Annotated in this window: 43 protein-coding genes and 3 tRNA genes; 21 read left to right on the top strand and 25 right to left on the bottom strand. The window is 35.5% G+C overall.

What is annotated here, in order from left to right:
• Positions 1-149: 149 nt before the first annotated feature.
• The 3 genes from HHU12_RS22240 to HHU12_RS22230 form a co-directional block, all read right to left on the bottom strand.
• A tRNA-Glu gene (locus HHU12_RS22240) sits at positions 150-221 on the bottom strand.
• Positions 222-253: 32 nt separating this feature from the next.
• Positions 254-325: transfer RNA gene (locus HHU12_RS22235), tRNA-Glu, on the bottom strand.
• 32 nt (positions 326-357) lie between these two features.
• A tRNA-Glu gene (locus HHU12_RS22230) sits at positions 358-429 on the bottom strand.
• A gap of 150 nt (positions 430-579) precedes the next feature.
• Here HHU12_RS22230 and HHU12_RS22225 point away from each other — a divergent pair.
• The 3 genes from HHU12_RS22225 to HHU12_RS22215 all read left to right on the top strand — a co-directional run bounded on the left by HHU12_RS22225 (position 580) and on the right by HHU12_RS22215 (position 3,242).
• Entirely contained in the window at positions 580-1,344 is a 765-nt protein-coding gene (locus HHU12_RS22225; protein ID WP_169658942.1) for a TIGR02757 family protein, read from the top strand.
• Positions 1,345-1,508: 164 nt separating this feature from the next.
• On the top strand, positions 1,509-1,907 hold the full coding sequence (locus HHU12_RS22220; RefSeq protein ID WP_169658941.1) for a c-type cytochrome: 399 nt from the start codon (positions 1,509-1,511) through the stop codon (positions 1,905-1,907).
• Between the two features lie 168 nt (positions 1,908-2,075).
• Positions 2,076-3,242 (top strand): AIR synthase related protein, encoded by a 1,167-nt coding sequence (locus tag HHU12_RS22215; RefSeq protein WP_044210748.1) that lies wholly within the window; start codon positions 2,076-2,078, stop codon positions 3,240-3,242.
• 142 nt (positions 3,243-3,384) lie between these two features.
• On the opposite strand, the gene HHU12_RS22210 is transcribed toward HHU12_RS22215, so the two are convergent.
• Positions 3,385-3,549 carry a DUF5522 domain-containing protein gene (locus HHU12_RS22210; protein WP_169658940.1) on the bottom strand — a complete coding sequence of 55 codons (165 nt, stop codon included), beginning with the start codon at positions 3,547-3,549 and terminating at the stop codon, positions 3,385-3,387.
• A 538-nt stretch (positions 3,550-4,087) separates the two neighbouring features.
• Between HHU12_RS22210 and HHU12_RS35090 the strand changes: the two genes are divergently transcribed.
• Positions 4,088-4,426, top strand: coding sequence for a hypothetical protein (locus tag HHU12_RS35090; protein ID WP_062620173.1), 339 nt, complete (start codon positions 4,088-4,090; stop codon positions 4,424-4,426).
• A 150-nt stretch (positions 4,427-4,576) separates the two neighbouring features.
• On the opposite strand, the gene HHU12_RS22200 is transcribed toward HHU12_RS35090, so the two are convergent.
• Positions 4,577-5,221 (bottom strand): glucosaminidase domain-containing protein, encoded by a 645-nt coding sequence (locus tag HHU12_RS22200; RefSeq protein ID WP_169658939.1) that lies wholly within the window; start codon positions 5,219-5,221, stop codon positions 4,577-4,579.
• Positions 5,222-5,832: 611 nt separating this feature from the next.
• Here HHU12_RS22200 and HHU12_RS22195 point away from each other — a divergent pair.
• From HHU12_RS22195 to HHU12_RS22180, 4 genes are read left to right on the top strand one after another with little or no spacing between them, the layout of a single operon-like run.
• Positions 5,833-6,738: a hypothetical protein gene (locus tag HHU12_RS22195; protein WP_169658938.1), complete on the top strand. Its 906-nt coding sequence runs from the start codon at positions 5,833-5,835 to the stop codon at positions 6,736-6,738.
• 24 nt (positions 6,739-6,762) lie between these two features.
• Positions 6,763-7,626 carry a BadF/BadG/BcrA/BcrD ATPase family protein gene (locus HHU12_RS22190; protein WP_169658943.1) on the top strand — a complete coding sequence of 288 codons (864 nt, stop codon included), beginning with the start codon at positions 6,763-6,765 and terminating at the stop codon, positions 7,624-7,626.
• Between the two features lie 47 nt (positions 7,627-7,673).
• On the top strand, positions 7,674-9,218 hold the full coding sequence (locus HHU12_RS22185; RefSeq protein WP_169658937.1) for a glycoside hydrolase family 10 protein: 1,545 nt from the start codon (positions 7,674-7,676) through the stop codon (positions 9,216-9,218).
• 16 nt (positions 9,219-9,234) lie between these two features.
• Entirely contained in the window at positions 9,235-10,665 is a 1,431-nt protein-coding gene (locus tag HHU12_RS22180) for an MFS transporter (protein WP_169658936.1), read from the top strand.
• Between the two features lie 125 nt (positions 10,666-10,790).
• Here the strand turns inward: HHU12_RS22180 and HHU12_RS22175 are convergent, their stop codons facing one another.
• The 5 genes from HHU12_RS22175 to thrC all read right to left on the bottom strand — a co-directional run bounded on the left by HHU12_RS22175 (position 10,791) and on the right by thrC (position 16,682).
• Positions 10,791-12,188 (bottom strand): TolC family protein, encoded by a 1,398-nt coding sequence (locus HHU12_RS22175; protein WP_169658935.1) that lies wholly within the window; start codon positions 12,186-12,188, stop codon positions 10,791-10,793.
• A 14-nt stretch (positions 12,189-12,202) separates the two neighbouring features.
• Positions 12,203-13,324 (bottom strand): HlyD family secretion protein, encoded by a 1,122-nt coding sequence (locus tag HHU12_RS22170; protein WP_169658934.1) that lies wholly within the window; start codon positions 13,322-13,324, stop codon positions 12,203-12,205.
• Between the two features lie 39 nt (positions 13,325-13,363).
• Positions 13,364-13,762: a DUF3302 domain-containing protein gene (locus HHU12_RS22165; protein WP_169658933.1), complete on the bottom strand. Its 399-nt coding sequence runs from the start codon at positions 13,760-13,762 to the stop codon at positions 13,364-13,366.
• A gap of 433 nt (positions 13,763-14,195) precedes the next feature.
• Positions 14,196-15,191 carry a helix-turn-helix domain-containing protein gene (locus HHU12_RS22160; protein ID WP_169658932.1) on the bottom strand — a complete coding sequence of 332 codons (996 nt, stop codon included), beginning with the start codon at positions 15,189-15,191 and terminating at the stop codon, positions 14,196-14,198.
• 165 nt (positions 15,192-15,356) lie between these two features.
• Positions 15,357-16,682 carry a threonine synthase gene (gene thrC / locus HHU12_RS22155; RefSeq protein WP_169658931.1) on the bottom strand — a complete coding sequence of 442 codons (1,326 nt, stop codon included), beginning with the start codon at positions 16,680-16,682 and terminating at the stop codon, positions 15,357-15,359.
• Positions 16,683-16,907: 225 nt separating this feature from the next.
• On the opposite strand from thrC, the gene HHU12_RS22150 reads away from it, so the two are divergent.
• Positions 16,908-19,142: a caspase family protein gene (locus HHU12_RS22150; RefSeq protein ID WP_169658930.1), complete on the top strand. Its 2,235-nt coding sequence runs from the start codon at positions 16,908-16,910 to the stop codon at positions 19,140-19,142.
• Positions 19,143-19,544: 402 nt separating this feature from the next.
• On the opposite strand, the gene HHU12_RS22145 is transcribed toward HHU12_RS22150, so the two are convergent.
• From HHU12_RS22145 to HHU12_RS22120, 6 genes are all read right to left on the bottom strand, one after another.
• Positions 19,545-20,312: an IS5 family transposase gene (locus tag HHU12_RS22145; RefSeq protein WP_240971071.1), complete on the bottom strand. Its 768-nt coding sequence runs from the start codon at positions 20,310-20,312 to the stop codon at positions 19,545-19,547.
• Between the two features lie 145 nt (positions 20,313-20,457).
• Positions 20,458-21,414 carry a Kelch repeat-containing protein gene (locus tag HHU12_RS22140; RefSeq protein WP_169658928.1) on the bottom strand — a complete coding sequence of 319 codons (957 nt, stop codon included), beginning with the start codon at positions 21,412-21,414 and terminating at the stop codon, positions 20,458-20,460.
• Between the two features lie 187 nt (positions 21,415-21,601).
• Positions 21,602-22,000: a nucleoside 2-deoxyribosyltransferase gene (locus tag HHU12_RS22135; protein WP_169658927.1), complete on the bottom strand. Its 399-nt coding sequence runs from the start codon at positions 21,998-22,000 to the stop codon at positions 21,602-21,604.
• Between the two features lie 120 nt (positions 22,001-22,120).
• Positions 22,121-23,008: a hypothetical protein gene (locus HHU12_RS22130; RefSeq protein ID WP_169658926.1), complete on the bottom strand. Its 888-nt coding sequence runs from the start codon at positions 23,006-23,008 to the stop codon at positions 22,121-22,123.
• Between the two features lie 167 nt (positions 23,009-23,175).
• On the bottom strand, positions 23,176-24,360 hold the full coding sequence (gene trpB, locus HHU12_RS22125; protein WP_169658925.1) for a tryptophan synthase subunit beta: 1,185 nt from the start codon (positions 24,358-24,360) through the stop codon (positions 23,176-23,178).
• 4 nt (positions 24,361-24,364) lie between these two features.
• Positions 24,365-25,036 carry a phosphoribosylanthranilate isomerase gene (locus tag HHU12_RS22120; protein WP_169658924.1) on the bottom strand — a complete coding sequence of 224 codons (672 nt, stop codon included), beginning with the start codon at positions 25,034-25,036 and terminating at the stop codon, positions 24,365-24,367.
• 65 nt (positions 25,037-25,101) lie between these two features.
• On the opposite strand from HHU12_RS22120, the gene HHU12_RS22115 reads away from it, so the two are divergent.
• On the top strand, positions 25,102-25,797 hold the full coding sequence (locus tag HHU12_RS22115; protein WP_169658923.1) for a hypothetical protein: 696 nt from the start codon (positions 25,102-25,104) through the stop codon (positions 25,795-25,797).
• Between the two features lie 55 nt (positions 25,798-25,852).
• Positions 25,853-26,251, top strand: a complete 399-nt coding sequence (locus HHU12_RS22110; RefSeq protein ID WP_169658922.1) for a hypothetical protein — start codon at positions 25,853-25,855, stop codon at positions 26,249-26,251.
• A 41-nt stretch (positions 26,252-26,292) separates the two neighbouring features.
• Here HHU12_RS22110 and trpC read toward each other — a convergent pair whose 3' ends face one another.
• The 5 genes from trpC to HHU12_RS22085 form a co-directional block, all read right to left on the bottom strand.
• Entirely contained in the window at positions 26,293-27,075 is a 783-nt protein-coding gene (trpC, locus tag HHU12_RS22105; RefSeq protein WP_169658921.1) for an indole-3-glycerol phosphate synthase TrpC, read from the bottom strand.
• 29 nt (positions 27,076-27,104) lie between these two features.
• The gene (gene trpD / locus HHU12_RS22100) at positions 27,105-28,091 is read right to left on the bottom strand and encodes an anthranilate phosphoribosyltransferase (protein ID WP_169658920.1); all 987 of its coding nucleotides are present in this window, start codon (positions 28,089-28,091) and stop codon (positions 27,105-27,107) included.
• Between the two features lie 14 nt (positions 28,092-28,105).
• A complete protein-coding gene (locus HHU12_RS22095; RefSeq protein ID WP_169658919.1) occupies positions 28,106-28,672 on the bottom strand; it encodes an anthranilate synthase component II in 567 nt (188 codons plus the stop codon).
• Between the two features lie 27 nt (positions 28,673-28,699).
• Positions 28,700-30,106 carry an anthranilate synthase component I family protein gene (locus tag HHU12_RS22090; RefSeq protein WP_169658918.1) on the bottom strand — a complete coding sequence of 469 codons (1,407 nt, stop codon included), beginning with the start codon at positions 30,104-30,106 and terminating at the stop codon, positions 28,700-28,702.
• Between the two features lie 302 nt (positions 30,107-30,408).
• Positions 30,409-31,137 carry a hypothetical protein gene (locus HHU12_RS22085; protein WP_169658917.1) on the bottom strand — a complete coding sequence of 243 codons (729 nt, stop codon included), beginning with the start codon at positions 31,135-31,137 and terminating at the stop codon, positions 30,409-30,411.
• 292 nt (positions 31,138-31,429) lie between these two features.
• Here HHU12_RS22085 and HHU12_RS22080 point away from each other — a divergent pair, with 292 nt between their 5' ends.
• The 3 genes from HHU12_RS22080 to HHU12_RS22070 are packed head-to-tail and all read left to right on the top strand — an operon-like array spanning position 31,430 to position 33,916.
• Positions 31,430-32,068 carry an ABC transporter ATP-binding protein gene (locus HHU12_RS22080; protein ID WP_169658916.1) on the top strand — a complete coding sequence of 213 codons (639 nt, stop codon included), beginning with the start codon at positions 31,430-31,432 and terminating at the stop codon, positions 32,066-32,068.
• A 5-nt stretch (positions 32,069-32,073) separates the two neighbouring features.
• A complete protein-coding gene (locus tag HHU12_RS35695) occupies positions 32,074-33,468 on the top strand; it encodes an ABC transporter permease (RefSeq protein ID WP_169658915.1) in 1,395 nt (464 codons plus the stop codon).
• A gap of 1 nt (position 33,469) precedes the next feature.
• Complete coding sequence (locus HHU12_RS22070) at positions 33,470-33,916, top strand: hypothetical protein (RefSeq protein ID WP_169658914.1); 447 nt, start codon at positions 33,470-33,472, stop codon at positions 33,914-33,916.
• Positions 33,917-33,944: 28 nt separating this feature from the next.
• Here HHU12_RS22070 and HHU12_RS22065 read toward each other — a convergent pair whose 3' ends face one another.
• Positions 33,945-34,385 (bottom strand): MerC domain-containing protein, encoded by a 441-nt coding sequence (locus tag HHU12_RS22065; protein WP_169658913.1) that lies wholly within the window; start codon positions 34,383-34,385, stop codon positions 33,945-33,947.
• A gap of 294 nt (positions 34,386-34,679) precedes the next feature.
• On the opposite strand from HHU12_RS22065, the gene HHU12_RS22060 reads away from it, so the two are divergent.
• From HHU12_RS22060 to HHU12_RS22045, 4 genes are read left to right on the top strand one after another with little or no spacing between them, the layout of a single operon-like run.
• Positions 34,680-35,900: an aminotransferase class V-fold PLP-dependent enzyme gene (locus HHU12_RS22060; protein WP_169658912.1), complete on the top strand. Its 1,221-nt coding sequence runs from the start codon at positions 34,680-34,682 to the stop codon at positions 35,898-35,900.
• 15 nt (positions 35,901-35,915) lie between these two features.
• On the top strand, positions 35,916-36,353 hold the full coding sequence (locus HHU12_RS22055; protein ID WP_169658911.1) for a SufE family protein: 438 nt from the start codon (positions 35,916-35,918) through the stop codon (positions 36,351-36,353).
• Positions 36,354-36,375: 22 nt separating this feature from the next.
• On the top strand, positions 36,376-36,690 hold the full coding sequence (locus HHU12_RS22050) for an iron-sulfur cluster assembly protein (RefSeq protein WP_169658910.1): 315 nt from the start codon (positions 36,376-36,378) through the stop codon (positions 36,688-36,690).
• Between the two features lie 29 nt (positions 36,691-36,719).
• Positions 36,720-37,136, top strand: a complete 417-nt coding sequence (locus tag HHU12_RS22045; RefSeq protein WP_169658909.1) for a BrxA/BrxB family bacilliredoxin — start codon at positions 36,720-36,722, stop codon at positions 37,134-37,136.
• Between the two features lie 69 nt (positions 37,137-37,205).
• On the opposite strand, the gene HHU12_RS22040 is transcribed toward HHU12_RS22045, so the two are convergent.
• On the bottom strand, positions 37,206-40,067 hold the full coding sequence (locus HHU12_RS22040) for an OmpA family protein (RefSeq protein ID WP_169658908.1): 2,862 nt from the start codon (positions 40,065-40,067) through the stop codon (positions 37,206-37,208).
• Positions 40,068-40,460: 393 nt separating this feature from the next.
• Positions 40,461-42,833 carry an OmpA family protein gene (locus HHU12_RS22035; protein ID WP_169658907.1) on the bottom strand — a complete coding sequence of 791 codons (2,373 nt, stop codon included), beginning with the start codon at positions 42,831-42,833 and terminating at the stop codon, positions 40,461-40,463.
• A 217-nt stretch (positions 42,834-43,050) separates the two neighbouring features.
• On the opposite strand from HHU12_RS22035, the gene ubiE reads away from it, so the two are divergent.
• Together ubiE and porT are read left to right on the top strand one after the other, a co-directional pair.
• On the top strand, positions 43,051-43,776 hold the full coding sequence (ubiE, locus tag HHU12_RS22030; protein WP_169658906.1) for a bifunctional demethylmenaquinone methyltransferase/2-methoxy-6-polyprenyl-1,4-benzoquinol methylase UbiE: 726 nt from the start codon (positions 43,051-43,053) through the stop codon (positions 43,774-43,776).
• A 20-nt stretch (positions 43,777-43,796) separates the two neighbouring features.
• Complete coding sequence (gene porT / locus HHU12_RS22025; RefSeq protein ID WP_169658905.1) at positions 43,797-44,534, top strand: type IX secretion/gliding motility protein PorT/SprT; 738 nt, start codon at positions 43,797-43,799, stop codon at positions 44,532-44,534.
• Positions 44,535-44,608: 74 nt separating this feature from the next.
• Here porT and HHU12_RS22020 read toward each other — a convergent pair whose 3' ends face one another.
• Positions 44,609-45,238, bottom strand: a complete 630-nt coding sequence (locus tag HHU12_RS22020) for a hypothetical protein (protein WP_169658904.1) — start codon at positions 45,236-45,238, stop codon at positions 44,609-44,611.
• 125 nt (positions 45,239-45,363) lie between these two features.
• On the opposite strand from HHU12_RS22020, the gene HHU12_RS22015 reads away from it, so the two are divergent.
• Positions 45,364-46,353, top strand: coding sequence for a LuxE/PaaK family acyltransferase (locus tag HHU12_RS22015; RefSeq protein ID WP_169658903.1), 990 nt, complete (start codon positions 45,364-45,366; stop codon positions 46,351-46,353).
• The last annotated feature ends 377 nt before the right edge of the window (positions 46,354-46,730 follow it).

The raw sequence follows: 46,730 nt of genomic DNA, 5'->3' as shown, positions 1-46,730 counted from the left end.
AATAAATCGTCATTCATAAGAATACAAAGGTAGCAACATTATGGTCTTTGCCCAACTTTTGGTGCTGACCCACTTTAAGTTATTGTAAAGAAGAGTTTTTTAAAAATTGGGCAAAAAAAAATCCTGTCTCATTTCTGAAACAGGATCTGTACTCCGTACGGGATTCGAACCCGTGCTACCAGGATGAAAACCTGGCGTCCTAACCCCTAGACGAACGGAGCGGGGTATTGATTTTGAGTCTCAATCAGACTTGTACTCCGTACGGGATTCGAACCCGTGCTACCAGGATGAAAACCTGGCGTCCTAACCCCTAGACGAACGGAGCGGGGTATTGATTTTGAGTCTCAATCAGACTTGTACTCCGTACGGGATTCGAACCCGTGCTACCAGGATGAAAACCTGGCGTCCTAACCCCTAGACGAACGGAGCAACTGTTTTTTGCGAGTGCAAAGGTATTTGAAAACCCTATTCACTCCAAACGTTTTTCAAAAAAAAAGAAGAAATATTACAATCATTAAGAAAAAAAGGTGATTTAGGGCTATTTTTCGGGGTCTAAACACTCAAAAATATAATTTTGACATGTACGAACTTCTTGAAAACAGTTACGAAAAATATAATCAGCCTAATTTTATTCCAGATGATCCTATCTGCATCCCTCACTCTTTTTCAAAAAAAGAGGATATTGAAATCATGGGATTCTGGGCGGCCGTATTAGCTTGGGGGCAAAGAAAAACCATCATCAACAAGTGCAAAGAGCTAGTGACTTTGATGGACAATGCTCCTCATGACTTTATTATCAATCATACAGAAAGTGATTTAAAACCTTTTCTGAATTTCAAGCACCGTACCTTCAATGATGTGGATACATTGTATTTCCTTTCTTTCTTCCAAAAGCATTATCAAAAACACAATTCACTAGAGGATGCTTTTCTGATTGGTTATTCTGAAAAAGATGAAAATGTAGAGCACTCCCTTATCGCCTTTCATGATTATTTCTTTGAAGACGAAGATGCCCCTCAGCGTACTAGGAAGCATATTGCTACGCCTGCTAGAAAGTCGGCTTGTAAAAGAATCAATATGTTTTTGAGATGGATGGTCAGGAAAGATGATCAAGGCGTAGATTTTGGAATTTGGAATACCATTCAGCCTCATCAGCTGATCTGTCCTTTGGATGTTCATGTGGAAAGAGTGAGCAGAAAGTTGAAGTTATTGACCCGAAAACAATCCGATTGGAAAGCGGCAGTGGAGCTGACTGAAAATTTAAAAAAGATTGATCAAAATGACCCTGTGAAATATGATTTCGCGTTATTTGGGTTGGGTTTAGAAAAGTTTGCGTCTTCTTAGAAAATACTTTTCAATTCATTCAAAAAGCCCATTTTTCAAGAAGAAAATAGAATACTAACCCCTTAAAATTCTTCTCAGAATATTGATAATTATCACTTGCGGTAATTGTAAAAAAGAGTACATTTGAATTATAATTGTAAAATTAACACCTAAAGATATTCATCATGAAAAAAATTACACTATACCTATCATTATTAGCTGCCATAACCTTATTTTCATTTATAGATTATAACCCATTACAAGAAAGTATTAAAAGAGGTCAAGGAGTATATATGGTCAACTGTATGCATTGTCATTTAGAGCAAGGACAAGGAATTGAGCCACAGGTTCCCCCATTATCAGGCATTAAATATTTAGTTGAAAATAAGCATCAAGCTATTCGTCAGGTATTACATGGTTTAGAAGAACCAATCACGATCAATGGAGTGACGTATACAGGTGCAATGCCTGAACAAGGGGCATTGTCAGACCAAGAAGCAGCTGATGTTTTGAATTATATTAGAAACTCTTGGGGAAATAATGCACCGATAATCACTGCCGATGATGTGGCAATGGAGCGTTAATACGTTAAAAATATCAACTAAAGTCAACGGTATGACTTATTTTCTTACACAAAACATTTAATAATCCCCGCAAAAAGTATAATTTTGCGCCATCAGCCCATTCCCATTGAATATTAAAATAATAACAGGGTATGGGCTTTTCATTTTCATTACAACCTATTGAATCTCATGCAAGAGCGATATGCACAGCGCGGTGTTTCCGCCTCAAAAGAGGACATTCACAATGCCATCAAGCAATTAGATAAAGGCTTATTTCCAAAAGCATTCTGTAAAATCGTTCCTGATATTCTAACAGGCGATTCAGATTACTGTGCAATCATGCACGCTGATGGTGCGGGTACTAAATCATCTTTGGCTTATTTATACTGGAAAGAAACGGGCGATATGTCGGTTTGGAAAGGTATAGCTCAAGATGCAATCATCATGAACACGGATGACCTGCTTTGCGTTGGTGCAACAGGCAGTACACTTTTATCTTCTACAATTGGTAGAAACAAAAACCTTATTCCGGGTGAGGTTATCTCTGAGTTAATCAACGGAACGGAAGAAGTATTACAAATGCTTCGTGACAACGGTTTTGATATTCACAGTACTGGCGGTGAAACTGCAGACGTTGGAGATCTAGTGAGAACAGTTATTGTAGACAGTACAGTAACTACAAGAATGAGACGTGACGAAGTAATCGACAACAGCAACATCCAAGGTGGTGATGTGATTGTAGGTTTAGCTTCTTACGGTCAAGCAACTTATGAATCTGAATACAACGGCGGTATGGGAAGTAACGGTCTTACTTCTGCTCGTCACGATGTATTTGCAAAATATTTAGCAGAGAAATACCCTGAAAGCTTCGACCCTCAAGTTCCAAATGACTTGATCTACTCGGGTACGCAAAAGCTTACAGATGCCATTGCAGACTTGACTTTGGATGCTGGTAAATTGGTATTGTCTCCTACAAGAACTTATGCTCCAATCATCAAAAAGGTATTGGACGAGTTAAGACCAGAAATTCACGGTATGGTTCACTGTAGCGGTGGTGCTCAAACGAAAGTATTGCACTTCGTGGACAATGTACATGTTGTAAAAGACAACTTATTCCCTATCCCTCCACTTTTCGAAATGATTCACAAGAACAGTGGTACAGATTGGAGCGAAATGTACAAGGTATTTAACATGGGTCATCGTATGGAAATCTATGTTGCTCCTGAACATGCTCAGACAATCATCGATATCTCGAAGTCATTCAATGTAGATGCTCAAATCGTTGGTCGTGTAGAAACAAAAGAAGGAAGTAAGTCATTAGACATTCACTCTCCTTACGGAACATATTCTTACTAATAAATGAAGAATGTAGAATTAACAATGAAGAATGACCTTGCTTCATTTTCCATTGTTAATTCTTAACTTCCTATTAGAAAAGAAAAAGGATTGATTAAACTTAAACATTTAATCAATCCTTTTTTTATTGTTTCCAACCTGATTAAAACACCGAGGTTTTCTGCTTTTTCTTTTTGAATCCCCAAGGGCAGTGTTTGCACTGATTCTTACAGCAATATCCCCTTTTCAAGTGATACTCCTTTGTGAAAACATATAAGCCGTTTTCAATGTAATAATCTTTCCCTTCTTCGAGAGGAGTTTTACTCATACCTTTAAATTTATTTTTTGTGCAAGTTACTAAACTTAAGAGCACGGACTTTCAAAATACGCAACATATTTGAGAATACAATAAAAATGGGGTCAACTTTTCATGAAATCTGATTTAGGAAAAATCCAAACCCACCTGCCCTATCCTATTACAAAGAGGCGTTCACCTTCAAAAAGTGCATTTCTCCTTTTTTTTTCTTAAATTATATGTAAGTGCTTGGCACTCTAGTTACTTATCTATTTTTATCATCGACGTGCAAGCTCTAGACGGGAGACTGTGCGTTTTTTTATTTTCTAGCTTATATGTTTATTGAAATCAGCACCCATGCCTATAATGCGATGTCCAAAAGATGTCGTCATTGGCGAAAAAGAGATTATCTAAACATCGTGTACCAGGCGTATAAATCAGAGAGCTATGGTTCACACTGCCGAAGAGATAAAAGGAAGTACAAATCGTACATTTTTATCTTCGAGGACACCCGTCTCATTACCGTGTACCGGTCTAGAAAAAAGTCAAAAAACTACGTAAACAGAGCCTCATGAAGCATTTTATCAAACCCCGCGTTACGGCCACTGCCCAAGGAGACAGTTATGAATTTAATGTTTCCATCCGCGCTAATTCAGAATTTGAATTAGGTGTATGTGCTCAACTCATTCAACGCATGAAAGACATCTTGATCAAAGATGAGATTCAGCGCAAAGGTCTGAAAGATCTTTACCAATTTGCTACTGAGGAAGATGAAAGAAATTTCTATGAAATCGTAGAGATGAACATCTGGGATGATCTCCTTGCACAAGGAGAAGTTGTCCGCGACCTTGGACGCAGAGGGTATAAAGATATGGACGGCACAATTAACTCTATTCTTAAACCCGAGTAACGTTATTTGAAAAAAATCGAGAAATTATCAGATAACGAAAATTTAACACAGAAATTTGTTCCACCCTTTAAATAACAACAGGAGATCTTACAATTCGTAGGATCTCCTGTTTCGTATAATTTCGATATGTTAGGTCAAAAGGGTCAGCTTCTAATACCCTGAAGGTAAACAGAAGCGGATGTGTTGTGCTTCTACGCTACTAATTGATGCTACAGATTGAAGTTCTTCTGATCTTCTCGCTAGAGCCTCTTCTTCACGTAAATAATCTACAACAGGAGATACAAATCTCTCCATTACCGCAGTTACCAATTGCTGGTACTTTGGGTTTGTTGCATATCCACCTTTCGCAATTGATTCGATTTGCATGTTTGGATCTAAGGTCTCAAACAATCCGTTCTTGCGGTAAGTGTGGAAACTAGTTAGCACTTTGCAATAATCCTCCACCGCTTGTTCTAAAGACGTATATACTCTATAGCGTCTGAAACGTTGCTCCCCGTTGTCGTAAACTAATTTACTTCTAGTAGGGTTTGTGGATGCAATGTTGAAAATTCTGAAGTCTTTTCTCAGTTCCCAACCTTGCTCAGCTATTGCTTGGGATATAGCCACTTTTGTATTGATGCCGTATTTTCTACAGATTGGATCGAAAGCTTTATATAAAGTTCTTATATAATCTTCTCTCTTTATTGTATCCGTATCCTTTACACTTGTAATAGAATTATTTGAAGATGCTACTGCAAAATCAGTAATTCCTATACTTAATACAAACGCGGTTAAAATAAGTAAAAACTTTCTCATTAAAAGTTTATTTCGTAAAAAGATCAAGTGTCCGTCTGACGCTTGTGCTGATTATCAGCGAGTTATTCTAATAATTATCGTTTATTAAAATATTGGATGCAAATATAACATACTCTTGTAATATAATCATAACGCTTTAACACTTATTTGCAACCTTATTTTTATACAAAACAAATCTTTTATTGCACTATTCTAAGGTTACATCATTTAAAGCATATAAAATTGCATTTTACATAGTACGATAAGCAGTTTTATAAGTTTCATTTCAAGGTTTTGAAGCAAAAAAAATCGAGTTTTATTATTAAATTTGTGTAACAAATAAGGGATTCATGTCCATTTTTTAGTTAATCACCTCATTAACAGTACTAATTACACTAATTTAATCAGGTGAAAAGGGAGTATAATGGAAGTAAATTTCGGTACTTATTTTTTTAATTTTTATTTTGAATACAAGTTGAAAATCACAATATTATAACTCGACTTAAAGTACATGATTCCTTGGAGGATGTTAATCGCATTCTCTATAAAATTCAGGAAACTTATCTAAGCTTAATTCAGTTAAATTTCCTCTTTATCTGTCATATTAATATTTATTGTTCGCGAAACAGTCAATGAGAAATAATACAAATGGTTTCAAAGAAGAACTCGTTCAACAAAAAAGTTGGGTAAGAGTGGGAGTCATAGGACTACTGGTCTGTGGGGTGCTTGGTGTATATGCAGCTTTTTCTGGCGCTGACGGTTCAAAACATCAAAGAATGCGAATCAATGAGTTAGAAAAGAAAAATGCTCAAATTGAAGCTGAAAGTGGTGCTTACCTTTCTAAAATAAAACATCAGAATGATCGTATCCTCGACCTGAAAGATGATATTCTCCGATTAGAAAAACGATTGAATGAAAGAGAAGCGGAACTCAACACTAATGATCAGAAGCTGGATATGAAGCAAGGGTCTATCCGATCATTAGAAACGAGAATATCGGAACTAAAAGATGATAAATTCCGTCTCCAAAGAAATATTGATGAAAATAACCGCGTGATTCAGGATATGAGTCAACGTGCTAAAGAACATAATGAACTGCTGAAAAGTACACAGCAACAGCTTGCTGAAACACAGGAGTCGCTGGAAAAAGCACAAGCTAAACATGTGCAGTCTTTAAAAGAACAGAAACTGGCAGAGCAATCTGAAATTGCAGCGCAGGAAGCATTGAGAAAGCAAAAAGAATTAACAAATAACTTGATGCAGGAACTTGCTCAAACTAGAGGTGAACTTAACTCTGCCGTACTTAATGCAAATGATAAAGACCTTCAGCTTCAGCTGGCACAGCAAAAGGAATTGCAACAGCAACAAATTCAGCTGAAAGAAAAACAATTGGAAACACAGGCCAATACTGATATTTATAAGATTATGGCCGCTACAAGTATTGTACTCGTCATTGCTCTGATCATTTTTGTGGTTTTTGCACTTCAAAGAAATGGTACTGACTTGATGATCTTCCAAAAATCTCAGGATAAAGATTAAACTTTTTTCAACTTAAATCATTCCATTATTTTTCAATTAATAGCAGACAGCGGATCAACTAAAACAGACTGGACTTTACTGAATGTTTCAGAAAAAAAAGTAGTCTCCACCTTCAAATCAGCAGGGTACAATCCCCTTTTCTGGGATAAAGAAGAGCTGAGCAAAGCATTTCAACAAGACCTGAATGCTTTACAGGAAACTATTGAAATCAATGAAATAGAGAAGGTGTTTTTCTATGGTGCTGGATGCAGTACTGAGGAAAGACAATTGAAAGTCAAAAATGCATTGTCTGTTATATTGCCTGCCACTGATATTACTATTGATACAGATTTAATGGGTGCTGCCAGGGGTTTGCTGGGTAAACAGTCTGGTGTTGCTGCAATTCTAGGTACAGGTGCCAACTCCTGCCTGTATAGACAAGAACAAATTATTGAAAAGCCGATTTCATTGGGGTATATGCTGAGTGATTTTGGAAGTGGCGCCACTTTAGGTCTCGCTTTCCTCCAAAAACTCTTGACTACTCAGCTGTCTATGGAAACGATCAGTCACTTCATAGATACTTTTAATCTGACTACTGAAGACATATTAGAAGCACTTTATAAAAAGAAAAACCCTAATACCTTCTGTGCTTCTTTTGCTCCTTTTATTATAGAACATCATCAACATGATGAACGACTAAAAGCATTGATACTGGAACAGTTTCATCAATTTATTCAATATTACATCCTCCCCTTTTTCAATAAGAATACAACCCAAGTAAAAATCACTGGCTCTATTGCTCATCATTTCTCTCCTTTACTTCTACAGGCATTTGAAAATTGTGAATTAGAAGCCCCTGAAATTATTCAATCGCCTACAGAAGGATTAATTCAATATCATTTGTCGTAGTAGTTAAATGCTGTATCTTCATGGCTTAATTGATTTTACCGACAGACATGAAGCATTTTTTACAACTTCAACTTTTTTTTATTACTCTTTTATGTACTTGTTCTAATCTTATAGCTCAAAGTAACAGAGAGTTTCGTGGTGTATGGATTGCCACGGTAAACAACATTGATTTCCCTGCCCCTAACCTTACAACTACGGAAGAACAAAGAGAAGATTACGTCCGTTATCTTGACAAAATTCAAGAACTTGGTTTCAACACTGTTATTGTTCAAGTAAGACCCGTTTCTGATACTTTTTACCCATCATCATACGAACCTTGGAGTAAATACCTTACTGGAAAGCAAGGCAAGGCACCTTCCCCCTATTTCAATCCGCTTCAATTTATGATTGAGGAAGCACATAAAAGAAATTTGGATTTTCACGGCTGGTTCAATCCTTATAGAGTGACAATGAATGCCGATACGACAGCTTTAGCACCCGGACATCCATTTTTCCATCACAGAGAATGGTTTGTAAAATATGGCAATAAATACTATTTCGATCCAGGACACCCTGAAGGACGAAAATTTGTATTAGAAGCTATTATGGAAGTGGCAAGACATTACAATCTTGATGGCATTCACTTTGATGACTATTTCTACCCTTACAAAATCCAAGGTAAAGAGTTTCCTGATGAAGAGTCATTTCAAAAATATGGCAGTCAGTTCCAAGACAAAGACGCCTGGCGAAGAGATAATGTAGATTACTTTGTGCAAAGCTTATCTATGCAACTGAAAGCAGAACGACCTGATATTCAATTTGGCATCAGTCCTTTTGGTGTATGGAGAAATAATAATGTAGATCCGAAAGGTTCCAATACAAGAGCCGGTATCACAAATTATGATGACCTGCACGCTGATATTGTAAAATGGATGAAAAGAGGATGGATTGATTATGTGATTCCTCAAGTGTACTGGCACAGAAAATTAGGTGCAGCCCCTTATGAGGAAGTGGTGATGTGGTGGAACAATAACTGCTACAATACCAATTTATACATCGGTCAAGCACTATATAAAGTAGGTACTAAGTGGGAAGATCCTAAGGAGATTTCGGAACAGATGTACATCAATAGAAAATATGACAAAGTAAAAGGAAATGCTTTCTTCAGTGCGAAGTACCTGTTTGAAGACCCTATGAATGTGACGACTTCCATCAAGGTCAATTATAAAAACTATGTCCTTCCTCCTTCTGTGACAACTAAAGAACTGGAAGCTCCTTCAAAAGTAAGAATTACTGGAAGTGACGGGCACGTTGACCGTGGGGTTACGTTGCAATGGGAAGACAGAGATAGAGGATCAGACATCAAAAAATATGTAATCTACCGCTATGAGGAGGGTGGATTTGGGCATTTGGATGGCAAGTATATTCATGCTATCGTAAAGAAAGAACCTTATAAAACGCAGGTTTATGTGGACCGTGACCTTCAAAAAGGAAAAAAATATACTTACATTGTTACAGCATTGGATGGCAATTATAATGAAAGCGGTATAAGCAATGCGATTATGCTTAAGGCAGGAAACTTTTTCTCCAAAAAAGTTAAAGTACTTCACTAATTAAACTACTCTACACATGCAGAAGGAAAGAAACCCATGGCAGTGGCTCCCTACTCTTTATTTTGTGGAAGGCCTTCCCTACACGATAGTGATGACAGTGGCAGTCATTATGTATAAAAACTTAAATATCAGTAATGCTGAAATTGCTCTTTATACATCATGGTTGTATTTACCTTGGGTGATCAAACCTATTTGGAGTCCGGTAGTGGATGTAGTCCGCACAAAGAAATGGTGGATTTACATGATGCAATTAGTGATTGGAGGAGCGTTCGCTGCTGTTGCTTTCACCTTGCCAATGGATAACTTTTTCCAGTACTCTCTAGCTGCCTTCTGGATTGTCGCCCTAACATCTGCCACTAATGATATTGCCACAGATGGTTTTTATATGATCGGTCTTCGAGATGATCAACAAGCATTTTTTGTCGGTATCAGAAGTACATTTTACAGACTTGCAATGTGGGTAGGTCAAGGTGGAATTGTGTACTTGACAGGACACTTTTATAAAACCTATCAAAATTATACGACTATTTGGAGTACAACCTTTTTGGTACTTGGTGCATGCATGGCTGGATTTAGTTTATTGCATAAATTTATTTTACCTAACACCGAAACTTTAAGGTCAGAAAAAGAACAACAAAGAGGATTAAAAGAGGTTGCTATTATCATCAGTCAGATTTGTATCATTGGTCTTGGCGGTTTCTTGATCAATAAGTTCATGAACATCGATACTACTTGGACCTATCTCGTATTGGGTATTTTAGTAATCATCTACACTTATTTCGATTTAAAGAAAAAAGCGAAAACACAGCCTCAAATCCTTAACTCTCCTATCCTCACTTTCTTTAATAAAAAAGGGATCAAACTTTCTATTAGTTTTATCTTATTATACCGCTTAGGTGAAGCTCAATTGGTAAAAATTGCTACACCGTTTTTGTTGGATGATAGAGAGGTAGGTGGTATCGGATTAACCAATGAAGATTTCGGTATTCTATATGGAACTATTGGCCTTGCTTGTTTAGTAATTGGTGGAATATTAGGAGGGATTGCTATCTACAGAAAAGGACTGAAGTTCTGGGTACTTCCTATGGTCCTTTCCATCAACCTACCCAACCTTGGTTATTGGCTTTTGGCTTCTTTCACTCCTGAAGGGCTTCTCTTCCCAGGTATTGTAATTGCTATTGAGCAGTTTTTCTATGGATTTGGATTCACTGCACTAATGATGTACATGCTTTATATATCACAAGGAGAAAATAAAACAGCACATTATGCGGTCTGCACAGGTCTGATGGCTTTCGGTATGATGGTTCCGGGCATGCCTTCAGGCTATATTCAAGAGTTTTTAGGGTATAGCAATTTCTTCCTTTGGGTCGTTATTTCAGGAATACCGGCTATTGGCTTTTGTCTGAAACTGAAAATTGATCCTAAATTTGGATTAAATCAGAAGTAATAAGAGCATGTTTGAAACATCTCTTTCAGTAAATATATATATTCCAAACATGCTCAAAAAAAGCTCCGCATCAAAAGACACGGAGCTTTTCTACACAAAATGTGCATTACAAATTATTCATCCTATTAATTTTTCGCAATGTAATCACCACCTAAAGCTAAATAAAGATTGATCCTCTGCGAGATCTTCTCATACTTCAGGTTCAACTGATTCGTCGCTTCGTTCAATAGTTGCAACTGCTTCTGTAATAGGGTAAACATATTTTCATTACCAATTTTATATTGCAATTCTGACAATTGGTAAGTACGTTCTAAGTTTTCCAATGCAATCGTAGATTGAGTAAATCTTCCTTCTACCGCATTGATACCGTTCAAGCTTGTCTCCACTTCACTTAATGCCGTCAAGTAAGATTTCGCATAATATAAAACGGCTTGTTTCTGTGCTTCGTTTTGAATTTCAATATTCGATTTGATCGCTCCCCAAGTGAAAATTGGTGTCACTAAATTGGCTCCAACTGTCACCAGTGGATTTGACAAACCAAATAATGCTTGAGTAGTTGAATTCACAGCTCCAAAAGAAGAGTTTAAACTCACTTTAGGCCAACGTGCTGCTTTAGCAACTTCAGTATTATAAAATGCCATTTGTACTGCATATTGGCTTATCATAATATCAGGACGATTTTCCAACATGCTCATTGGCAAGTTTTCTGGTACTTCAGTAGCAAGTTCTGGAAGTGATGAAGCTACTTCAATTTCACCCTTTGGATATCTACCAATCAATAACTCAATTGATCTTTTAGTATCTTTTTCAATCTGCTCTAGCTTCACTAAAGTTTCTCTGAACTTTGCTTCCTGAGCATTCATCTGCAATACATCTGATTCCTTGGCAACACCAATTTTCAATCTTGCTTCATTCAAGGTTGCCATCTCAGACGTAGCCTCAATAGCCTGATTTACTAATTCTTTTTGCTGGTTAATAAATACAGAAGTGTACCATGCTTTGGCAATTGTAGCCGCTAATACCTGCTCTAATTTCTGCTTACCATATTCAGCAGAATAGATCATGGTTTCAGTCCCTTTTTTCGCATAACGAAGTTTCCCCCAAAGATCCACTTCCCATGACATATTGACCATACCATAACCAATAGTTTGATTACCACCATTGAAGTTGTAGCCATTTTGAGCACCTGCACCAATCATCGGCAACAGTCTTGAATTTGCTATTTTCAATGCAGCATTTGCTTGCTCAATTCTTGAAGCGGCAACATTGATATCAGCATTAAAACGATACCCTTCAGCAATGATAGAATCCAACTCAGCTGTTTCCCATTCTTTGGCCCAGCCTAAATCAATGTTAGCAGAGTCAATTTCTTGAAATACCCAGTCATTTGGAATCTGCATATTTTCCAATGCTTGGTTATCTTCTTTTATCTCATCAGATGTGGGAGCATCTTTGAGGTTCAGACATCCACTAAGTACCATTGAGGCACTTAGTGAGATGATTATTTTTTTATATAACTGCATAATGAAGGTCTATTTTAGTGAGCTTTCAAAATCAAGTAGTTCACTTTAGCTGAAAGACGAATCATTACTTTACGTACAATATAGAAAGGTTGCATTGTAGAAGTATAAACTGCTACTGATCCATTGGCACCCATTGGGATATTATAATCCTCTTCCGTAGAGAATTTCACCAAATACTTTCCTCTTTTCTGTAAGTTTTGATCGATTTCCGGTACTCTACCGCTTGGCAATAACTGACCTCTGCTTGATGCCCAAACAACAGACTCTACTTTTGCTGGAATAATTTCACCAGGACGAGTAACGAAAGTAAGATCTACTTCATTCCCTTCTTGAATTTTATGCAACTCATTTTGATCAAATGAAGCTATGATATTCTGACGGCCTTCTACCAATGACATTAAGTCTGTAAGAGGAAGAGCCATTGCACCAGGACGTAATTGTAAATTGACTACAGTAGCATTAATTGGAGCTTTTACGATTGTCTGCTCCAAGTTCCATTTTGCTTGCTCTAACTTCGCTTCCAACTCTGCAACAGATACTTGCTGACCATTGTATTCCGCTGTGATGTTAGCCAAAATCGAAGCTTCTTGTGCTTTGATTTGAGCCAATTGAGCTTCCAATTGCTTTACATTGTTCTGAGCTTGTTGTAAATCGAATTTGTTACCTGCATTTGCATCAACTAGCTCCTGGAATTGACGTTCACGCGTTCTTTGTAATTCCAATTGAGCTTCTACTGCTCTTCTGCTTGCTTTTAAAGCATCTACATTTTTATACTGAACGCTAACTGAAGCTTCTGCTTTTTTAATAGAAGCATTCAATCCTTCAATTTGAGCTAAGAAAGGAGCTTGTTCGATGATAAATAAAGTATCACCCTTGTTTACTCTAGAGTTTTCCTGTACTAAAACATCTTGCACACGACCACGAACATTGGCCTTAATCTGAACGGTTTTATTATACACCCTTACATCATCTGATGAAGGCATGAGTACGTTCATTGCTAAGATCAAGAAAGAAACTCCAATTACTGGAATAATGAAAACGATGATTTTTGAAGTGGTGTTCCAGGCTAGTAATTTAAATTTGATAAATACCAACCATACAATAAGACAATAAACAATTAATATTAAATCTACCATGATTATTGATTTTATAAGATTTTGAAGATTAGGCTTTGATTAAGCTACGTCTGTTTTTTTAATTTCTGAAGATTCGTCTGTATCTGAATTCTCACCAAAGGCTTGCTTTTCAGTGACATGAATTTGATATGGATTTGAATAAGCCCAAATCAACGCGATTGGCCATAGCATTCCTCCCATAACCAAAGAAAGTAAACACATAATGTGAATTGAATCTGCTTGAGGATGATTTCTCTTTTTAGCAATTTGTTCAGGGATCACATGAATTTTCCAGAATACAATTGCTCCTACAATAGGAACAACACTAATTACTACCCAAGCCATAATATCAGCAAAGGCATTTACTTTATCAGGACTAACCATAGCAAATGCAGAAGTAGGCATTGTCACCAATACATACATCAGGAATAAAAACGAAAAGGTAATTTTCTTTTTCATCTCAAGTAAGGATTTTATTAGGTATCTATTTTGTATTACCTCATCACTGGAGGTCGTTTTAAAGCTTTTGTTTGAAGTAGATAATTTTGATCTGTTATACACAATCGTTCAATTATCGATTATGATCATTTTATGACAAGTGTAAAATTAGGCTCAAACAACTCTTTGAAAACGTGCAACTTATTTAATTGACACGTCAAATATAGTTTATGGTTTAACAATTTAATTATTTGAAAATCCATTTATAATTATGCGATTGTTCTTTTCAATATTGTTCACACTTAAACAAACTTATTAATGATAATTATCACCGAAAACAGGAGAATTAGATAAAAAGTGAGATGTTTTTTTGTGCTAAGACAGAGGAAAAGATTAAATAATAAATTGATGTAGGGTAATTATTTTCTAAAAAAACAGGATAAAACAGCCTTATTTAAAGCATTTCTGTGTTATAGCCTTTTCTAAATTGTACTGGAGTCACACCAAACTCTTTTTTAAATCTATTGGTAAAATGCGGTATAGATTGATAGCCCACTTGGATCGAAATCTCAGAAATAGGCAAATCAGTTGTTAATAGTAAGGACTTCGCTTTAGATAAACGCAAATGTTTTATGTAATCATACATCGAATATTTAAAATAGGACTTAAACAAAGTATGTAACTTCGTCTTAGAGTAACCTATTCTTTTGCACAACATTTCAATGCTTATTTCTTTGTCTAGGTTACTTTTTATAAACTCCTCCAAGTCATCTAACTCAATTTGAACTTCTCTAGAAAAAGTAAATTTTTTAACGTTAGAAGAAGATACTTGTAATTGATTTAGAATATCAGCGACAATAATCAATACAAGTCCTTTATAAACAGGTGTCTTTATTTCATCTGGGTATTCTGTAAACATCAATTCCTCTAAAGATTTCTGATGCTTCAATGTATAAGATTGCTTTGCTAAATAAGACCTGCTCGTTTTCAAGCCAACATCAACATTGGGATATTGATCAATAAAATCTTTATAGTTTCGTTTCAACCAATCTAATCCCACATGAAGTTCAATAAACATTCTAGGTTTATCCACCGGAAAACGCCCAATCATAGTTGAATTATCAGAATAGATCAATACTTGTCTTTCTTCATTTAAAACTTCTTGTGGATGTTCTACGAAAACTGTGCCCTCTGGAAAACCTTGAAAAGAAAAACTAATAATGAGCGTCTGCTTGTTTTTTCTAGCTTGCTCCTTGAATAAGATTTCTTGATTTAATGTGAAATTGATACTTCTAACCTGTATTCCTTCTTCCACATTATAACAACTGAAAGTCCCTTTACCTACCTCATTATCAAAAGTAAAACTATCGGCTCCCTCTTGAAGGTCTGTTTTTAAAGACTTTGCTATTGTTTCCAGCCATGTATCTCTGTTGGTAATTTCTACTAGCATTGTGACAATGAAATAAGGATTAGGTATTCTGGTACTAAGTACCAAGACAGAATTAATTATCAATTATTTTTGGCTTAGTACTTAAAACAAAAAAGGTGAAAAGTAATTGAAATAACTACTTTTCACCTTATCTATTTAGAAGAAGAATGTGATGTATTCTTCTGATTAGCTCTTTACAAGTTCTGTTTCAGCCATCAAGTATTTCTTGAACTGTTTGAAATCAGCTGGCATTAACGTTGCCTCTTTCGGTCTGTCAATGATTTCTTGTAAACGTTGAGGAATTTCGATTTTCTTGTTGATTACTGGCTCAACAATTTCTACGAATTTTACTGGATGTGCAGTAGATAAGAAAACACCTGCTGTCTTTTTACCTAAATCATTTCCATCCATATATTCCTTCAAGGCTTTGTAAGCAATTGCTGTATGAGGACACATTACATATTGTGTTTGGTCATACACTTCTTTCATTGTTGCCTCAGTGTCATCGTCACTGTACCAAGCACCTGAAATTCTCTTTATCAATTTCTCATAAGAATTTCCTGTCAATTCTAATAAACGAGGAAAGTTAGAAGGGTTTCCAACGTCCATTGCATTTGAAATTGTTGAAATCGAAGTCTTCGGTTGGAATACTTCTGTTTTCAAGTAAACAGGAACTACTTTATTTGAGTTGGTTGCTGCAATAAAGTTTTCAACCTTCAATCCCATTCTGTTAGCAATCAATCCACCACAAAGGTTACCGAAGTTACCACTAGGTGTACAGAATACTACTTTCTTAAAGCCTTCTCTCTTCAATTGTGCAAAAGCATTGAAGTAGTAGAATGACTGAGGGATCAAACGGCTAATGTTGATTGAGTTGGCAGAAGTAAGGTTCAACGCCTCACTCAATTCCGGATCAAGGAACGCTTCTTTTACCAAACGCTGACAGTCATCAAAAGTACCTTCAATCTCAACAGCTTTGATGTTTCCACCATTTGTTGTCAATTGTTGCTCTTGAATAGGACTTACTTTTCCTTGAGGATAAAGAATGGTCACTTGAATACCTTCCACACCAAAGAAACCTTGTGCTACTGCACTACCAGTATCACCTGATGTTGCTACTAAAATGTGTAGATTTTCACCTTTGTCTAAGAAATACGACATCAAACGAGCCATAAATCTTGCACCGAAATCTTTAAATGCTAAAGTAGGACCATGGAATAATTCAAGTGAGTAAATTTGATCTACTACTTTCACGATTGGTGCGTCAAAGTTAACGGCATCATCTACAATCTTGCGAATTTCTTCTGAAGGAACATCTCCACCTAATATTGTGTTTGTCACTTCATACGCAATGTCTTGAAATGATAAATTCTCAATATTATCAAAGAATTCTTGAGGTAATTTCGCAATTGTCTCAGGCATATATAGACCATTGTCTTCTGGTAGCCCTTTGAAGAGTGCTTTTTTTAAACTAGCCTCTTCCGCTTGTCGTTTAGTACTATAATAGATCATCTTACTTCTTCTTTTCGTTCTCGCATCACATTGATATATCCGTAAAAGATAATCGTGTTTTATTGAAAATATTACAAGCAAATATAGTCATTTAATAAAATATTTCAATAAAATAAGTGATTTACATTTGTTTTTATAATGATTTAATAATAATCGATGTTATATATTTTAGTATTTTTGATAAATATTACAAACAAAACCTATTCTGTTGTATTCCTTTTTTTTATGAAGAAAACAATTTTACTCGCCATCATTGCCTTCGCTTGTCTTTTACAGGATGCAAGTGCCAAAAAAATTGCACTTGTAATTGGTATTGATAAATATGTACCCGATACCCCTACTGGTGAAACATTAACTTGGAGAAACCTTAATGGTGCTGTTAGAGATGCTAACGCAATGTCTAATGTACTGAAGTGTAAGTATCAGTTTGATGTAATCAAAGTATTAGACACTCCAGAAGAAACTACTACAAAAGGACTGAAAGAAGCTTTTAAATGGCTTCAAAGTAATACAAGTGCCAATGATGTCGTCTTTTTCTATTATGCAGGACATGGTTCTCAAGTGGAAAACAGCCGACACTTTGAAGCAGATAAGACACAGGAATGTATTGTACCGTCTGATGCATATAAAGGAAAGCAGAATTATATTCTTGATACAGAGATTAATGCCTTTTTACTTTCTCTGACTAATAAAAAAGCATTAGTGACGGCAATTTTCGACAGTTGTCATAGTGGCTCTGTAAGTAGAAATGCCATTACTGCAGAAACTCCGGTTACAAGAAGCTTGAATCATAAATTTCCTGATATCAAAACTTCTGTTCCTAAAACTATCCCTCCGGCAACAAGAGGAGCATTAATTATCTCTGCGGCTCAGAATAATGAAACCGCTTCTGAAACGGTCAACACAGAAGGACTTCCTCAAGGTGCTTTCACTGATGCATTTCTTCAAGCCATCAATGCTTCACCTTCTGTTGAAAACGTAGCGACATTGGAAAAAAGAATTCGCTCTTTATTAAGATTCAATGGTAAAGTACAGACTCCTACTTTTGAAGGACAGGAAGGTCGTATGAATAAAGCTTTATTTGGTGAGAATGTAGCGACTTCTGATAATCCTTTATTATTTGTAGAAAAAGTAAACAGTTCTTCAGGAGAAGTAAAGCTACTAGGTGGTGCTGCTTTGAAAATCACGAAAGGAACGACACTTAAAAATGATAAAGGAATTGAACTTGAAATTTCTACTTTAGACGGTATGACTTCTTCTTATGCTAAAGTAACAAGTGGAAGTTTAAGCAGTATTAAAGAAGGAGATGCTTTTGAAATAAAAGTTTGGGCACATGCAAATCACCCTAACTTGGTAGTGTATGCTTCAAAGAGTTCGTTAAGTGATATTCAGATCACCAGTATCGGGCATGACCTACAGTCCTTAAAAGGTGCTAACTTCACTTTTGTAAAACCTTGGGAAGTAGGTACTCATACGCTAGCGTTCAATGAAAGTACTTCTCAGTGGATTGTTTCAAATACTTGCGGTCAACAGAAAGTGATTCCAAACCCTAATCCAGCAGTAGTAAAGAAAGCTGTAAGTGGCTTAGTCTGCGATGGCAATAAAAGTGTAAAACTTTTCGTCAACCTACCTTTATCAACAGATAAGTATAAATTACTTGAAGGTGAATTTGAGGAATCCGCTACCAAACTATCGAAGAATAGTATTGAGGCTTCCTATATCTTGGGTGGTTTCTATGAAGAGGGAAAATTAAAATATGCATGGACTTTACAGTCTGCCAATGCTCAAAGTGAAGAGACAAAAACGCTTCCTACGTTTGCAGACCCAGTTAGTGTAAATAGTCAGTCGTTCAAATACAACTTGACTGATCAAGCTCAAAAAATTGGGACGATCAAAAAATGGATGACTTTAAGATCTCCGGCAAGTATGGCTTTCCCTTACAAATTGTGTCTTCAGGACTTGGATAACGGAAGTGTTATTGACGGCGGTAAAATTTATGAAGGACAGAATATGCGTTTAGCTTTCCAGAAAGACCCTGCCCTTTTTGCCCGCTGGAAGAAAAGAAATATGTTCTTGTATGTATTTATGATTGACAATGATGGGCAAATGCAACTTCTACTGCCTTTTGATTTCTCAGATAATAAATCTGATAATATTCTTGAGGGATATGAAAAGGATGTAGTGCCAGTTGATCTTGAAGGAAACTATATTGAATTTACGGTTGAAGGTACCGGAGTAGATAAAATGTTTGTTTTAGCTTCAGAAGAGGCCATCCCAAATCCAGAACAATTGTTTAATGTAAATGGTGTTCGTTCTACAAGGTCAGGTGTAGGCGGAGATCCTTTGGTTAATCTCCTCAACAGTATCAATACCAATACAAGAGGGCTTTCGATGAAAGAAAGAAAAGTAAAAGCAGTTTGGAGTATCAGTTCAGTTACTTTTGAGAGTAGTTTAAGGTAACGAAACACAGCACAAACTAAAAAAGCACAGATCTCTTTAAAAGGTCTGTGCTTTTTCTTTAGATTAAAACTTTGAGTTAAATCTGATCAATACTTTTGATGACCTATCGTAAGGACTCAAAAACACCTTATAGATAAACCATAAGATCATTAAGTAGATAGTCTTTCGCATGATAAAAATTGGTTTGCTTCACAATAAAGTTTCATCATCTATAATATACTAAATATAACATGAAAGGCCTTCGAAATGTTTTAGAAAGTTAGTTGTGTCTTATTATTCATTGGGTTATTTAAATTGAATTAAAATTATTGAAACTCAATTCAAACTCTTCTTTATCAATACAATACGACCATAACTGACATTTTCGAAATAAAAAAAGTCAATAAGAGCATGTTTGAAACCTTAAGAGTCAATTCTTGCTAACATCATATTTATAAATGCAAGAGATATAAAAGCTTCGGATGAAGCTGGGTCTCTCTCGTAATCCTTTGATAACCTTCTATATCCGTTTAACCAAGCAAAAGATCGTTCTACTTGCCATCGATGGTTTTCGGGAACAAAACCTCTGTCTTTTGAAGGAGGAGACTGAGTTGTGTCAACTTTCCAATCAAAGTACTTTGCGGATTTCTTAAAAGTACCTCCATAAGCTTTATCCGCTCTAATCACCTCTAATCGACTACTCACAGATTCAACTTGACTAAGCAATTCTAAACCAGCATGGCCATCGTGCTCGTTAGCTGGTCCTACATATACTGCGAACAAACGCCCACCACAATCTACAGCTATATGCCTTTTTCGACCATTAATTTTTTTATTTCCATCAACACCCCTGGCGACATTCAACATAGGAGCAAGCTTTATACTCTGACTGTCGACTGCTATTAATGAAGGTTCCAATTCTCTATGACTCAGCCCTCTATCAAGAATAGATAATTCACACATAATCAGCTTTAACGTTCCATCTTTTTTCCATTTACTAAAGTAATAATAGACACTTTGCCAATTAGGGAAACGGCTATCAAGATTACGCCATTGACTACCTGTTCGCGTGATATTAAGGATAGCATTCATTACCATCCTCAAACATAGTTTGCGAGGTTTATTGTTTTCTAAGAATACTTCTATAACTTTCCATTGGAGGTCGGTCAAATCATTGTATTTGCTTTGCATAATTTTCTTGGTTTTTGGTCGAACCTAAAATTATGTAACGATCTCCATTCTTTATGAAATTAATAAAAAACTATATCTCCTTATTTCAAACACGCTCTAAGATATCTTCTACCTTATTGACCTTCTGAAACAATACAATGAAATTTTACATCTCCAATTTCTGTAAACTGCTCAATGCTTTACCTGTAGTGGATTTTATTCCACCGAAAATATAAAGTTCATTATTGATATAAGCACAACCGCCATGACGGCTAACCTTCATATTTGAATTATACTCAATATATATTTTATTGATAGGATCTATAGAAGCCAAGTAACTTTCTTCATTGTAATTTCCTACAATCCAGATTTTACCATCGATAACAGCAGTAGCGTGTGCTGAAACCTCTACCGGTAAATCAAAAACATGTCCCCATTTATCTGAAGAGATATCATAAACATCCACACTATTGGAAGCCTTTTTTCCATTATAACCGCCAATAGTATAAAGTTTTCCATCAATGATTTCACCTTTCGTACTTTTCTTTTCAGGCATATTGGCTAACTTCTCCCATGTATTAGTTTTGGGATCATATCTTTTTAAAGTCTTTGAATAAAATGTTTTATCATATGATCCTCCAAAGATATAAATCTGACCTCCCCATACTGCAGAACCGCAACTTGCTGTTGGTGAAGATTGATCTAGTCCTTTTGAAAACTTTCCTGTCTTTAAATCATAAATGATCACCTTGGAATTCACTTTTCCACCTTTAGTCACTCCACCGATAACATATAATTTGTCTTCATTGATAGAAAGAGAGGCATACTGCAAAGGTGTCAGTTTTTTAGAAAGCTCTTCCCAACTGTTGTCTTCTGGATTATAACGCTCAATTGTACTTACAAATTCTTTATTTTCAGTTACGCCAGAAGCCATATAAATATAATTGGCGTCATTGGTATACCCAAAACTCAATCTTGGAGAAAGTAACTGATTTTGATCTTTAAACTCCAGTACCTGACCTTTTTTTGAGGATAATGTATTATGATTTGTATGAGCTAATTGAGCCACCGCAAGCATTGAGGACAGAAGGTAATAAAGTAATAAAGTAAGCCGCTTTCTCATGTAATTTTGAATTTTGTATTGCTCGTAATTCTATCTTTTGTAGTAGAAAAATCTATAAACTAAGAGTATTAATAGTACAATATAGAAAAAACCCGATCTAAAAACATGAAACAAGTTCAATAAATTATTCAGATCGGATTTTCACATATCAAACTTCATGCTCTATTCACAGATTCACTAAAAGCGTCTACTGTTCTTGAAATAGTTTTGAAAAAAGGGCTTTGATTTCCTCTTTCTGATCATATTTATAAGTTTCGATTTCTTTACAGCCTGAAATCATTGCCGAAGTTTTTTCTGTTCTATGGAAACAATAAATCGGCTTTTTCATCTCCAAACCTCTACCAATCTCATACCCGACACCTAATGAAGGGACAGTCACTTCTGCAATTATTATATCTGATGCAGTCAGCCAAGCCATATCCTGATTGTGAATTTGTTCATCAGTGATTTCCTCTTCTTGAAGATCCATTTGGCCAATATGTTCTGTCAATACCTCTCCGTATTGCTTTAGTTCTTCAATAATTTGGGCATAAAGTTCGGCATCTTCTCTGCCACCTCTGATTGAACCTGAAAAATATATCTTCATCTTATTTATCTATAAATTAAAAGCAGTAAACCCAAAGTTAGAACCTCATTCTATACTTAGGATTTACTGCTTAAATCTACATTTATCTTTCTAAATTAAATAGGCTTTTAATCTATTTTACTACTTACTCTCCACCGGAACATTCAATTGATTATTGTAATTGATGGTGTTCAATAAAAAGAAAGCCCAATTCTGCTCACTGTATTTACTCACCGACGCTTCATTCCCTTTCTTTAGGTTGCTTACCAATTCAGCATTCTCATAAACCGACGACGCATATTCACCATTGGATTGTTTATATGACTTTTGAGAAATATGAATCACTTCGTCAGTGGTGTTATTTTTCACATAGTAAGCATCAGGTACAAATTCCATCACTGCCCCTTTGTAACGATATCCTTGCTCTTTGATATCCAAATTAACCTTTACTTGAGTCGGTTTTGACTGAGGATCAAAATATAAAGTCACTTGATTACAGCCCATACATTCATAGTTCACAGCCTGCAATAAAACTTCTTTTTCTTTCTTCCCTTTTTTGATCTTTATTTTCTCAAAATAGGTTACTTGATTTTGAGCAAATCCTAACTTCTTTACTCCAGAAATATCTTTATCGCCAACATAGTTGATGGATTTATGTTGATTAGAAAGCTGTTCTACCGAAATAGTTTTTTCTCCTGTCAGAATAATGGATTTAATGTCTTCCAACTTCAATTTCACTTTATCTCCAGTCAGCTGATCTTTCACATGAATCACTGTAATCAAGTTATTTGTTCCACCTTGAATAAACTTGACGGTACCATAAATATAATCTTCATTTTCAGTCAGTACAGATACAGGTGAAGATAGTTTGATTTGATCCAGATCATTGATCACTGACGGCATATCCTTTGGCAAAAAAGGATAAGTTGGATTCTTTCTGGAAAGGTCGATTTCTACTGGAATCAGTTGGGCATTTGCAGTAGAAGACATGAACAGTAAAAAAGCGATGTATAATAACAAATCTCTCATTTTGGTTTTTGTTTTAGTAATTGTAAGATGAGTTTTAATAATGATTTAAAACGCCTCTATTACATTTTTGCTTTCCTTAATGAGGTCATTTACTTCCGAAAAAGTATCAAAAAAGGCTAGCACCCTTAAAGAATGCTAGCCTTCAATATCTATGTTTTGAGGATTTTCTAGTAATTACCCCACTTGATGTACGTCTCCAAGTCTTTATCTCCTCTACCAGAAAGGTTAACTACTACCACATCATCTTTCTTGAAATCCATTTTTGCTAATGCTGCAAAAGCGTGTGCTGATTCTACGGCTGGAATAATACCTTCCAAACGTGATAACTCAACACCTGCTGTCATTGCTTCATCATCTGTCACATATTTAAATTGTGCTCTTCCAGAGTCAAACAAGAAAGCGTGGATTGGTCCGATACCAGGATAATCCAAACCTGCAGAAATAGAATAAGGCTCTACTACTTGACCGTCTTCTGTCTGCATTAAGATCGTTTTACTACCATGTAATACACCTGGAGTTCCTAAAGCTGTAGTTGCTGCAGACTCACCAGAATCCACACCTAGACCGGCTGCTTCAACGGCTACAAGATTTACATCCAATTCATTTAAGTAATGATAGAATGCTCCTGCCGCATTACTTCCTCCACCAACACAAGCAATCACGTGATCAGGGTTTTCTTTTCCTTCCTTCTCTTTTAATTGCTCTTTGATTTCCTCAGAAATAACAGACTGGAATTTCGCCACCATATCAGGGTAAGGGTGAGGTCCTACAACTGAACCGATGATATAGTGTGTATCATCTGGGTTGTTAATCCAGTGACGCATTGCTTCGTTTGTAGCATCTTTTAGGGTCTTTGAACCACTTGTGGCAGGAATTACTTCTGCTCCCAACAAACGCATACGCTCTACATTCGGGCGCTGACGAGCGATGTCAATCTCTCCCATGTACACGATACATTCCAATCCCATTAAAGCACAAACTGTAGCTGTTGCCACACCATGCTGACCTGCACCAGTTTCTGCAATGATTTTCTTTTTCTTTAATCTTTTCGCTAAAAGAATTTGACCAATTGTATTGTTCACTTTGTGAGCTCCTGTATGGTTTAAATCCTCTCTTTTCAGATAGATTTTCGCTCCATATTTTTCAGAAAGCTTCTTCGCGTGATACAAAGGAGTAGGTCTACCAACATAATCTTTTAATAAACCATCAAACTCTTCCTTAAATTTTGGATCGGCCATCATAGCCTCATAGTTATCCTTCAATTCTTTCACGTTTGGATAAAGCATCTCTGGGATATATGCCCCTCCAAATTGGCCATAATAGCCATTCTGATCTGGTTCTTGATATGTCATCGTATTATTTGTTTTTGTTGTTGATAGATTTCACCCAATCGCTTAATTCTGTTACCATTGCAATATCTTTCATTGCCGGCGCAATTTCAAACTTACTATTCACATCTAAGCCTTTAAAAGGCAAATCTTCTAAAATAGTAAGGTCTTTTATGTTTTCTAAAGAAACTCCTCCGCTTAAGAAGAAAGGCTTCGTGGAAGAGTATTGTTTTAAAACTCCCCAATCAAAAGTTTGGCCCGTTCCTCCGTGCTGTTTACTCTTTGTATCAAAAAGAAAGGCATCAACGTAAGGTTCATAAGGAACTAACGCAGAAAAATTAAACTCATCTTTAATTCCAAAAACCTTGAAGATTTCCAATCCTTCCTCTTTCAATTGTTTTGCTTCTTCTGGAGATTCACTTCCATGTAATTGAATCACATCAAAATGATACTTCTTCGCTGAAGCTAGAATATTCTCAACCGTTTCATTCACAAACACTCCTACTCTTTTGGTTGAGCTGTTCCATTTTTGTTCTAAAAAAGAAACATCTTCTTTTTCAATATACCTGCTAGAAGGTGGATACATAATAAAGCCCAAATAGTCTGGCTCCAATGTTAAAACATCAGAAATATTCTGCTTATCACGCATTCCGCAGACTTTCAATTTGACGATGTTATGTTCCTCTTTGTCTGTTTTCATGATACGAAACTAAATCTCTTTTTAATAGAACTTATTTACTCTTAAGGACTCTAATTTTAATCTTTATGAAAAAGTATATTTTTCTTTTTATGCTCATTTTTTATAGTACTATCTCTCAAATATTTTGTCAAAAAGTCTATTTCACATCTCAAGAAAAGGAATATGATAAAAAAACTGACACATACCTTTTAAAAGGAAATGTTAAGACCACAATTGACTACTATTTATTCAGCAATGACTGTACTTTAGTCAACGAACTTAAAGGTTTATATACATTCTACGGGTCAAAAGAAAAACCACTTAAAATCACAGACCTTTCAGATTCATTGGGAGATGAATACTATATTGATAGTACTTACATTCTCAATATCTATGAAAATGAAGATATTTTACCTTATCATTTACATGATAGACCCTGTGGAGATTCCTTTATATACAATCCTGCTCCTCACTATGAATCCGACTCTACTACTTTTAATATGAGAACTCAAATATTAAGACTTTATCATAATGCTTTTATAAAATTTGATAATATATCATTCAAGGGAGAAGAAATTGAAATGAATTTCATAACCAAAATCTTAACCCTCAAAGGTTCAAATACTTTTCCTATTCAAAGTACAATCATACTTAGTGATAGTATCCCACACTCTTCCAATGATAAACTTCAAAAATTATTAAATACCAAAAAGACATTTTATATCAAAGACAACTGTAAATTTGATACCGAGGAAAATAGTCTTGAGTACCAAACCAATTAATCACTTCGATAATAATTCTTTATATTTGAGGATAAAGAATTTATCACTTTTTTGAATGAAAAACACTTTATCCCTTTTCATATTAATCACCTTTTTCCTAAGCTGTAATCAACAATTCTATGATCGTGAAAGATCGCTAGAATACAGTGCTGATAATGCTTACATTGATGCCCCAAAACATTTATTGTGTCTAAGAGGAAAGGCTTATTTTATTGATCCATCCATTGAAATCAAAGCGGATTCCATTGATATTCACCATAAATCAGGAAAAGTAATCGTCTATGGAACGGATGACTCTCCTGCAGAGATTTACTTGAAACAAAGTAATGTCAAAGTACTTGGTAAATATGAAATGTCAGGTGTTAGAGAACAGTTTTACAGAAGCTTTGATTATTATCCTCAAATCAACCGTATCCGTTTTCATACTGACAATCAGAAATGGAAAATATTTTAAATATTAAAAAAATATTTTCGGGTAGACACATAGGTCTACCCCTACAGTTGTTTCATAAAATCAATGGCTGCTTTGGCAGGATCTTCCGTTTTCATGAAGTTCTCACCAATCAAGAAACCTTGATAACCGTATTTCTTTAATTCTTTGATATTTTCAATATTGCTGATACCGCTTTCTGATACTTTCACGTACTCATTTGGAATCAATTCAGCCAACCTTATCGACGTTTCAATACTTACTTCAAAAGTCTTCAGGTTTCTGTTGTTCACCCCAATCAAGTCCATTTTATCACAAACGTGAGCTTCTAATTCTTGCTCGTCATGTACTTCCAAAAGAATTTGTAAACCTAAGTTTCTTGCTAATGTAGCATAATGTTTACTTTCTTCAGGAGTCAAACAAGAGGCAATCAAAAGAATAAAATCTGCACCGATTGATTTCGCTTCAATGATTTGATATTCGTCTACGATAAAATCCTTTCTGATGATCGGCACTGGAGAAACAGATCTTGCCGCTAATAAATCATCCACTGTTCCACCGAAAAACTCTTGATCTGTCAAAACTGACATTGCAGAAGCACCTGCTTTATAATACCCTTCAGCTACATCAGAAACTTTGGCAGTTCCGTTGATCAAACCTTTTGAAGGGGATTGTCTTTTGAATTCAGCAATAATTCCTGATCTATTCGGACTTGTAATCCATGACTTGGCAGAAACAGGTTCTTTGTCAAATAACGGTCTTCCTTCTAAATCTTGAACACTTAATAACTCTTTTCTTGCTGCTACTTCAATTTTCTTATGAGCAACAATTTTATCTAGAATTGTCATTTCTCTTTTATTATTTAGACGAATAGTCCTTATGAATTAATCAATTTCTTAAATGCATTCAGTGCTGCACCTGATTCCAATGATTCTTTGGCTTGTGCCACGCCTTCTTCAAATGCTAAACCTTTACCTGTCGCAATCGCTACACCGGCATTGGCTAGTACTGCTTCTTTTTGTGGAAGTGTACCTTTGTTTTCCAATACATCAGTGAAAATTTTTGCTGATTCTGCAATTGTTCCTCCACCAAAAAGTGATTCTTTTGTCTGGTAATGCAAACCTAAATCTTCCGGCTTCAATAGACGCTCACTTTCTTTTGTGATGATCTTAAATGGAGAAGTCAACGAGATTTCATCGTACACATCCAATGAGTGAAGGATGGCAAATTGCTTGTCAGTTTGTTGGTATAAGTAACCGTACAAACGTGCAATTTCTAAACTGAATACACCTACAATCTGCTTTTTCGGGAATGATGGGTTTACCATTGGTCCCAACATATTGAAGAACGTTTTCACTCCTAATTCTCTACGGATAGGCGCTACATTTTTCATTGCTGGGTGAAACAATGGAGCGTGAATAAAGCAAATCCCTGCCTCGTCCAAATTGCGTCTTAGCGTATCAATATCATTGGTAAACTCATAGCCGAAATGGGCCATTAAGTTTGATGATCCACATACAGATGAAACACCATTGTTACCGTGCTTTGCTACATTTTGACCAGCACCTGCCACTATAAAAGAGGATAATGTAGAGATATTGAAAGTATCTTGACCGTCGCCACCTGTACCGCAAAGGTCCATCGCATCATAGTCATCCAAATCAATTCTCAAGCACAATTCCAACATAGCATCTCTAAAACCAGTCAACTCTTCTACCGTAATACTACGCATAGAGTAGACTGTCAAGAAAGCGGCAATCTGACTAGGATTAAACTCCCCTTGTGCTAGTTTAGTGAGCGTTTCTTTTGCTTCTTGTTCTGATAAAGAACCGTATTCAAAAAGTCTGTTTAATATCTTTTTCATGGTTGTTTTATTAGTTAGCCTTGAATCCAGTTTTTAAGAATTGCCATCCCGTGTTCTGTCAATACAGACTCTGGGTGGAATTGTACCCCTTGTACATCAAATTCCTTATGTTGAACAGCCATTACAAATCCATTTTCGTCACGTGCTGTTACTTTCAAAGGTGTTCCTTCTAAACTGTCTGACTGAATCACCCATGAATGATAATGTCCAATCTTAAAGGTATTCGGTAAGCCTTGGAATAATCTCGCATCTGGCGTGACCACTTGAGCGTTATCCTGAACACCATGTAAAGGATAATTGTTTTCCAACGATGCACCAAATGCTTCACCAATGGCTTGATGTCCCAAACAAACGCCCAAAATACTTTTAGACGAACCGTATTCTTTGATCACATCAGGCATAATTCCCGCTTCCGATGGAATGCCAGGACCTGGAGAAAGAAGGATTTTGTCGTATTTACCAACCTCTTTCAAAGTGATTTTATCATTTCTATATATCTCTACCGTCTGCCCTAATTCTCTTAAGTAATGTACTAAGTTGTACACAAACGAATCATAATTATCTAGAACAAGTATTTTCATTGCCTTCATCAAATTTTCTTCCCTGTATTATAGTTCTTCTGCCATGTCCATTGCCTTACGCAATGCCGCTAATTTATTATGTACCTCCTGTAATTCACTTTCTTCAGAAGATTGAGCGACTACACCTGCACCTGCTCTGTAGTGTAATTGATTGTCCAAACTCAAGAAGGAACGGATCATGATAGCATGGTTGAAATCACCTTCAAAGCTCATAAAACCAATCGCTCCACCATAGAAACTTCTTCTTACGTTTTCGTATTTATCAATCAATTCCATGGCTTTGTATTTCGGTGAACCCGAAAGTGTTCCTGCAGGGAATGTATCAGCGACCACTCTTAAAGGATCAGTTCCTTCAGATAATTGACCATTTACTTTAGAAACCAAGTGAATCAGGTGAGAGTAATATTGAATTTCTTTGAATACCTCAACCTCCACATTATCGCCATTTCTACTCAAATCGTTTCTCGCTAAATCAACAAGCATAACGTGTTCTGAGTTCTCTTTTGGATCATCATAAAGCTTTTGAGCAATTTCTGCGTCAGCTTTATCATTACCCGTACGTTTGAAAGTACCTGCGATAGGGTGAATCGTTGCTTTTTTATCTTTAACAATAATCTGAGCTTCTGGAGAAGAACCAAAGATTTTGTAAGTACCGTAATCGAAATAAAATAAATAAGGAGAAGGGTTGATAGAACGTAATGCTCTGTACACATTGAACTCGTCTCCTTGGAAGTCTTGTTGGTATCTTCTTGAAAGCACAATCTGGAATACATCACCTCTGAAACAGTGGTCCTTTCCGCTTTTAATTACTTTCAAAAATTCCTCATCTGTAAAGTTTGTCGTCTCCTCTCCTGTTCTTGAAAAATGGTAAGCAGGAAAGTTTTTACTTTTTATCAGTGACTTAATTTCCTCAATATTGCTCTCTGAAGCAGCTCCCTCAGGAATATGTTCAAAAATATGCAACTCATTTTTAAAGTGGTTGATCGCAATCACATATCTAAATGCTTGATATCTGATTTGAGGAATGTCTGTATCCGTTTTATCATCATCAAAAGTAATCTCTTCAAAAGACTGTACCGCATCATACGTCATGTAACCGAACAGTCCATGAGAAGGGAATTTCTGATCTTCTTTTTGCTCATGTTCAAAAGATTTTGAGAAGATCGATAGTTCTTTTAATGCCTCTGCATGTGTTGTTAATTCTCTTTTTTCTTCTTCCTTGTTAGGATATTGAACTCTTAATAATTTATCCTGAACTGAAAATTCTGCGATGGGTTCACAGCAAATAAAAGAATAACTATTATCTGCTCCATGATAATCAGAACTCTCTAATAATAAACTATTTGCGAATCTATCTCTTACTCTTAGATAGATGCTTACTGGAGTTACTGTATCTGCCAGTAGTTCAGCATGTGTGTTATTAAATCGATACATGACGTAGTATATTAATCTTAGTTGAATGCAAAAATGAAGTATAAAAAAAGCCCGCTGAGTGAACAGCGAGCTTTCAATATATATATCTTAAAATAAAGCCAATACGCGTCTGTCACTCAATTTGATTTAACTGAGCGCCACCACCATGACTTTACGATATTTTTTACTGAATTTCTCATTTCGCAATAAAACTATGAATTATGAATGAATTTCACAATTAAATTAAAGTTTTTATAACAAATCTTTTTTATTCAGTTCTTAATTATCAACAGTAACTTAAAAGTGTATTGTAGAAAAGTTGATTATTTCAAGTCTTTTTTAGGCTCCTCAGAACACTCTGAGTACAAAAGAACGTGTTTTGCTAGATCTCTCCAGTTTACGTCCTCTCCATATTGTTCATTTACTTTAGAGCATGATTTCCAAATAGGAACAAACTCTTTTTTGTAATCTTTCTTTGATAACTTGTAAGCCGCTTTATCATTGTTTACATTCACATAGTATGATTTTGCAATACCACCAGCTTTCACAGGACCAACGCCAACTGAAGTTGTCTCACCTGCCATTGGGTCATGATACACTTTTACTACTTTACTAAACATTGGGTTAAGCAATTGTACTAAAAGTACCATTTCTTTTTTCTTAACTTTTACGTTTGCTTGCTCAAAGTATACTAGACCTTTGTTCAATAAATCTTGATCTAATTTTTCATCATTCCATTTTTTCATGTCACTGATGAAGTCCATTGATTTCGAAAGTTTGTCCAGGCCACTTGGCGGTAAATACATATACTTTACATCAGAAGCCAATAGTTTGTGCTTTTTACCTTCGCCATCCTCAAATTTCAGTGCTTTGATGATACCTTTCTTTCTGTCAAGGTCTTTTAAAATACCTTTCAACTCAGTACCATCATTTAGAGTGATGTAAGCCGTTTTTTTATGTGAAAAAGTAAATGAAGGTGTTTGAAATTGTTGAGCTGAAGATTGAAGCGCAATGAATAGGATCGACATTGCGATGAATAGTTTCTTGTACATATTTAAAATGTTTAAAAAATTTAGAGATTTATTTGGTAGAATACACTTTAAGTAAAGCAAACATAAGAAAAAATTGAGGAGGCAAGCTTTTTTTAAAATGGGATTCTCTCAATTATTAAAACATTAAAAATCAATCTTTATATAATACAACAAAATAATTGTAAGACTTTCTTTTCAGATCGTTCCCTAACGAAGCACTTTTCCTTTATTATGATAAATCTCCTTATATATCAATAAGAAAGCTATCATTAATCTAGCATTCATATTATTTTTACTGCAAAGTATAAACATAATGATACAAACGAATCAATTACAATACACCTATCCGAAAGGAAGCACTATTTCATTCCCGGATTTTGAAATCTCTTCAGGAGATAAGTTATTAATATTAGGTCCTTCTGGATGTGGAAAGACCACTTTACTACATTTATTAGGGGGCTTACTTCCATGTACGAACGGAAAAATCACTATCAATCAAAAGGACATTTCTACTCTGAAAAGCAAAGAAATGGATCAGTTCAGAGGAGATAATATTGGCATCATCTTTCAGAAACCGCATTTTGCTCAAGCACTTACAGTTGCTGAAAATTTAGCATTCGCTCAGCAGGCAGGTGGAAAGAAGACCGATAAAAGTAGAATTGAACACCTGCTAAGCAAATTAGGAATTATAAAGCATAAGGATAGACTACCTCAAAAAATGAGTGAAGGGGAGAAACAACGTCTTTCTGTGGCCATGGCCTTGATCAACAAACCGGCTCTTTTACTGGCAGATGAACCTACTGCAAGTTTAGATGATCATCATGCATTCGAAGTGATTCACTTATTAAAAGAAATCGCTGCTGAAGAAAACAGTGCCTTGGTAATCGTTACGCATGACAGCCGTTTGAAAGAAGAATTCAAAGACCATATCCTTACGCTAAAAAGCATCTAATAATCATGAATATATTCAAATTTGCCTGGAAAAACCTATGGCATAAACCACTTAGTACTTCCCTCAACCTTACTTTATTTGCCTTCGGCGTAAGTATTATTTCTGCATTGCTTTTAGCGCAAGATTATTTCAAAACAACTTTAGAAAAAAATAAAGCAGGTATTGGAATGGTAGTCGGTGCAAAAGGAAGTCCTTTACAGTTAATTCTTTGTGCCATTTATCAGGTGGATAACCCTACCGGCAATATTCTTCTGGAAGATGCTATGCGATTAAAAAAGCACCCGCTTATTGATAAAGCAATTCCACAATCTCTAGGAGACAATTTTAAAGGTTATAGAATTGTTGGGACAACTCATGAGTACACAGACCTTTATGAAGCTGAAATCCAAGAAGGGAAAATGTGGAATGAAAACAAAGCTTTTGAAGTGACTGTTGGGGCAAATGTTGCTAGAAAGTTAGGTTTAAAAATTGGAGATGAATTCCATAGTTCACATGGAATGGACGATGGTGGTCATAGCCATGAAGAAGAGCTTTTTATTGTAGTAGGTACTTTAAAAACTACCGGGACTGTCATCGATAATTTAATTATGACAAGTCTAAAGTCTATATGGGATGTTCATAAACATGCACCGACAAGTAAAGTAAATTATGGTAATTTCTCTGATAAGAAAAAGGAGAAAAATAAGGTTCATAAAGATAAAGAACATGCTCACAAACATGATGATCACGACGAACACGATCATGATGAAAATGCTCACAAACATGACGAGCACAACGAGCACGACCATGATGAACATGCCCACAAACATGACGACCACGACGAGCACGATCATGAGGGACATGAACACAATGATGCTGAAAAGGAAATCACAACTTTACTGGTTAAGTTTAGAAATCCAATGGGAGCTGTAGTTCTTCCTAGAATGATCAATGAACAAACTTCAATGCAAGCAGCAAGCCCTGCATATGAAACATCAAGACTTTTAAGTTTAGTAGGCGATGTTATATTAGCTTTAAAATACCTGGCTGTAGCAATTATCTTTGTCTCTGGTCTAAGTATATTTATCTCTTTATATAATTCTCTAAAAGAAAGAAAGTATGAATTAGCTTACATGCGTTCATTAGGAACCAAGCAAAGCTATATTTTTGGGTTATTATTAACCGAAGGGTTGCTGTGTGCATTATTAGGGTTTGCCATCGGCATCGTAATCAGTCATTCTGCTATAGGAATTTCATCGATGTATATTGACGCATTACAATCCTTGAATATCAACAGTCTTTCATTTACAATAGGAGAACTATACCTCTTCATAGGTACAATCAGTATTGGGTTTATTGCTTCCATAGTTCCTGCTATACAAGCGGCCAATACAAACATATCACAAGCTTTATCAGAATAAAATGAAATTTATAAATAGCATATTACTCCTTTTCTTTCTCATTTCTTCCTACTCATGGGGACAAAAAAGCCTTGATGATGTTTGGAAAACACTTAGTAATGTAGAAATGAAAACCTATATGGATGAAACACTAGGGTTTGAAGTTTCAGAACCCATCTTTGGTGGAGAAGTGGAAATGATTGATGGTTCTATGATCACTATCAGCGGGTACATACTACCTGTTGATAGTGAAGACGGGACTAGTATTTTGTCCTATATGGCTTTTGCCAACTGTTTTTTCTGTGGAAATGCAGGCCCTGAAACAGTAATGGAATTAGACACTCCTAGACGTCAGAATCTTCTCAATAAAAAAGTAATTGTAAAAGGAAGACTGGAATTGAATCGTGATGATTTTTTCAGCTTGATTTACCGACTGAAAAATACTGAAATAGTTGAAGTATTGAATTAAGAAATAGCTTTTTAAATCAAGAATAAAACTAACATGTACAAACTTCTTTCTGCTTTGTATGTGTTAGTTTTAAATTGTATAAATGGCTTAAAATTAACCCTGTAGAAGCTGCATAAGAAACTATAGCCAACCATAATGGTTCATACCCTACATATTTCATCATCATGCTAGAAGCATAAATCAAATAGAAAAGCCACATACCATTTTTTAAAAAGTCTGATTTGGTTTTCTTTACTGCAAAGTAAACAGCTATACCTCCAACCAAAATCATAGAGATATCAAGAAAACCCCAAAGGTCTAAAGTATGTGCATGATCGTGGCCGTGGTCATGACCATCCATATGAGACACAGCGGAACTAATTACAATTACTCCCGAAGTGAGAATACAATGGATCAGGCAGAACAGGGAACCTGTAAAACCAATTTGATCTGCGTATTTTGATATTTGATGTCTCAGTTTTTTTACCATACTGCAAAATAAATAGTTAGAAAGTTAATTTGCAAACTTGTTGCAAGTATGATCCTGTTGCAAAAAGGTAATAAGTCCAAAGTAATGTAAACAACAGGTCTGCTTATTGGGCATCAATTTTATTAAAAATCGGCATTTTCATCAAGCATTTACCCTCAAATATTAATAATTGTTCATATAATCATCTTTTTTTGCAATTATTTGAGACGAATCCCTTAAGAAACTTGAACAAGACGAACTTTTATATAAAATTGCATCTTTATTAGAGTAGATTCATTCTAAATAAGAGAGAAAATGATTGATGTAGAACAACTTCGTAAAGAATTTCCTATTCTAAGCACTGAGGTAAACGGGCATGCTTTGATATATTTTGATAATGCCGCGACAAATCAAAAACCCAAAGTGGTGACTGACGCATTGCAAGAATATTATGATGGTTACAATTCCAATGTACATAGAGGTGCTCATACTTTAGCCGATAAAGCTACTAAGGCATTTGAGGAAACAAGAACCCTCCTTCAAGAATTTATTAATGCGGGAAAATCTGAGGAAGTTATTCTTACAAAAGGAACTACAGAAGGTATCAACCTAGTAGCTCAAACTTACGGTAGAATGGTGTTGAATGAAGGCGATATCATTTTGGTATCAACAATGGAACACCACTCGAATATTGTACCTTGGCAACTTATTGCAAAAGAAAAAGGAGCTTCAGTTATTCCTATTCCTATCAGTGAAGAAGGTGAAATTATTTTCGAAGAATATGAAAAACTACTTTCTGATAAAGTAAAAATTGTTGCTGTAAACCATGCTTCCAATGCATTGGGGACAATCAACCCAGTAGAGGAAATTATTAAAAAGGCACATGAGGTGAATGCAAAAGTATTGATTGACGGTGCTCAATCTGCAGGCCACCTTCCTGTTGATGTACAAGCAATGGACTGTGATTTCTTTGTAACCTCTGCGCATAAAATGTTCGGACCTACAGGTATGGGCTTTTTATATGGTAAAGAAGAGTTGCTGCTTGCTATGCCTCCTTTCTTAGGTGGTGGTGAAATGATCAAAGAAGTTTCTTTCGGCGGTACTACTTTCAACGAACTTCCTTATAAGTTTGAAGCAGGCACACCCAATATTGCTGATACTATTGCTTTTGGAACTGCTATTAAGTTTATCAACAAGTGGGGCAAAGAAAATATGGCCGCACATGAAAATGCTTTATTAGAGTATGCTACTGAAAAATTAAAAAAAGAGGTTCCTACAGCAAAAATTTACGGGGAAGCTCAAAACAAAGTAAGTGTACTATCGTTTGTAATTGAAAATATTCATAATTACGATATTGGCATGATGCTCGATGCAAGAGGCATTGCAGTAAGAACGGGGCATCATTGTACTCAACCACTCATGGCTAGATATGAGCTTGAAGGAACAGTAAGAGCTTCATTTGCCGCTTATAATACGTTTGAGGAAGTGGATAAATTTATTGAAGGGTTGGTACGTATAGTAAAAATGTTTGGTTAAAATATAGGATAAACTATGACTGTTGTAACAAAAAATATAGAGGAGATACAAAACGAAATCATTGATGAATTTGATCTTCTAGACGGAGATAGAGAGTCAACTATTTTCTATATCATGGAATTAGGACAAGATCTTCCTGCCATAGATGAAAGTCAGAAAATAGACGAAAATATCATCAAAGGTTGTCAGTCAAAAGTATGGCTCACAACAGACTTTGTAGACGGGAATATTATTTTCAATGCAGACAGCAACACAGACATTACAAAAGGTCTTATCAGTTTGTTGATCCGTGTATTGAACAACCGTACTCCTCAAGAAATTATTAATGCAGATTTATTCTTCTTTGACAAAATTGGTATGAACGGTGTCATCGGTTCTCAACGTTCCAACGGTTTTGCTTCGATGATTAAGCAAATGAAGTTTTACGCTTTAGCTTACAGCGCAAAGAGTTAATCTAAAAATCAAATAGATAAAAGTGGAAAATACAGAGTTAAAAGATAAAATTGTTGCTGCGATCAAAACGGTTTATGATCCAGAAATACCTGTAGATGTTTTTGAGTTAGGATTAATCTATGACATTAATATTATTCCTCCTCTCAACAAAGTTCATGTTCTTATGACTTTAACTACTCCTTCTTGTCCTTCGGCGGAGCAAATTCCTGGAGAGATTGAACAAGTAATTAAAGCAGTTGAAGAAGTAAGTGACGTTGAAATCGAATTGACATTTGAACCTCCTTACACTACAGACATGATGTCTGAAGAGGCTAAATTAGAACTTGGATTTTTATAGAAAAACGAAAAATTTAATTTATATAAATTATGTATCCTGAACATTTAACAACTCCTATGAAATTGGAGTTAACTGACAACGGTTTCTCTGATTTAACATCAGCTACTCAAGTAGAAGAGACAATTGCAAAAGACGGCACTACTCTTTTAGTAATTAACTCTGTTTGTGGATGTGCAGCTGGTACTTGTAGACCAGGTGTTTTACACTCATTACAAACGGCTACTAAAAAACCTACTCAGTTAGCAACTGTATTTGCAGGTGTAGACGCTGAAGCTGTAGCAAAAGCTAGAGAATTAATGCTTCCTTACCCTCCTTCATCTCCATCTATTGCTTTATTCAAAGATGGTGAATTGGTGCACTTTATTGAAAGACACCACATCGAAGGCCGTTCTGCTGAAATGATTTCAGAGCACCTTGTAGCAGTATATAACGAATTTGTGGACTAGTCTACAATTTCTTAGACATAAAAAAATAGGCTCCCATCATCTGGAAGCCTATTTTTTTTATGCTTGATTTTACTTAGCATCTCCTGTATTTACAATACCAAACTTGAAGTGAATTCTTCTATTGAGTGCTCTTCCCTCTCTAGTAGCATTTGTAGTAATCGGCTCTAACTCTCCTTTACTATCTACATAGATCCTATTAGGGTTTTCAATATTTCTAAAGAAATATGCCACTGATTTTGCTCTTTCCATTCCCAAATACTGATTATAAATCTCAGGACCACTACTGTCAGTATGCCCTGTAATTTTAAGCGTTTTGGTTAGATTAGCATTTAGGTAGTCTTTGATTCTCTGAAGTGTTGCATCATTGCTGTTGCCAAACTCTTTTGAATCAAAAGGGAATACAATTGTGAAATCCTCTATTTCTTTTTCAAAAGCTAAATCTTCCGCTGAGTTATTAATTGATGCCTTCTGTAAAGCACTTTTTGTCTCAGGATTAGTATTGTTTCCTGCTATTGTTTCATCTGAAGGTGACACAACAGTCATTGCATCATCGTTAGCAGGTGTATCAGTAACTGAACTCATAACTGCCACTGTTCCCGCTCCTGAATAATCGTTTGCCTCTTTATATCTTAGGCGAGCCGATAATTCCGCATCCTTCTGCATCTGTAATGTCAAATGATCTCTTGGAATACCATTATTTTCAAAATAAGTAATTATTTCATTCGACATGTCTAAAGACTCTTGAGTACTACCCGAGGTAACAACTAACTCCAAGTAAGAACATTGCTTCAACTCTGACAATAAATGACTTATCCATTTTTCATTGACATTGACAACATCACTCATTACCTCTGTTTCTTTCAATACATATGTACTTGTATCATACTTACTCATCCCACAGTCAGATGCTCTTGATGCCAATCTCGCATATCCTTTAGGCCTGATGATATACTCCATACGTTCATTTTTCCATGACATATCACTCTCAGGCAAGTACATTGGATATCTAATACCATACCCCACATTTTCATTCACTAGTTGCTCATCATCAATGCCGACTGTTTTCAAAGCATTCAATGTTTCCATTGCTTTTGTTTTAGACATAAACTCCAGCACCAGCTTACTTTTTTCTGGGTTGTAATCAGAGTGTCCTACAATTTCAACACTATAATCATCATGCTCTTCAATAAAAGTTTTCAATGCTTTTAACTCTGAAGAAGAAGAAGACATATTAATGATTTGATCATCATCGAAATAAATATTCATCAGAGACTCTGATCTATTAACAGCAAATTTCTGCAAGCGATAAGTTTCCTCTATTGTTACTGTAGGCTTATTAATCTTCGCAAAATCAAAACGGTCTGTTTTTAATAAATATCCTTTAGAGTAAACTTCCAATGCATATTTCCCACTACATCTGTGCATCCACTCTAACCTTTCTCTATTAGCTTTTAAAACCTGTTCTTTTTCTACTTCCTGTGTTCTTACATTAATCAACTTCACCAATACATCAACATTTCGTCGATCTTCTGTTTCAAACTTCAGATCAAAGAAAGAAACGCTTCTTGCATTCGACTCATTGTTTTTCACACAGTAAATATCATAACCGCCCATACCCTCTTCTCTTACTGAAGAAAAATACGACTCTGATCCATCTGCTGACATCACATAAAACAGGTCATCACTTGCTGTATTTACAGGGTAATTAAGTTGAATAACTTCTCCCATATCTCCAGTTTTAAGATCAATATCCACTTTGAACACATCAAAACCTCCTATACTGTTATGTCCTTGAGAACTGAAGTAAAGGGTTTTGCCATTAGGGTGAATATATGGAGACTCTTCATCTAAATTTGTATTGATTTTGTCACCCATATTTTGAGGCATTGCCCATTCTCCATTGGGTAACTGACGGATTATATATAAGTCCATTCCACCTTGAGCTTCATCTTGAACACGATCACTTGTAAAGACGATCACTTTACCATCCGCTGACATACTCATGTGTGTTTCTAAAGCGGAAGAATTAATAGGAGCGTCAATAGGTCTCGGTCTCGTCCACTTTCCACTGTAATCATTGGCTTCATAGATGTCGCCAGGGTTAGATGTACTAGCACCCACACTTCTGTATAAAAACAATCGATCACCATCTGAAGATAAAGCAATGGCTGCATCATGTTCCTCTGTATTAATTTCAGTCATCGGTTTTGGTGTAGACCAGAATCCATCCTCTCTTCTATCCATATAGAATACATCTTGGTAAGGCAACTGATCATGCGGATCTAATTCGTGATGACTTGTGATATCTTGTCTATGAGAAGTAAAATATAGTCTTTGTCCGTCAACCGTAATAATTGGAGTAATATCTGGAAGGTAAGTATTTGCTAATGATAGATTTAATAGATTTTTATTATCAGCGTTGGCCATAAATTCCGGTCCTCTTCGGCACTGATCAATGTAACGGTCAAGGTCCTCAACAGAAACTTTTACATATCCTGGATTTTTCTCTTCCTCCGTTTTTTCTTCTGGTTTCAATGAAGACATCTTTTGCTTTTCGAGAGTATACATCTCGCCAGCTCTTGTAAATTGATGTCCCATTTGATAAGCCTTACCCAGCCAATAGCCTACTTGTCTGAATGAAGGGTCTTGATCATAAACGGTTTGAAAATAAGGTAGAGCATCTACTCTATTTTTTGTCAAATCGTTGTAAATCGATATACCGAGGTAATAGTTACAGAGAACATTTTCAGGAGCATATTTCACAGCTTCCAACATCTCTTCCTCTACATAATGATATTCTTCGAGTTGAAGATAAGTCTCTGCTTCTTTGAGCGCTTTTTTTAATTTGTTTTTGTTAGCGTTACTCTGAGCATAGGAAGATACATTGAGTACTAGCAGGAGTAATAAGCAGTAGATGGGAAAGGTTTTCATAATGTTAATCTTAAAAGTCAGATTCATGATTAATTTAAAGTGATAAAATAGCATTATGTCTTGAATACGAATCAAAACACAAAATATTATTGTTAGCTTATTATATTTACAAGACACTATTCTTTATCTACTTATTTATATTTAGAGTGTGACTTTTCAGACAGAAAATTTTCAAGCAAAAAATCTTCTGTATACTAGCATCACGAGCGAAAATTTGTGAATAAAGCAATAGTATCTATCAAAGGCACTAAATCAGAATCACCTATTAATTCATGTAAAAAGATGTGACAAAACACTTCAATAAGTTCTCTATTTCAATGTTTTCCTACACTTTGCACACAAGAAGTAATAATCAACTAATTCTGATTCAGCACCTGTTATTTATTTCATTTATTATCTAAACATCAAAGGAGTAAAAGATATTCTTCTATTCTTTTTACGTCCTTCTTCAGTGTTATTGTCAGCTATAGGCATATCAAAACCGAAAGTTCTGTATTGCAGTCTATCTCTTTCTATACCCATCCTCACGAGTTCTTGAACTACGATCCTCGCTCTTTTCTCTCCTAGTTTATCGTTGAAAGATTTTGAACCTCTATTATCTGTATGTCCACCTACTTCTACAACCAGATTTGGGTACCTATACATAACATCAAAAACTTGAGCAATAATTCTGTAGCTTTCATCTGTAATAGTATTACTTCCGAAAGCAAAAGTAATAGTACCTGCAATATCCATAACCTCGCCTAAATGTGGGGTAAGTTGAGGTAAAGGTTCTTCGACATCTTCAACAATCTCTTCGAATACTACAATTTCTTCTGGCGTTCTCACCACATATTCAATTCTTTCATTTTTAAGTCTTCCAAGTTGCGATTGGTTGGAAGCCACAGGGTATTGCCATCCATAGCCATGTACAGACAGCTTCTCCATATCTACTCCATTGGTTACTAATTCTTTAAAAATACTTTCTGCATTCATTTGAGATAAATTCAACACTTCTAAAGAATCTTTTCCTTCATATTTTGCAGAGTGCACGTTCACATCCACTACATAACCATCCACACTTTTTATAAATTTTGCAAGATCACTAAGCTCATATTCTGAAGTAGAAACGAGTCCTCTTTCTTGGAAAAAGATATTTTTCAGATTTTCTCTCTTCAGGTCTCCTATTTTTTGTAATGCAATAGTTTCTGATATTTCTATATAATCTGTTTGCTCAGGAATGTAGATGTTTTTTGAATGAAATAAATACCCATCCTGCTTTACTCTGAAACCATAGTTTCTGTTAGGATCTAAGTAGAATAGATATTTTCCTCCTTCCGCTTTTAAATCCTGCACAACTTCTCCTGTGTTATTGTCAACTACTGTAATTTGGGCCTCTATCAAGTTATTATTTTCAGCATCTCTGACTTCCCCGTTCATGGCAATCAAAGTAATCTGTTTCGAAGGAATCATGGCCATGTAAATATCAGGACCGCCAAAACTATCTTCTCTGATAGATGAGAAATACCCTCTTTCACCATCTGATGAAATCACATAAAATACATCATGATCAGCCGTATTGATAGGGTAGCCTATATTTTTAGCTTTTCCCCATTGTTGTTGTTCTTCGTTCCATTCAGAATAAAATATATCATATCCTCCCATTCCTTCATGTCCCTTTGAACTGAAGTATAGAATTTTCCCATTAGGATGGACAAAAGGCCCTTCCTCATCGTGTTCAGTGTTAATGTTAGGACCTAAATTTTGAGCTTCTCCCCAAGTACCGTCAGCTTTTAAATGAGAAACATAAATATCTTGTCCTCCTAATGCTTTTTTATCTTTCCTCGTACTTGTAAAATAAAGTGACTTTCCATCTGCAGAAATAGAAGCATGTGTTTCCGAGAAGGCTGAATTGATTGTTTCCGGTAAAGGTTTTGGCTTAGTCCAGTCAATGCCATTCCATTTACTTTGGTATACATCTCCACCTGACTCTCCGTTTTTACCTATTTTTCCATCCGCATGATATAAAAACAGAGTATTACCATCAGGTGATACACCTACAGCCGCGTCATGATGTACCGTATTTATATTCTTACTAATGGGTTTTACTTTCTTCCATTCTCCTTCCTCATCTCTATAGGTCACATATACATCTTCATAATACAACCCTGAAAGGTCGTCTATTTCTCCTCCTGTACTTCCTTCTCTTCTTGAGGTAATGACCATCATATTTTCATCTGCAGAAAGAACAGGAACAATTTCGGCATATTTCGTATTGATATTTTCGCCCAAATTAACAATCAATAGATCCAGAGAATCTCTCATTAATTTTTGTCCAACAACACACTGCGCTTTATACTTTTCTACATTTGCTATCGTCTGTTCATCTATTTCTTTATATTCTCTTAAAAAGGTATCGAACAGTTTATATGCTTCATCAAAACGGTGATTGAGGTGCAAAGCCTTGGCGATATAATAATCTACCTCATAATAAAGCTCTCTATCTTTAATTCTTTGAAAATAATCTAACGACTTACTCTTATTAAGATACAAGGCATGTTGATAGGCATATCCCATCATAAAGTTCCAATCGTCAAACTTAATCCCCTCTTCTTCCACTTCCAATAACACCTCTATAGCCTCTTGATATTGATCAAATTCTATAGATTCTTCGGCAAATTTCAGATGCTTTTTTAACTCAGAAGATTTTTTAAGTTTCTGAGCGAAAGAGGAATGAAAAGATGAAAACAATAGAATGGCTGATACAAAAAATAAAATTTTACGCATAAAAAATCTAATAAAAGTAAATTTCGAAGTCATTTAATCAGGAATTTTGTCAACAAAATCATAGTATTTAAAGTTTATATACAAAACACATTGGTCTACGCTTTAAAAGTTATAATTTTGTGGAATGTTTGAAGCACGCTTGAAAAAGTTCTTTAAACGAGCAATATAGATCATATCTATTATTCTAACAATGCGTTAGATAAAAAAATAAGAAATCATGACAGTACTCCCATATAAAAACAGAGAAGAAGGTAAAAAAGAGCAGGTTGCTAACATGTTTGACAATATTTCGGCGAAGTATGATTTGCTGAACAGAGTCTTAAGTGGTGGTATTGATATATACTGGAGAAAGGTGGCTATCAATAAACTAAAGAAACAACAGCCTAAAACAATTCTTGATGTTGCTACAGGTACAGGTGACCTTGCACTTCAAGCTTGGGCTACTTTAAGTCCTGATAAAATTACAGGTGCCGACATCTCTGCAGGAATGGTGAAAGTAGGTCGTGAAAAAGTAGCTAAAAAAGGTCTATCAGATAAGATTGATTTACAAATTGGAGATTCAGAAAATCTACCTTTTGAAGACAATTCTTTTGAGGCCGTAACGGTTGCTTTTGGAGTACGTAATTTTGAGAATCTTGAAAAAGGACTGTCAGAAATCAAAAGAGTACTAAAACCTAATGGCACATTAGTTGTACTTGAATTCTCACAACCACAATCCTTTCCTTTTAAACAGCTTTACAGATTCTACTCAATGAATATTTTGCCTTTAATTGGAAAGATTGTCTCTAAAGATAACTCCGCTTATACTTATCTTCCTGAGTCAGTTGAGCAATTCCCTTATGGCAAAGCTTTCACTGGTATCATGGAGAAGTTAGGCTATAACAAGGTAACATGTACTTCACTTACATTTGGAATAAGCTCAGTTTACACTGGTCAAAAATAATTTTTTCAACTTTTTTCCTTGTGCTGACCTTAGGATTTCAACATAAATCTTATAGTCAGTACACAGGAAAACCCATAGGGACTGTTATCAACCTTCCTGATTTCGATAAGAAAAAATTTCATTATGGATTTCAACTTGGTTTTGTCTCCTCTCCTGTAGGTCTAGATCCTTCCCAAAGTGCTTTTAATGTCAGCGGAACGGATACTACTGCAGTTTATATTACTCCTCAAACCACAGCAAGTTTTCTTCTTGGTTTTCTACTCAATGTAAAACTGTCGAACAATAATCACTGGGCTTTAAGATTTTCACCTAACGTCTCCTTTTATTCCAGAAGGTTTACAATGGACACATTAGGATACAAACTGCCTCCGTCTAACATTATTGTTAAACCTGAGGACTTAGTGCAACTACAGTCTAACACTACTTTAGAGTTTCCTATCATGCTAAAGTATCAGTCTGACAGAAGAAAAAATCACCGCCTTTATTTATTGGGAGGTATCACACCAGCTTTTACAGTTGCAACAAAACAAGAATCTTCAAGAGAAGAGTTTTTTGTCAATCTGCAAAGCTATAACGTGTCATTCACATGGGGATTTGGTATGCACATCTACAATCGAATGTTTTGTCTATCTCCTGAAATCCGTATTTCGCATGGCTTGATGAATGTAGCGGATCATTCCGGAGAATCCCTTTATATGCCTTTTGTTGACGCAATCCGCTTACACAAAATATCTTTTATCATTAACTTCGAAGGGTAGATAATAAGACAAAAAAATATGAATTAGTAATTTTGTCTCAATACTTACCTTGAAGAATAAAAAACACTCAATACTTAGTCACCTTGAGCAGGAGGAGGAACATTATTATCATCACCTCTTTCTTTCGGACTTCCTATTTCTATACCTGCAGATACAATTTCATTACTTTCATTCAATGCTCTATCTGCAATGTGAATATTAAATTTCACCGAGTCTCCTTTCAATAATGGAGATCCGAACGTTCCATCATAATACAAGAGGATTCCGTATCTCAACTCACCTTCCAAAGGACGCTCTCTTCCCGAGTTATTAAGCATAGGAAATCTACCATTGAAATCCTGATTCTCATCATAGATCACTGGTTTGTAAATTCCGTCTTCTTCTTTCTTCAATACTGTAACAAAATAGTTGTTATGGTATTTATTTTTCACCGTATCTTCCGGCAATTTATCTTCTTCATAAGGAGCATAAGGTCCCATAGTATCCATTTGCCCCAAACCTAGGTCTCCATCACCATCTCTAAATTTAATTGCAATGTAAACACTATCTTGGGTTGCTGCTGGATTATTATTTTCTATCCAGGAGAATTCTATTTCAGGTTCTTTAGGAAATTCGGGTTCACCAAAACAAGACATAAACATTGAAAGTATTAACATTCCAATCGGCAGCTTGATGAATAGTGTTCTATATCTTTGCGAAATCATATGATTAATAATTGATTTATCAGAGTGGTTAATATTTTTATCTACTATTTTTAGTACTTTGCCTATTAAATTTATTAGGTAAAATAACTTTAATTACCAAGAAGAGTCCAATCCAATATATATTAATGGAATTTACAGATCAATTCAAAAAGAAAATATTTACGATCAAGAATGAAAAGGAATTTGAAAAAGCTGCATTAGAAGCTTTTCGTTTTCAAGCAAAAGAAAATCCTATTTACGCTCAATACCTTTCTTACTTAAACGTTTCGTATAATAAGATACATAAGATTACTGAAATTCCATTTATGCCGATTGAATTTTTTAAGACTCAAAAGGTATTATGTAATGATTCTTCTATAGAACGCGTCTTTCAAAGTAGTGGAACTACAGGATCTGTACGCAGTAAGCATTATGTTTCGGACTTATCCCACTACAAAAAAATCACGACAACCTATTTTCAAGAGCTTTACGGTCCTCTTGAAAAAATACATATACTGGCACTTCTACCCAGTTATTTGGAGCGTAGAGACGCTTCTCTAATTTGTATGATCAGCGATTTTATGGATTCTTCAGGAAAGCACTCAGACTTTTACCTGAATGATCATGAAAGGTTGGCTCATAAATTGCTTGAAATTCAAGCAAAAGGGGAGAAAGCTATTTTATTTGGAGTGACCTTTGCTCTGCTTGATTTTGCTGAACATTTTCCTTCTAACTTTTCTGATATTATTGTCATGGAAACAGGAGGAATGAAAGGAAGGAGAAAAGAGCTGACTAGAAGTGAGGTGCATCAACAATTGAAAACAGCTTTTCAAACCGAAAATATTCATTCGGAATATGGTATGACAGAACTCTTGTCTCAAGGGTACTCTTTAGGTGATGAACAGTTTCACTGTCCTCCATGGATGAAGGTATTTTTTAGAGAAATTAATGACCCTTTTTCGTTATCTACAACTAAAAGAGGCGGTATTAATGTTATTGACTTAGGGAATATTGAATCTTGCTGTTTTATTGAAACAAAAGACATCGGTGCTCCCGGCGACACACCCAATCAGTTTTATGTTTTAGGAAGATTTGACAATACTGATATCAGGGGCTGTAATTTGATGGTACAATAAATAAGAATTAAAACATAATGAAACGCTTTTTTATCTTTTTCATTGGTCTATTGTTATTAGGCCTTACATCTTGTAGAACTTATAAGACTTGCCCTACTTATGCTAAAAATGATTTGACTAAAGAAGCTATTCTAGCTTCTGAGAAAAATACAAATAATCAAAAGAACTAGGTTTTAGTCTTACCTGAAAAGCCTTGACAGCAAAAACAATCTCTTTGCTATCAAGGTTTTTTTATGCCTATCAATTCTTGAAAATGTATAGACACAAAAAAAGGTTAGTCAACATCTTGTGTTAACTAACCTTCTATATTTAATGAATGTGGCGCCGACTTACTCTCCCGGGGGTTAACCCAGTACCATCAGCACGGTAGGGCTTAA

The sequence above is a fragment of the Flammeovirga aprica JL-4 genome (assembly GCF_012844305.1).
Taxonomy (GTDB): domain Bacteria; phylum Bacteroidota; class Bacteroidia; order Cytophagales; family Flammeovirgaceae; genus Flammeovirga; species Flammeovirga aprica.
This window is presented reverse-complemented; position numbering and strand designations above follow the sequence as displayed.

Coding starts and splice junctions, on each gene's coding strand:
- HHU12_RS22225 (WP_169658942.1), top strand. CDS start 580: ATGTACGAACTTCTTGAAAACAGTTACGAAAAATATAATCAGCCTAAT.
- HHU12_RS22220 (WP_169658941.1), top strand. CDS start 1,509: ATGAAAAAAATTACACTATACCTATCATTATTAGCTGCCATAACCTTA.
- HHU12_RS22215 (WP_044210748.1), top strand. CDS start 2,076: ATGCAAGAGCGATATGCACAGCGCGGTGTTTCCGCCTCAAAAGAGGAC.
- HHU12_RS22210 (WP_169658940.1), bottom strand. CDS start 3,549: ATGAGTAAAACTCCTCTCGAAGAAGGGAAAGATTATTACATTGAAAAC.
- HHU12_RS35090 (WP_062620173.1), top strand. CDS start 4,088: ATGAAGCATTTTATCAAACCCCGCGTTACGGCCACTGCCCAAGGAGAC.
- HHU12_RS22200 (WP_169658939.1), bottom strand. CDS start 5,221: ATGAGAAAGTTTTTACTTATTTTAACCGCGTTTGTATTAAGTATAGGA.
- HHU12_RS22195 (WP_169658938.1), top strand. CDS start 5,833: ATGAGAAATAATACAAATGGTTTCAAAGAAGAACTCGTTCAACAAAAA.
- HHU12_RS22185 (WP_169658937.1), top strand. CDS start 7,674: ATGAAGCATTTTTTACAACTTCAACTTTTTTTTATTACTCTTTTATGT.
- HHU12_RS22180 (WP_169658936.1), top strand. CDS start 9,235: ATGCAGAAGGAAAGAAACCCATGGCAGTGGCTCCCTACTCTTTATTTT.
- HHU12_RS22175 (WP_169658935.1), bottom strand. CDS start 12,188: ATGCAGTTATATAAAAAAATAATCATCTCACTAAGTGCCTCAATGGTA.
- HHU12_RS22170 (WP_169658934.1), bottom strand. CDS start 13,324: ATGGTAGATTTAATATTAATTGTTTATTGTCTTATTGTATGGTTGGTA.
- HHU12_RS22165 (WP_169658933.1), bottom strand. CDS start 13,762: ATGAAAAAGAAAATTACCTTTTCGTTTTTATTCCTGATGTATGTATTG.
- HHU12_RS22160 (WP_169658932.1), bottom strand. CDS start 15,191: ATGCTAGTAGAAATTACCAACAGAGATACATGGCTGGAAACAATAGCA.
- thrC (WP_169658931.1), bottom strand. CDS start 16,682: ATGATCTATTATAGTACTAAACGACAAGCGGAAGAGGCTAGTTTAAAA.
- HHU12_RS22150 (WP_169658930.1), top strand. CDS start 16,908: ATGAAGAAAACAATTTTACTCGCCATCATTGCCTTCGCTTGTCTTTTA.
- HHU12_RS22145 (WP_240971071.1), bottom strand. CDS start 20,312: ATGCAAAGCAAATACAATGATTTGACCGACCTCCAATGGAAAGTTATA.
- HHU12_RS22140 (WP_169658928.1), bottom strand. CDS start 21,414: ATGAGAAAGCGGCTTACTTTATTACTTTATTACCTTCTGTCCTCAATG.
- HHU12_RS22135 (WP_169658927.1), bottom strand. CDS start 22,000: ATGAAGATATATTTTTCAGGTTCAATCAGAGGTGGCAGAGAAGATGCC.
- HHU12_RS22130 (WP_169658926.1), bottom strand. CDS start 23,008: ATGAGAGATTTGTTATTATACATCGCTTTTTTACTGTTCATGTCTTCT.
- trpB (WP_169658925.1), bottom strand. CDS start 24,360: ATGACATATCAAGAACCAGATCAGAATGGCTATTATGGCCAATTTGGA.
- HHU12_RS22120 (WP_169658924.1), bottom strand. CDS start 25,036: ATGAAAACAGACAAAGAGGAACATAACATCGTCAAATTGAAAGTCTGC.
- HHU12_RS22115 (WP_169658923.1), top strand. CDS start 25,102: ATGAAAAAGTATATTTTTCTTTTTATGCTCATTTTTTATAGTACTATC.
- HHU12_RS22110 (WP_169658922.1), top strand. CDS start 25,853: ATGAAAAACACTTTATCCCTTTTCATATTAATCACCTTTTTCCTAAGC.
- trpC (WP_169658921.1), bottom strand. CDS start 27,075: ATGACAATTCTAGATAAAATTGTTGCTCATAAGAAAATTGAAGTAGCA.
- trpD (WP_169658920.1), bottom strand. CDS start 28,091: ATGAAAAAGATATTAAACAGACTTTTTGAATACGGTTCTTTATCAGAA.
- HHU12_RS22095 (WP_169658919.1), bottom strand. CDS start 28,672: ATGAAAATACTTGTTCTAGATAATTATGATTCGTTTGTGTACAACTTA.
- HHU12_RS22090 (WP_169658918.1), bottom strand. CDS start 30,106: ATGTATCGATTTAATAACACACATGCTGAACTACTGGCAGATACAGTA.
- HHU12_RS22085 (WP_169658917.1), bottom strand. CDS start 31,137: ATGTACAAGAAACTATTCATCGCAATGTCGATCCTATTCATTGCGCTT.
- HHU12_RS22080 (WP_169658916.1), top strand. CDS start 31,430: ATGATACAAACGAATCAATTACAATACACCTATCCGAAAGGAAGCACT.
- HHU12_RS35695 (WP_169658915.1), top strand. CDS start 32,074: ATGAATATATTCAAATTTGCCTGGAAAAACCTATGGCATAAACCACTT.
- HHU12_RS22070 (WP_169658914.1), top strand. CDS start 33,470: ATGAAATTTATAAATAGCATATTACTCCTTTTCTTTCTCATTTCTTCC.
- HHU12_RS22065 (WP_169658913.1), bottom strand. CDS start 34,385: ATGGTAAAAAAACTGAGACATCAAATATCAAAATACGCAGATCAAATT.
- HHU12_RS22060 (WP_169658912.1), top strand. CDS start 34,680: ATGATTGATGTAGAACAACTTCGTAAAGAATTTCCTATTCTAAGCACT.
- HHU12_RS22055 (WP_169658911.1), top strand. CDS start 35,916: ATGACTGTTGTAACAAAAAATATAGAGGAGATACAAAACGAAATCATT.
- HHU12_RS22045 (WP_169658909.1), top strand. CDS start 36,720: ATGTATCCTGAACATTTAACAACTCCTATGAAATTGGAGTTAACTGAC.
- HHU12_RS22040 (WP_169658908.1), bottom strand. CDS start 40,067: ATGAAAACCTTTCCCATCTACTGCTTATTACTCCTGCTAGTACTCAAT.
- HHU12_RS22035 (WP_169658907.1), bottom strand. CDS start 42,833: ATGCGTAAAATTTTATTTTTTGTATCAGCCATTCTATTGTTTTCATCT.
- ubiE (WP_169658906.1), top strand. CDS start 43,051: ATGACAGTACTCCCATATAAAAACAGAGAAGAAGGTAAAAAAGAGCAG.
- HHU12_RS22020 (WP_169658904.1), bottom strand. CDS start 45,238: ATGATTTCGCAAAGATATAGAACACTATTCATCAAGCTGCCGATTGGA.
- HHU12_RS22015 (WP_169658903.1), top strand. CDS start 45,364: ATGGAATTTACAGATCAATTCAAAAAGAAAATATTTACGATCAAGAAT.